A 57,671-nucleotide genomic window follows, 5' to 3' on the forward strand; every position below is an offset into this window, starting at 1 on the left:
GGCCTTGATAGGGGTCAGCTTGGTAATACTCACCTTGTGCAGTTTGAGCGTTTTGGTGACAAAGTAATGCTGCGGGCTGTAAATACTTACTATCGTGCCAACACAAGTAATAAGGCTGAGCAGCAAAGCATTAAAGAGGCGTTTGCATCAAGTATACTTGCTGGTTTTAAAGTGGTCGCAGAAGATAAAGCTACAGCACTTATTGATTATACGCCTTATTTATTAAGTGATGTACATGGCGTAAGCCGCACGCTTGCTGCACGTAAGCAAGGCAACTTTAGCCTTGATGAATCACGTAGCGCCGTTTATATGAATCGCTCAAAAGCATTTGTAAAAAACACCGAGCTTGAAGCCGTACTTACATTTAAGGGCACAAAACCAGGTGAATTTGTTCGCCAAGTAAGTGCCGACCCTTATGCGCTTACTGTTCATATGCATCATTCACTTATTCAATTACCAGATGATAACTACACGCCCCGTAAGTTTAATCCGCAATCAGGTTTTTGGAGTATAGAACATAAAGATTACGCAGCGCCGCTTGGTGACTCTATGTACGTGCGTTATATACCGCGCCATCGTTTAACTAAAAAGGATTCAAGCTTACCTATTAGTGAGCCTGTTAAACCAATTGTTTATTACCTCGATCCTGGCGTTCCAGAGCCCGTTAAAAGCGCTTTGCTTGAAGGTGGAAAGTGGTGGAACGATGCATTTACTGCTGCAGGATATAAAAATGCATTTATAGTAAAAGTGCTGCCAAGTAGCGCCGACCCTATGGATATTCGTTACAACGTCATTCAATGGGTACACCGTGCAACGCGTGGTTGGTCATACGGTAGTTCGGTAATCGACCCACGTACAGGTGAAATACTTAAAGGGCACGTAACACTCGGCTCATTGCGTGTTCGCCAAGATATTTTAATAGCCGAAGCACTCGCTGCTCCTTATTTAAAAGGCAATGAAGTTGCTAAAAACTTGCAAGCAATGGCGCTTGATCGTATTCGCCAATTAAGCGCACATGAAATTGGCCACACGTTAGGTATTTCTCATAACTTTGCAGCATCGGTAGGGGATAGAGCCTCAGTAATGGATTACCCACATCCGCTACTTAGTTTTAATGAACAAGGTAAGCTTGATGTAACGCTCGGCTATGCAACAGGCATGGGCGTGTGGGATACCCAAGTAATTAAATATGGCTATAGCGATTTTACTAACCAAGATGAAAGCGCAGAACTTGCTGCTATTTTAAAAGAGAACAAAGCCAAAGGCCTTGAGTTTATATCAGATAGCGACGCTCGTGCTAAAGGTGGCGCGCATCCAACAGCTCACTTATGGGATAATGGCACTAATCCTTCGCAGGAGCTTTTAAGAGTACTCGACGTACGTAAAAAAGCGCTTTCGCAGTTTGGTATTAATAATATTAAAACGGGCGACTCATTATCGCAATTAGAAGAAAAACTAGTTCCGCTTTATCTGTTTCACCGTTTTCAGGTTGAGGCTGCAGTGAAACTTATAGCCGGTGTTGATTACGAATACGAAACACGCGGTGACTCACCCGTAAAAGGCGCACAAGTCGTTAATAAAAAAACACAGCAAGAAGCAGTAAACGCTATTTTTGCAACGCTTAAGCCAAGTAACTTATTACTTCCTGAATCTGTGTTATCGCTAATTCCGCCAAAAGCATATGGCGAGTCTAAATCGCGCGAGAGCATAGTTGGGCGCACAGGGTTAACGCTCGATGCAATGGCATTACCCGAGGTTGCAGCACAGCACAGCTTGTCGCTTTTATTAAATGCACAGCGTTTAAATCGCTTAGCGCAGCAACAAGCGCGTAGTAATGACTTTTATAGTTTAGATGAGTTACTTGAGGAGCTATATAGCCAAGTGTTTAACGTGTCATCACCTAATACAATGATAGGTAAAATCACTCAGCGCGTGCAATTTTTAACAGCAAAAGCTATGGCTGATTTAGTAGCAAGCGATAGTGCAAGCCCTGAAGTGCAAGCGCAGTTACGTTACTACCTAGTTAAGTTGAGTGAAGACTTTAACCAAAACTCAATGCTGAGCCATACAAGTACTGGCGAGAGTGCGTTTAAACAATATTTAGCTGAGCAAGTAAATCAGTTTTTAATTAAAGGGCAATGGCCAAATAACTTTAAAGTGCTGCCAATCCCACCGGGCTCACCAATTTAGAATAAAAAGTAGAAGCGCTTATTTTTAATCAATCATAAAGCAAAACACCGAGTATATTTATACTCGGTGTTATTTTATTCTAAAAACGAATACGTACACTAAGACTTTATTTGCACTAAATCGTAATCGGCCATACCAGGTACTATTGCTTGTAAGCGAGATTCGGTTACATCGAGTGCATTTAAACATTCGCAATACTCAGAAGCTTTAAGCTCTAATTGATGCGCCTTTTTTTGTAGCGACTTATCAATTTCTCTTGAGATAATATCCATGCGTTGCCCCATGTCGTTAATGCGATCTTCTATATTACCTTCGCGCGATTTAAACGCATCTCCGAGTGATACCAAAATAGCACCTAACGATCCATGCACTGCAGAGTGAATTTGCTGGCTGATCTCTTTAGTAAAAAAATCATCTATTTGCGAAAGTGATTGAGGGGCTATAAAAAAGAAGTCATCGCCGCGCTTAAACTTATCCATTAGCGCGCGCTCTACATACTTTAGTTGTGTTTTAAGTACTTCAGGTTCTTTGTCTGACATACCTTCAACTACGTGTTCAATAGCGCTTAAACCTAAGTTAACACCATCTGTAGCCAGATTTACTAATTCGGGGACTGTGTGGCGAATACCATTACTAAACTGTTCGAGTACTTTGCTTTCGTCATCGCTTAAATCAACCCAATAACCGCGAATAAATAGTTGGTTATTGTTATTAATTTGTACACGAGTCTGGCCTTTATCTAATATGCGAATTGCATCGTCAGTAATAATTAAACCATGACGTAATTCAACATCGCATTGGGCTTGAGCAAAGACACTGCTGCTTGAGAGCGCTATGGACAACGCCAATATCGAACGAGATAGAAACGCCATAAACACCTCAAAAAGACTAAAATGGAAGGCGAGTAGGTTAACAAAAAAACAACTTTATGCAAGGGAAAATAAACCTATCAACTATCTCACACAATAGCTGCATAGAGCGCAGCTTGAGTTTTTAGATACGGCTATGTTGAGAAAAATAGATAGCACAACAAAGGACTTAGTATGAGGCTAAAGAGGTGGAATTAGCTCACATGTAAATAAGAACACGTGGTTTTTAAGTGAAGTTTTGAAAAGATACAGCTATTTAGTTAATTAAGCTTTTAATAGCTGACTCCAAATTTACTCTGGAGTCAGCTTAGAAGGCTAGCGGTTAAAAGCCAAAATCTCTAGTGTGAAACTACTATTAATCGAATTGCATCAAGTTGTAACTGCGTTTTTTCAATATACGTAGTTAGGTCGTTGCGTTGCTTATCGTAGAAGGTAATTTCTTCTTGGCGAATATTCGGGTTAATCTGCTTAAGGGCAACAAGTCGTTCTTGCTCTTCACTGAGTGACGTTTGCATTTTAACAAGCGACGCTGCACGAATAACTTCAAGTTTTTCTTGTGCCATATCTTTAGCGGTAGTAATCATAGGGTGAACAGCACTTTGCAATGCGCCCGCAAGTTTACTTGCTGTTTGGCGGCCAACGGCAGATAACTGCTGATTAAAGCCTTCAAATGCCACATTCTCACCTAAATTATTACCTGCTTTATCAAGCAATATACGAATTGGTGTAGGCGGTAAAAAGCGACCAACCTGTAATACTTTTGGTGCCATTGCTTCTGCAACAAAAATAAGCTCAACAAAAAAGGTACCAGGCGGTAACTTTTTGTTTTTAAGCAATGCAACCGATGCGCTACCAAAGTCGTCGTCACAAATCATATCCATGGTGCCTTGCACCATTGGGTGATCCCAACTAACAAAGTGCACGTCTTCTTGCGAAAGTGCCGTATCGCGATCAAAGGTAACGGTCATACCGTCTTCTTTAAGCGATGGGAATGATGGGTTTAACATATGCTCAGTTGGCTTTAAGATAATGGTATTTTCGCCTTTATCTTCTTGGCTTACGCCAAATGTGTCGAACACGTTGATCATGTAGCTTGGTAATTCAAACTGATTGTCGAGTTTTTCGATTTCAGCTACAAGTGAATCTGCAGCACCTTGACCCGATGAATGTAGCTCTAGTAAACGATCTCGTCCGCTTTCCATTTTTTTACGCAGTACTGCATTTTGCTGTGCTACTTGCTCAAGTAATGGATCGAGTTCGTCTTCATCGCAGTTATGCGCAGAAATATATTCAAGTAGATCATCACGGAACTCTTTATAAAGCATTTGTCCTGTTGACGAGGTAGATTCGAATGCGTCTAGACCTTCGTTGTACCAACGTAGCAATACTTCTTGAGCGGTGTTTTCAAAATATGGCACATGAATGTTCACATCTTGTGTTTGACCTATACGGTCTAATCGACCAATACGCTGCTCTAGTAAATCTGGGTTCAGTGGTAAATCAAACAGTACTAAGTGATGCGAGAACTGGAAATTACGACCTTCTGAGCCAATTTCTGAACACAGTAATATTTGTGCATTATCGTACTCGTCTGCAAAAAATGCAGCAGCGCGGTCACGCTCAATAATAGACATACCTTCGTGGAATACCGACGCTTTAATTGCTTCGCGCTCACGCAGTATTTGCTCAAGGCTGATAGCTGTTTCAGCTTTAGCACATATAAGTAGTACTTTTTCGCGCTTAAGCGTTTTAAGAGTGTCGATTAACCAATCTACACGTGGATCGAATAGACCCCAGCTTGCGCTTTCGCCTTCAAACTCTTGAAATATTTTTTCAGGAAAAAGAGCGCGGTGTGCACTTAGTTCAGGGTTTTGAATGCCGCCCATATTACCGAGAACCGACATAGCCGTTTTATACTGTTTTGGCAGTGCCATAGGGTAGGCGTGTAATTTACGACTTGGGTAGCCATCAATGCCGCTGCGGCTATTTCTGAATAATATACGACCTGTGCCGTGGCGATCGAGCAGCATGTTAAGTATTTCTTTACGTGCCGGTAAATCACCTTGCTGTGCTTTTTCAAGAATATCAGTAATATCGGTTTCTTTTAATAGCTCAATTAGTGTGGCTTTGGCTGTGTCGTCTAGCCCTTGCTCTTGCAGTAATTGATTTGCAGCTTCAGCAACGTCTTTATAATTTGCTTCTTCTTCTTTAAACACGTCGTAGTCGTAAAAACGATCAGGGTCGAGTAACTGCAAACGTGCAAAGTGGCTGCTGTGACCAAGTTGATCAGGCGTTGCGGTAAGTAAAATAAGGCCCGGAATATCTTGGCTAAGCTCTGCCATACGTTGATACTCTGAGCTTGGCTTGCCGTTATTTATACTTAGGTGATGGGCTTCATCTATAACTAGTAAATCCCAATCAGCAAGCGTTGCTTGTTCAAACCAGCGTTTTTTCTTGGTTAAAAATTCAAGACTGGTAAGTACTAGTTGCTCTGTATCAAACACGTTTGGAGAATCTGCAAACGCTTCGTCGCAGCGTTCTTCATCAAAAATAGAAAAGTGTAAGTTAAAGCGGCGTAGCATTTCTACTAACCATTGGTGCTGTAGATTTTCTGGTACAACAATAAGTACGCGGCTCGTACGACCACTAATAATTTGTTGGTGTAAAATCATGCCTGCTTCAATTGTTTTACCAAGGCCTACTTCATCTGATAAAAGTACGCGTGGTGCAAAACGTTTACCCACTTCTTGGGCAATATAAAGCTGGTGCGGAATAAGATTAGCACGTTGACCAATTAAGCCTTTAATAGGCGATTGTTCACGTTCAAATTTATGTAACCACGTTTGGTAGCGAAGTGTATAGCGATCAAAACGATCGACTTGGCCCGCAAATAAACGATCTTGTGGTTTATTAAACTTAATAAAATGATCTAAAAAGGTTTCTTTAAGCTTGGCAGTTTCGCCGTTATCAACACGGGTGCCGTGATAACACAGTAACTCGCCTTGTACTTCAATAGACTCTACTTCTAATTCCCATTCTTCAACGCTTTTGATCACATCGCCAGGATTAAATGCCACACGGGTAACAGGTGCTTCTGCCGAAGAATAAACACGGCTCTCACCACTGGCAGGAAATAATATGCTGACCTGACGGCCTTCAATGGCAACAACGGTGCCTAATCCTAAATCTGACTCTGTATCACTGATCCAACGCTGACCTAAGGAAAAATTCATGTATGTCTCGTCTATGATGAAAAAGGCGGCTATGTTACCTGTAAGCTAACACCACTGCAAGGCGCTATTTGGCTCACTTTTAATTAATTTTGTAAGTGTTAATTATTACTATTAAAACAACTTGTTTATGACTCTTTTTTAGGTAAATCAAAACTAATTACAGTTTGTAATAAAACGGACTTTTATGACAAATAGACTAAACTTACATTATGCCTTGGCAATTAAGTATTGCAGGTTTAAGTTTTGCCCGTTTTACTTAGTTATTTTGGTATAGCATAAAAATCATAAAACGTAAGGAAAGTGCTATGGAAAAAGCTTCGAACCTTGAAAGTAAAATGTATGTGCTAGATACCAACGTACTACTTCACGAACCCCTCGCTTATTTGTCTTTTCAAGAACATGACGTTGTAATTCCGATGACAGTGCTTGAAGAGCTTGACCACATAAAAGACAGAAAACACGACGTAAGTCGTGATGCGCGCGTCGCTATTCGTGGATTAGATGAAGTACTTAAAAATGCAACGCCTGAACAAATGCTACAAGGCGTGGCGCTGCCGAGTAACAAAAAGGCAAAAGCGAGTTCTGCGGGTACGCTTATTATTGTAAACGACCATTTATTTGCCGACTCCATTTCTGGTTTGCCGGGTAACGAAAACGACCATCGTATTATTAATTGCGCCGTGTATTTACAAAAGCAGCACAGTGATTCAAAAGTTATATTAGTAACAAAAGACATAAACATGCGTTTAAAGGCCAAAGGCGCAGGGCTTAAATATGTTGAGGATTACCGTACCGATCAACTTATTGACGATATCAGCTTACTCACTAGTGGTTATAAAAAAATTGAAGGTGATTTTTGGGACCATGTAGGGGAGTGTAATACTGAGCAACACGGACGAGATACGTTTCATCATGTGCCTAAAAACTTAATACCTGATGTATTTTGTAATGAATATTTACTTGATGGAGGGGATCAGTTTGCGGCGCGTGTTAAATCGTACGATGACGAGCACATAACGCTAAAAGATATTGGTGTTGAGCGTTTAATGCATCAACAAGCATGGGGCGTTAAGCCCAAAAATATTTATCAGGGAATGGCGCTTGATGCGCTGCTAGATACAAGTATTGAACTTGTTATTTTAACCGGCCCTGCGGGGTGTGGTAAAACCTTGTTAGCGCTTGCCAGCGCCCTTGAAATGGTCATCGAAAAAGGTATTTACGATAAAGTAATAGTTACCCGTAATACGCCAGAAATAGCAGAGTCCATTGGCTTTTTACCAGGCACCGAAGAGGAAAAAATGGCGCCATGGCTTGCAGCCATTACCGATACGCTGGAGGTATTGCACAAAGGCGACGAAAATCCGATATCAAGCCGAAACTACATTATGGAGAAGGCTAATGTTCAGTTTAAATCGGTTAACTTTATGCGTGGGCGTAGTATTCAAAATGCGGTGGTCATTTTAGATGAGAGCCAAAATTTAACGGCATCTCAACTTAAAACGATTATTACCCGCTGCGGCGAAGGTACTAAATTAATTTGTACGGGTAACTTGGCGCAAATTGATAGTAACTATTTAACGCCAGTAACATCGGGCTTAACGTACATAGTAGAGCGCTTTAAAAACTTTGAAGGCAGCGCAACTATAAACCTCAACGGTGTTGTACGTAGTCGCTTAGCGTCATTTGCAGAAGAAAATTTATAACTTGCGCTTAACAAATTGGCTCGATAGTCTATCGATTGATTTTCGAGCCAAATGGCAGGCAGTACATTGAATTTTTTACCTCTGAAGCATTATTATCGTTCATTATTTATTGCGCTTTTAGTGCCATTGATTGTCGCTTTTTTACTGTGCTTGCACTTATATAATATAAAGCTTGAGCGGGCGGTTGAAAAACGCGAAGCCGATTTTACGAATGTTTCAGCACAGGTTACTCACGGGATGGAGTCGGTGAGTAATCTACTCACCACCATGTTTAGCTTATACGAACAAACGACCTATCCAAAAATAAACCAAAGCTTACTCGAGGGCATAAATCAATATGATGGTTACTATTACCGTCACTTTAGTGAGCAAGGCACTGAAATTGTAGGTAAGGGGGAGTTTGCGTTATCTACTAAGGCATTAATGCAGTGGCAGCAGGCTATTACATTAGGGCCTTCGTTTAATACAACGCTTGCATTAATGCAGTCGTTGTCTGCTGTAGCATATGTTGATAATAATGGTTTTGCTTATGTAAGCAGGCGAAACAAAAGCCAAAGTTTAATGCTTACTGAAATTCTAAATGGAAAATTTAAGCCAAAATTTTCACCAAACAAACTTACTTCAAGTCCCATTGTTAAAGTGAATGATAAATCGTATTTTGCTATTGGCCGACAACGAAGCACTGGCTCAGCCGATTACATTATTTTGATTTATGATGTTCAGGCAATTTCTGGGTGGTTAAAAAAGGTTTCACCGAACAGTGGTGAATACGTTTTTATGAACCAATCACATCAAGTTATCGCCAGCTCTAAACAGTTAATAGAGCAAGCAACAGCATTAAAAAATTATTGGCCTGATTTGGCCCAGCACCATAGTAAAAAAACAGTCTTAACTAGTGATAGTAATTACTTTATGCAGCCAATGGATGAGTTACCTATTCACGCAGCATTTTACGAGCACAAACCCCAACTAATCAGCCCAATTAAGTATGAAATACTATTAGAGTTTGCATTTTTAACGCTATTTTTAAGTATTATGTTTGGCGTGTTTTTTTGGTTAAGTCAGCGCATTTTTATTAAGCCAATGACTCACTTAATGTCGTACCTAGAGAGTAACGGTACACAGCAAGAAGTGCAGCTCGATTATAAAGTACCGCTGAGCTGGCAGCCTTGGTTTTCTAAAGTGAAGCGTGTATTTACTAAAAACAAACAGTTAGTTGATTCATTACAAAGTGCAAATAAAGCTCTGGACGACCAGGTTCAGTTGCAATCAGAAAAACTAAGCCGCAGTTACGAAGCAAAAGAGCGCCACTTGGCTTTGCTCAACACTATGCTAAACAGTGTGCCAGATCTTATTTATTTTAAAAATATTGATGGATCATTCTTAGGATGCAATAAAGCATTTGAGGCGTACATCGGTAAAGATCAAACTGCATTAGTCGGTAAATATGTAGATGATTTAGGTGATAACGATCAACAAATAAATGCGCTTGAAAAACAAGTATTACAAAATAGAAACAGTGTTGAACAGCGAATAGAAACCGATAAAAAAACGTATCAACTTACTATTGCACCTTTTTATAACGAGCACCAACATCTGTTGGGGACTATGGGTATTGGTCGCGATATTACCGAACAGCAACAAGCATTATCGGCCTTAAAAGCATCAGAATCTAAATTTAGAAGTGCGATTGAATTTGCGGCTAACTGCGTGGTTTTACTCTCGCTTGAGCACACAATATTACAAGTAAATAAAGCGGCAAGAAAGCAGTTTTCTGAACAGCCAGTACTGGTTGGTGAGCAGTTAAAAGCATTGTTTGACGATACTCAATGGCAGCAAATAAAAAGCACTTTAGCGCAATTGCTAGATGACAAAAAACGCGTATACCACCTAACGCTTGCTCAAGGGCGCTTAACAAGTTGGTTGCAACTGAGTGTATCGCTTGTATGGGATGAAAACCGGGACCCAGCTTATTATGTTATTCACATTCAGGATGTGAGCGCATTAACTAAATCGAAACTAGATGCCGAACGAGCAACCCTTGCTAAAAGTCGCTTTATAGCCAATTTAAGTCATGAAATACGCACTCCTCTTAATGCTGTTTTAGGGCTGCTTGATATGCTTATTGAGCAAGGATTAACGCAAAAGCAATTACAACAAACGGATCAAGCTAAGCATGCAGCACAAAGCTTGTTGCTAATGCTCAATAGAATGCTTGATTTTGCACGCATAGAAAGTTCGCAAACCGATTTAAAACAAGCATCTTTTAGTATGGTTGAGCTGGTGGATATTTGTGAAAGTTTAACGGCTCCATTGTGCGAAGGAAAAGGTATTGAATTTGTTATTGATATTGACCCGTTAATAGCGCCTGATTTGATATGCGACAGTATTCGCTTACAGCAAATATTAGGTAATTTATTAACAAATGCTGTTAAGTTTACAAAAACAGGTTCTATCACTTTAAAAATGGAACTTATTGAAAGCGATAGCCTAGAGCAGCAACATATTTGCTTTAAAGTAATTGATACCGGTATGGGCATAGATGAAGCCGATCAGAGGCGTTTATTTGACGCCTTTACGCAAGGTGATGAGTCTTCAACACGTATACATCATGGTGTTGGGTTAGGTTTAGCGATTGTTAAACATGCGGTGTCATTAATGGGAGGGGAGATTGCTTTAAAGAGTAAAAAAGGTCATGGCTGTGAGTTTTACTTCAGCGTTAGTTTTTTGGTTGATACCACTAAAAATACGATGTTACCGACTAATACATTGGCTATTTTATCGGATCAAAGTAAAGAGCTTAAGCAAGTAACAAATGCTTATACAGAGCTTGCTAATATTAATTTAGATGAAGTACTCAAATACCCAATTAAGCTCTCTAATACTCAGCAAATAATAATCGATGCGGCCGATTTACCTGCACTTTTAAATGTTGAAGCAATTAATGATTCGTTATCAGCTAAAGAAACATCGGTAATTATTATTAATCATCAGCACACACTTAATTTACCAACAAGTGAGCATTTAGCTGCGCATCACGTTAAAGCCTCTGCATTGGGACAAAGGCTATTTAGCTTGAACTCTCAGCAACAGCCTAAAGCTAGTACCAATGCCGTAATATATAATACTGCTGAAACTAAAGTTGATATATCGGGTCTACTTGTATTAGCCATTGATGATAATCAACTTAATTTAGAAATAATTAGCAGTGTATTACGCCAAGCAAACGTAAGTGTTGTTACCGCTTTAAGCGCATCTATCGGCATGGAATTATTGCAAGTTTTAAAGCCTGACTTAATATTAATGGATGTGCAAATGCCGCAAATAGATGGCTGCCAAGCTACGGCTTTAATTCGTCAACAGTTTGACGCAAAGCAACTGCCTATTTTTGCTTTAACGGCTCATTGTGAACCCGCTGATATTGAACGTTCTTTAAAGTGCGGTATGAATAAGCATTTAACTAAACCAGTTGTTGCTAAGGTACTTATTGATGCAATTGCCGATTTAAACTTAGTTAAACCAAGCTTTTTTGAAAAATCATTCGCATTAACGCAGTTTAGTATGGATGAAAAGCTCCTCAATACAATGATTGGTAAATTTGCTAATTTATGCGAAACCCAGCTATTGCAAATAGAAGAAACAACCAATAAGGATGATTTGGTACGCTTAGTGCATAGTATAAAAGGTGTAGCAGGTAATTTAGGTTTTAGACGATTGTCTCACTGCGCTTTATTGTGTGAAAGAACACTTAAAACAACTAACAAGCCTGTTGAAATAACACTGAAAGAGCTTATTATGCAGTTAGAACAGGTAATTGTTTTTATAAAAGGGGTAGGGGCTAGGGATGTCGAAAAGAGCTAAAGTACTTATTGTAGATGATGATCCAATCAACAGATTAGTACTTGAAAAAACACTTAAAGTAGAACACGACGTATTCTTAGTTGAAAGTGGTGAAAAAGCACTGACCTTTGTAAAAACTGCGCAAGTTGATTTAATTATCCTTGATGTGATTATGCCAGGAATTGACGGCTATGAAGTGCTTGTGCAACTTAAAGAAAATCCGATAACTCAATCGATCCCCGTTATATTTATATCAGCTAATCGTAGCCATGATGACGAAGCTAAGGGCCTAGAGCTCGGTGCTATGGATTATATCACCAAGCCATTTAGCCCTTCTATTGTGCGTGTTAGGGTTCGTAACCAATTACTTATAAAGCAAAAAAATGATCTGCTAGAGATGCTAGCCTCAATCGACGGCTTAACTGAAATCCCAAATAGACGCTACCTAGACGAAAACTTAGCTCGTGAATGGCGCCGAAGTAAACGCAGTGGAACCCCGCTATCGGTGTTACTTATGGATATAGACCACTTTAAGCGTTACAACGATTGCTACGGACATCGTGCTGGCGATGAATGTTTAAAGGATGTTGCACAAGCACTCGCAGCTCAATGTGAACGTGGTAGTGACTTTATAGCTCGTTATGGTGGTGAAGAATTTGCAGCTGTATTACCTGGAATGAATAGGCATGAAGCTATGGAGTTTGCTAACAAATTACGCAATGCTGTAAATGCTTTGAATATAGAACATAAAGGCTCATTAAATGCAGACCACATCACTATTAGTATAGGTATCGCCACCACTCAAAGTGGTAAAGTGTATGCTGAGCAAGCGTTATTAGAAGAGGCCGATTTAGGCCTATATGCCGCTAAAGATGCAGGGCGAGATAGAATAGTTGCACTCTAAAAACTTAATATACAAAAACGCCAATATTCATATATTGGCGTTTTTGTATATTAAGTTTTTTATTGGTTACTGCGTGATCATACCTAAAGCGGTTTCACCAATGCCCACTAACTTATCATTTTTAAATACAAGTGGCGTACATTCATCTTTCGTTGTTTTAGAATCTGAATGCTTGCTATGAGTTACATAAAAAAGTACTTGGTATACATCGTCATCTTTTTTTAATAGCTCTGTGAAATTAGGCGTTTTTAATTGCGTTAAAACAGATTGATAACTGCTATCCATTTTTAGCTCTGATATAGCTTCACGATTATTTTTATGTTGTGCTTGCCAGCTTGATGAGTTTTTCCCTGCCCAATGAGTCTCAGCTTCACCATCTGATACGGCAATAACACAGCCTGTTAAAAATGGAGCGATTAAAGCGGCTGCTAAAAGTGATTTTTTCATTTTTATTTACCTTAATAAGATTTTTAATTGGTTATTAGCTGTATTAAAGCAAAGAGTAGACCATATTTATAAGTTGTTATTAATCAGTTTGTTAAGTGGGTTAAGCTGTTTTTATCTAATAAAATATTAAATGTATTAGTAAAAACAGCCATTTTTTAGCTTATTTGATTACTACAATAAAATCACTACACCAAGCGGTTGCGTGATTCGCCTTTTTTAAATGCAGCAATATTTAAACTTACTTCATTAATTAAACGCACAATAGATTCGGTGCTTGCCCATGCTATATGTGGAGTAAGTAAAAGGTTATTACCTTTGTAATTAGCAAGTGGGTTTGAAAGCTCAGCTGGTTCTTTAGTTAGTACATCAACACCGGCTCCAGCAATTAGGTTTTGCTCAAGCGCTGTAGCTAAGTCGGATTCGTTAATAATTCCACCACGTGCTGTATTAATAATTATAGCGCTTGGCTTCATCATTTTAAGCTCATTAAGTGCAATTAAATCACGTGTTTCATCTGTTAGCGGGCAGTGTACGCTGATTATATCGGCTGTTTTAATGACGTCTTCAAAAGGCGTACGACCGTCGCGACATTTAACACCTTTGCGCTCTGCAACAATAACATTTGCGCCAAATGCCTCAGCCACTTTAGCAACGCCTTTACCTAGCGTACCACCGCCTATAATGGCAAATGTTTTACCTTGTAAGTCGTTAAAGCTGTAATCGAGTATGCAAAACATTTCACTTTTTTGCCACGCGCCTTGCTGGCAATCCGCCTGATAGCGGTGTGTGTTACCCAGTAAGTTAGTAATTAAAGAAAACGTATGTTGAACAACAGAAGGTGTTGAATAGCCAGCTACATTAGTTACGGCAATACCAAATTCTTTAGCGGCTTCTAGATCAACATTATTAGTACCAGTTGCACTTACACAAATTAATTTAAGCTGTGTAAGTTTGCTAATAGTGTCGCGATTTAAAACGGCTTTATTAGTGATTAATACATCAGCACCTTGGCAATGTTCAATAACTTGCTCTGGGCTAGTAAGTTCATAAGTCGTTAATTTACCAAGTTGTTCAATACCAGTAAGAGACGTTTTAGCTAACGTTGCGTTATCAAGAATAGTAATGTTCATTATGAGCCCTAAAATAAGTGGATCTGAAAGAGTTAAAATCGTAAAAAGATGCCTACGATCCATCAAAAATCTAAAATACGAGCTTAAGGTACTACGAAAGAAAGGCTTTGTTAATGGTATTACTACCAAATGATTAGAGGGCTTTGTATTAGTGGTCTGCCCACTAGCAGATTGAGAACATGGTATTTTGCTAGACTGATCAGATTTTTGCACTTTTAAGCAAGCTCATGGTCATAGAAGGTAATTAAACTCGGCTTTAAAGCAAGTTGCTAAAAATAAAAATCGTTTTTTTGGTTATTTCGCATTTTAGATTGGCTGAGTTATAATCGGATATAGACATAAACGGTGCGCTTTGGCGTACCGTTTTTTAACACTGTAGATGTAGTAATGAGTGAATTAGAAGATAAATACGCAGATATACGCCCATACAACGACGACGAAGTTGCGGCGTCGCTTACACGTTTAATTAACGATGATGCGTTTATTGATGTAATAGCAAAGTATAATTTACCGCGCTTTTTATCGGCAGTGCCTTTTATTGCGCGTCCAATGGTAAGAAGTCAGTTACGCAAAAAATGGGGCAAAGTAAGCACCGTTGAAGATGTGCAAAATGAAGTGGCACAATACTTAGATAAACTAGTGAAACGCACCACATCAAAAGTTACCTTTTCTGGGTTAGAACAGTTAGATGCTAACCAGGCCTATTTATTTATTTCAAACCACAGAGACATAGTGCTTGATCCTGCATTAGTTAACTGGGGTTTATACCAACATAAAATGAAAACAGTGCGTATTGCTATTGGCGATAATTTATTGCAAATACCTTACATTACTGAGCTTATGCGTCTAAATAAAAGCTTTATAGTTAAGCGCTCTGCTAAAGCACCAAAAGAGATGTTAAAAGCACTGACTCAATTATCGTCATACATTTACGATTCTGTGGTCGGTGGAAATTCTATTTGGATTGCGCAAAAAGAAGGGCGTGCAAAAGACGGTTTTGATCAAACTGATCCTGCGCTTTTAAAGATGCTGCAATTAAATGGGCGTAAACAAAAGAAAGAGTTTGGCGATTATATTAAAGAGTTAAAAATAGTGCCTGTTTCTATTTCTTATCAATATGAGCCGTGTGCAATTGCTAAAGCCAAAGAGCTTTACCACAAGCAGCATCATGGTGAGTACGTTAAATCGGCTGGTGAAGATATTGCGAGCATTGTTGAAGGCTTTAGTACTGCTAAAGGGCACGTGCATTTAGCATTTGGGCAACCAATTGAATCTAAATGTGATAGTGCTGAAGAGCTTGCTAAAACAATTGATAGGCAAATTGTTGATTCGTTTTATTTACACCCAGGCAATTACATCGCTGGTGGTTGTAAAGATGCGGTAATAGACTCTCCTGATACAGCGACATTTGAACAACGTTTAGCCTGTGTACCTGAAGAGTTAAAACCATTAGTGCTAGCTATGTACGCTAAGCCATTTCACCGTAAAACAGAGATAAATACTAATAGCTGTGAACATTAATACTCACAGCTCAATGAAACTAAGCAGCAATTAAATTGCTGCTTTTTTTTTGCTCAAAAATAACGCTATACTAATACCTCCTCTTCAACTGGGCGGTACTTATGCATGCAACAAATTGAAATATTTGATATTCCAAGTCCTTGCAAGAGTATTTGCTTAGTTAATAACAGAGGGTATTGCAAAGGGTGTTATCGTAGTCGGGATGAACGCTTTTCGTGGAATACCTTAACAAACGACCAAAAAAAGAAGGTGCTTAGTTTGTGCCAGCAGCGCTACAAACGTTATCTTCAAAAAAAGCAGCAAAATGCAGTGCCAAGCACACAGGCGCAGCAGCAAGGGTTCGACTTTTAAAAGCTTAATCCATACTTGGCTCTTAGTGCGTACACAGTGCCATTGTTAGTTAAGTTAATTAATGACATTTTAAGCTTTTCTACCAAGTTTTCATTACGCTTATTTAAATAATGATAAAGCGGATAAGTATTCAGCACTTCTTTTACGAAGCAACCTTGAGGTGAAGGTAGCTCATTGTTTTGCATTATAAAATTAATCATTAAAGCTCCCTGTACTTTTTTCTGAGCAAGCAAATTAAGTTGGGTATTCATGCTTTTAACTTTAATAATATTCCCTGCAAACTGTGTGCTTGCTAAATAATGTTCTTGGACAGGGTAGCCATCAACAATTGCGACGCTATCGAGCTGTTCTAAACTGCTAGGTAAACAGTTTTTATATAATACTAAGTCAAACTTAAAGAGCTCATAATCGACCCTAATCAAGTTTTCGTAATTTTCTTCAACGCTTGCATCTCTTCCTAACTGCCCATCAAGTACGCCATTATTTGCAGCTAGCAAAGCATTTTGGTGATTAAAATCGATTATATGTATTTTAAAACCGATATCTGCGTATGCTAACTTTAATAACTCTAAGGCATAATCAGCTTGTGGTGTACTTTGCGGACGATTAAAAGTGAGGTTGTATTGATGACTAAAACAAGAGGCACTAAAAAATAAATTTACCAATAATAACAAGATACTAAAATGTCTATTCATTATCAGTTCCAATTACTACAGAAATAAATAAAATAAGACGCGTATAATAACAAGGAGATTACCTCTTGCCCAGTTTCGGGGTTAATCAAATAATTTTAAAAGCGAATGAGGAAGTATTGTGAGTTTTAATTTATGCCTATTGCCACGTGAAGAAAAATACCAAATTCAGTTAGATTATGAAGCGTCTTTTTGGGCGTATCAAATTAAGCGAAATAAAAAAACGAGAGAGCAAGTTTATAATACAATCCATAGCCGTCCAATGGCTGAACAAATGGTTTTGAAGCAAAAATTTGAGCAGTATTTAGCGCTAATGCTTAGCTAAGTGTTGATATAAAAATGTATATAGTTGAGTTGCTGGATGGGCTAAAAGTTCCACTCGTTAATAAATTTTATAAAAAACATAATGTAAGAGGGCGGGCTAATAAACAAGATAAGGTATGGGTTACTTACTATAATAATGAAATAGTTGCAGCATGTAGGTTGCAAGATAAAACAGAGTTCTTATTTTTATCTACCGTGTTTGTTGCGCTGGAACATCGCGGTAAAGGTGTTGCTAAACAGCTATTATCAACACTCTTAAAGTCGCAAGATAAGATGATTAATACCTTCGCATATAAAAACGTAGTTGATTTATATTGTGCTATTGGTTTTAACCAGGTGTTAACATATACTCTTGCTTTACAAGTACTTTTTGATACTTACAAACATCGAAATATAGTCGCTCTAGAGTACCCATAATAATAAATAATAATATGGAATAAGCATGAGTAAATGCGTTAATGGGATCATTGGTTGCTTTGTAGTTTTAATAACTATCCTAAGTTGCCAAGTAGGCGCACAAGTAAAACGTTTATCTCCAAGCGAAGGCTTATCGCAAAGCTACGTTAATACAATGCTTATCGACACTAATGGTTACCTTTGGCTTTCTACTGAGGCTGGGCTTAATCGTTATGATGGCTATCAAGTTATTCCAATAAACGGCCCTAATGGTGAATTAGAAGAAGCGATCATTGATCGTATTTACCAAGACCCTCAAGGGCACATTTGGATTGCCTCGTTACTTGCAGGCCTATTTAGGTACGACCCCGTAACAGATTCATATCAGCAATTCCTAGAAAAACCTACCAGTGAAGAAGAGATTATCAATCAGTCTGTGTTTAGTATGGTGGCCGTTGATAAAAAAACACTTTGGATTGGGCGAGGCCGCGATTTTGCAAAGCTTGATATCGCAACCGGAAAAATAACAACTATTTTTGAGCTGCCTGCTAAATATAAAAATACTCTTGTGAGAAAGCTGTTTGCTTACAATGGTTATATATTTATAGGTACAAGCCATGGCGCATACGTATTTGATATTGCCACAGAGCAAGTTAGACCCCTGCAGCATTTAAAAGGTGAAGCTGAGCATATTTACCAAAATAATGTTAAGTCTTTCGCATTAGGTGAAAATAAACAGTTGTTAGTAGGGGCGGTACAAGGCTTATACGAAGTTGATATTAGTAACTTATCAAAAATGTTTGAACGCCCAGATTTACCTTTTGAAAGCAAGGTAATACTAAGCGATTTAAATGTGTGGAGCATAGTAAACGAACACGGAACAATAGATTTAGCTACCGACAAAGGCTTGTTTAAATTTGATTTAAACACCGGGGAGATGATTAAAAACACTCGAATAGCCCAAAGTAAGTACACACTTGCCGATACCAGTATTATTGATATGGCTAAAGACAAATCGGGTGGTACGTGGGTTGCGACTAAAACCGACGGTGCGTTTTACTTATCTCATGACAGCTATCACTTTAATAATGTCGATGGCACTTTGCTCGGGGGGGATGGTTTATCGCATCACTCTATCTGGGGGATTACCGAATATAAAGACAAGCTTTGGCTTGCAACGCATAACGGTATTACCGAGGTTGATTTAAAAACAAATATTGGTAAAGCTTATTTAAAAGATTACAAAGTCGACTTACTCACCACTGAGTTTACCGTATATGAAATAACGCCTTATAAAAATAATTTATGGCTTTATACAAATCGTGGTTTGTTTATTTTTGACCCTGTAACGCATCAAGTTAGCGAACCTAAAGTACATAACCCTGCTAATCAGGAGTTAATTACCGGTAGGGTACATGGCGTTACATTAATGCCAAATGGCGATCTATACTTTGTGCACTCAGATCATGGGGTATTTATATACAATATAGATTCTCAAGTAATAACGCGTTTGGGTGGCCAGTTTGATCAATTTGAACCCTTTTTAGCTCATGGTTTTTTACCTGCGCTGAGCAATAAACCAGATTCACCATTATTTTTTAATGCCGGTATTTTATACCAAGTAAACCCAAGTGATTTAGCACTTAAAATGATTTATAAAGTGCCAAAACAGCATGAAAACGTAGCCATTAGTGTGCTTTCTTACTTAATTGATAACAACAATATATTGTGGATATCACTTTCTAATTTCGGCTTAATAGGCCTTGACGCATCTACCTATCAATTAGTTCATACAATCGATTTAGAGAGGAATAAATTAGGCACTCTACTATACGATATGGTGCTAGATGATGATGGCATGATCTGGATGAGTAGCCATAAAGGCATTTGGCGATTAAACCCAGAAACACTTCATTTTCAGCAATTTTCTACATCAGAAGGGCTACTCTCTGCTGAGTTTAATAGTAACGCAATGGCACAGCTTAAAGATGGCCATATTGCGTATGGTAGCTTAAAAGGTTTTACTTATTTTCATCCAATGGAAAACCAAAACTATCAGTCGCTTATTGATCACGTAAATATTACGCGAGTTGATTTAATGTCACGAGATTTATCGCTTGATTTAAAACAACCGCTCAACGAGGTTGTGTTAAACCATGATGATATAGGGCTTGAAGTTGCATTTTCGGCCATGGCATTTAGTAATCAAGAACGCATCATTTATGAGTATCAACTCGATAACGGACAAAAAAGTTATACCCGAAATAACAACCGTGTATTGTTTCCAAAATTGAATCCAGGTAATTATCAATTAAAAGTTTGGGCTAAAGACCCCCTGACTGGCGAATATACCTCGCCTGCTATTTTAAAAATAAAAGTAAAGTATCCGCTTTGGCGTGCACCTTATTTTATGGTGCTTTACGGCATGCTGTTTATTGGCTTTGTTGCTATGTGGGTTATGCGCCGTAATAAAATTCAGCGTATTTTATTGGCAGCAAATAAAGAAAGTAAAGAAAGCGAAGCCCGTCTAAAGCTAGCGCTTGAAGGCAGCGAATCGGGTGTTTGGGATTGGGAATCAAGCAATCCAAGTATTTACCAACCTCGCTTAGCGAGTGAATTAGGCTACGAAAATGAAACCGTGAGCCTTGATGAATATTTATCTAAAATTCATCCGCAAGATAAACAGCTATTTCGCTTAGAGTGGCTTGAGTTTTTATCTACCGATAAAGGTTACTTTAATTGTACCTACCGCCTGCGCCATGCAAAAGGCTATTGGCGCTGGTATAAGGATTTTGGAAAAGTCGTTGAATGGGATGATAAAACGCCACAAAAAGTAGCGGGTACCTACACAAATATGACCCGTGAGATGGTGTTTGAAGAACACGCTTTACTATTTACGGCAGCATTTGAGCAAACACGTGATTGGGTGTTTATCCTCGATAAAAATTTAAATATTCGGGCTTCTAATAAATCACTGCAAACCGCCTTTAACTTCTCCGCTGAGTCGTTATCTAGTCGAGCATTAAATTTAGGTATATCGCGCAGCAATCGTTTTGATTATTTACGCATAATGCAAAAGCTATCCATTGGAGAGCACTTTTCGTGTGAAGACAGTGTAGTTTTAGCAAGTGGTGAGCCACGCCATGTACTTGTGAAAATAAGTGCAGTGGCCGATAACGAACAGCGCCTTAATAGCTATGTCATTATTTTAACCGATATAAATGCACAAAAATCAGCCGAAAACGAGCTGCACTTATTGGCCAACTACGATGCCTTAACAGGGTTGCCAAATCGTACGTTATTTAATGACCGCGTTGAACACGCCCTTGAGCAAGCAAAATTTCACGAATGTAAAGTCGCTTTATTACATATAAATATTAAGCGTTTTAAATACTTTAATGACTCTTTGGGGCATGCAGTTGCTGATGAGCTAATTAAAGAAGTTGCTGAGCGTTTAAAATGCTCCTTGCGTCCATCTGATAGTGTTGCTCGATTTGGTGGCGATGAATTTGTAGTACTGGTGGAAGATATTCAGCAAATCGAACAAGTACTCATTATATGCACTAAGTTGATGGATTGTGTGAATCAAAATATTACGATTAATGGCCAAGTTGTAAACGTTAATTTAAGTATTGGTGTGTCTATATCACCAGATGATGCACAGCAAGGCTCTGCGCTTTTAAAAGCTGCGAGCATAGCGTTATATCATGCAAAAGACTCTTTAGAGGGGCGTTATCAGTTTTATAAGCAAGAGATGAATCAGCATGTTCAAAGAGCGCTGCATCTTGAGTCTCAGCTAACTAAAGCGTATCAAGAAGAAGAATTTTGTAATTACTACCAGCCTATCATTAACGCTGAAAGTCAAAAAACAGAAGGCTTTGAAGTACTGCTGCGTTGGCCTGAAAATAAGCTTGTGCAAACTCAAGAGTTTTCGGTGGCAGCAGAAGGTATAGGCCTAATTACAAAAATTATGCTGCAGACTTTTGCGCGCGCTTTATTAGAGCTAAAAGAGTGGCGAAAAGCCTCACCTAGCCTGTATTTATCTATTAATTTATCGGCTCTTGATTTTGAGTTTAAAGATCTTGTTCCTGAAATTAAAAAAGCGTTAAGTAATTCAGGAGTGTCGTCTGAGGCAATTGTTTTTGAAATAACCGAATCAATATTAATGCGTGATTCAAAAGAAGCGCTACACAGCATGGAACAACTTAAAAAGTTGGGCTGTAGATTGTACATGGATGATTTTGGTACGGGTTACGCATCGCTTACTTATTTAAAGCGTTTTCCTATTGATGTATTAAAAATAGATAGAAGCTTTGTACAAGACATAGGCATAGATTCTGACGATGAAGCTATTATTCAATCAATACTCGCGCTTGCAGATAGTTTAGGTAAAGAATGTGTAGCTGAAGGCGTAGAAAGCTCGCACCAACTCGCCTTTTTAAAGGCGCGAGGATGCATGCATTTTCAAGGGTACTTATTTAGTAAACCGGTACCTAATACCGAAGTGCTACCGCTTATTAATCGCAATTGGAGTGATATATTTAATTAATAATAGCAGTACTTATTTAAGGCCTTTTACCGCAGTGCCTGCAAAACAAATGGCTATTATGCTCATTCAACTGCGTTTTAATGGCCTTATTAGCTTCTAGTTTACTCAAGCCTAATTTATAGCGTAGTTCTTCTAGGTGTTCTTGTTGAGTATCATTAAGAGTGCCATCTTGAATTTGTTCATGTACGGCATCTTCAAAAAATTGGCGGCGTTTACGTATTTGTTCTGAAAAACTAGACGCCAGTAAACCGGTAGGTATTGCAACCATTCCCATGCTCAGTAGTGTAATAACCCCGCCGAAAAACTTACCCAATGGCGTTATAGGTACTACATCGCCATAACCAACGGTTGTTAGTGTTGCCATTGCCCACCACATAGCCGCAGGAATAGAGCCAAATTTATCGGGTTGTATGTCGTGCTCAATTAAGTAAATTCCGCATGAAGCTAAAATAAGCACGACGGCCATAATAAAAAAAGCAGCCATTAATGAACTACCTTCATCGTTAAAGGCTTTTAAAAGTAGCTGCATGGCGCGTGAGTAGCGAGTGAGTTTAAATACCCTTAATAGTCGGAGCACGCGTAAAAAACGTAAATCGAGAGGAAATAAAAACATCATTAAGCTTGGTAAAATCGCAATTAAATCAACAATTGCCAAAGGAGAGAAAAAATAGCTAAGCCGACGTTTGGTATGAGACCCTTCCATTGCTGCATATCGTGTTTTATCTACGCAAGCCCAAAGCCTGGCCAAGTACTCAATAGCAAAAATAGCGACCGAGACAATTTCTAAAACTAAGAATTCGTTGTAATACTGCTCTGCCACACTTGGGATTGATTCAATAACAATGGCTACAACGTTAATCATTATTAAGCTAATGAGCGCAATATCAAGAATATGTCCCGCTCGATGGTACTGGCCTGTGCCTTCAAACAGGCAAGCCATTTTTTGTCTTAAAGTGTGTGGTTCATTCATTATTTAAGTTTAAGTACCATGTTAATACTGCCTTCTTCAAAGTCGCGACTAATTTTAAAACCTAACTTACGGGCAAGCTCAATCATCCCTGTATTCTCTGGTAAGGTTATGCCTTCAATCGATTCCACACCTTGACGTTTACAGTGGTTAATTGCTGCACTCATTAGTATGCGACCAAGCCCTAAACCTTGGCAATCTGAGCGTACTACAATGGCAAACTCAGCATGCAGGTTATCGGGGTCCATAATGACGCGAGACACACCTAATGTGCGAGTTTTACCTTCAAAGCGTTGGCAAACAATAAACGCCATTTCACGGTCGTAATCAATTTGCGTCATTTTCGCGAGTTGATCGTGGTTAAATTGTGGTAGTTCGCCAAAAAAGCGTTTATATCTGTCTTCTTTATTAAGTGACTCGTCAAATGCTTTATGAGCTTGTTCATCTTCTGGCTTTATTGGTCTGAGCGTAGCTTGGGTGTTGTTTTTAAGTGTTACCACTTCAACAAGTTCAATAGGGTAGGGACGAATAGATAAGCGCTTACGATTGCTCTGAGTTTGATAACGGCTAAGTGTCATGGTGGCATCGAGCACTAAAAACTGTCCATTACTGGCAAGTATAGGATTAAGTTCCATTGAGCTTATGTCAGGTTGATCAATAACTAACTGAGAAATACGCGTTAGCAGTGCACACAAACGATACTTATCAACTTTTTCGGGTAATATGCGCTCCTTTAATACGCCTTTATCGTGCGCTGCGGCAATTAAATACTTTGCTAAGTTCATATTTAGTGGAGGCAGAGCAACGGCGGCTTGCGCATATTCAAGGCCGGTTCCTGCTTCACCTAATAATATAACAGGACCAAAATTAGGCTCGGTTTTAATCGCAATTCGCAGCTCATTTGCGCCTGCTCGCGGCGCCATTTTTTGTAATGAAAACCCTTCAATAACAGCATCCGGATAAGTGTTTTTAATACGGATAAGCATTGCAAAAGCGGTTTGTTCAACCTCGTTGGCATCGTTTAAGTTAAGCACCACACCACCTACTTCAGACTTTGAAGCAATGCTTGGGCTAATAAGTTTTAACGCGACCGGAAAACCAAGTTCTATGGCTTGCTCTCTGGCTTCTGTTGGGGTGTAAGCCACCTCAGTTTGAATGCATGTAATACCATAGTGATTTAATACTTGGCTTGCCTGATGGGTAGGTAAGTAGCTTTGTCCGTCATCTAAAAACTCATTAATAAGCGCTTTAGCTGCTACTTTATTTATTTTTGCGTCATCTGTATTCGACTCAGGTGTTTGCGTTAAATGCTTTTGGTTACGGCGATACGTTACCAAGTGCATAAACGCGCCAACAGCACCCTCTGGTGTTCTATAAGTTGGTATTGCGTTGTTTGAGCACACTTTTCTGGCGGCGTAAGATGCGTCTTCACCCATAAAATTAGTTATAACGTAAGGGCGCGCCATTTTAGGTAATGTTTGTAAGGTTTCTACAATAATGTTGGCGTAGTCTTCGCTGGGCGCAAGCGCTGAGGGAGTATGGATAATCAGTAAGTTTTTAACTTCTTTTGCGTGCAGTAAAATTTCTAATGCTTGCTTATAACGCGCAGGTGCTGAATCGCCAAAAATATCCACAGGGTTTGAGGTGGTTTCTGATTGCGGAATTACTTTATTTAGCGCATTTCGGGTTTCAATGCTTAGTTCTGCTAATTTACCGGAGCTTTGAATTAGCTCATCAACGGCCATAACACCTGGGCCGCCACCATTAGTTAAAATTGTCAGTTGCTCTACTTTTAATAATTTTGGATGCATGGCGAGTGTTTGTGTCGCTGCAAATAGCTCTCGTAAATCATTTACGCGCAGCATACCCGCTCGTTGAAATAACGCATCGTAAACAGCATCAGAGCTTTGCTTTCCGCCGGTGTGAATTTCGGCTGCAAGTGCGCCTGCACTTGTTTTACCTGTTTTAATTGCAATTACAGGTTTACTAAAGGCCGCAGCTCTTGCTGCTGATATAAAGCCACGAATATCTTCAATGTTGTCAATGTAGAGTAAAATAGCTTTGGTTTTAGCATCACGACCTAAAAAGTCGAGTAGTTCATTAAAGTTTATATCAAGGCAATCACCTACCGATACAAAATATGAAAAGCCAATTTCTTTGTTTTTAGCCCAATCTAAAATAGTTGAGCATACTGCTGCTGATTGCGATACAAATGCAATTTTACCTGGGCTTGCCACTGTATGTGAAAAGCTCGCATTTAAACCAATATGAGGGATCAGCAAGCCCAAACAATTGGGTCCAAGCAAAGTAACCTGTTTGGCTTGAGCGCATGCTTTAAGTGCGCTTTTTTGCTCTCCAGAAAGCCCATCTGCAATAACAATAGCCGTTTTACAGCCAAGCTCTCCAAGCTGCTCAATAATATCAATTAAGGTATTTTTGTTAGTACAAATAACAGCAAGGTCGGGTACTTTTGGTAAGTCAGCAATAGAGGGGTAAGCAAGTACGCCATGTACTGCGCTATGGCTTGGAGTAACGGGCATTATCGGCCCTTTAAAACCGCCTTGAAGTAAGTTGCGCATAACCACAAAACCAGCACGAGTTGATATATTAGAGGCACCAATAACGGCCACTGAGCTTGGGTTAAAAAACTGGGTAATGCGCTTAAGGCTCATGGTTTTTCCTAGGCTGATTAAATTTTGCGTTATTTATAGTCTCAATGTACCCTGTTTACTGTGTTATTTCGAGCGTCTAGATGCTTATTATTGATATCAATCAAGGAGATTATTGTGAATAAAACCCCCGGTTTTTACATTGTTATAGCGGCTATTTGTTTAAGTATAGGCTTAATTAGCTTAGGGTTTATTTTAAAGAGCACAGCTCTCAGTGTAAAAGAGATGGAACGTACTGTGCAGGTTAAGGGGTTGGCCGAGCGAGAAGTTATAGCCGATACGGTAATTTGGCCTCTGCAATTTAGTGATGCCGACAATAATCTTGAAAAACTAGTAAGCCGAGTTGAGAAAAAAAATGATGCTGTAACTGCTTTTTTAAAACTGCATGGTTTTGACGACGATGAAATAACAATAGGCAGCCAGTCAGTTATTGATAAGCAAACACGTGAATACAGTAATGAAAATCAACAGTTTAGATACATAGTGCGTTCAAATATTATTGTTTATTCTGATGCGCCAGATAAAGTGCAAAACGCGCTGAGTAAAGTAAGCCAGCTTGCTAAACAAGATATCGCGATAGTGCAGGACAGCTACGAAACAAAAGTTGAATACATTTTTACAGGCCTCAATGATGTAAAGCCTGCGATGGTGCAAGAAGCAACTGAAAAAGCGCGTGAAGTCGCTAATAAATTTGCTAAAGACTCTAATTCAAAATTAGGCAAAATAAAAACAGCTCGCCAAGGGCAATTTAGTATCAGTAATCGAGATTCAAACACACCGCAAATAAAAAACATAAGAGTGGTAACCAGTGTTGAATATTATTTAAATGACTAGGAAATAATATGTCAGAGTCTAAATATGGTCAGTTTGTACTGGCGCCCCGTTCGTATTTTTTTACTGCTATAGCGAGCGTGGTGTTTGCGTTTATTGGCTTTAGTTATAATGCATGGCGAATGGAGGCAAGTGAAGAGAACAACAATACACGCATTGCTAGCTTTCAAATATTACAAGAACTAGCCGAGCTTGAGCTTATTGTATTTGCGGCACATTACGATAATAACAAAATAGATGGCAGCCCTAGAAAAGGCTGGGTTAAGGTTAACTTAATTCATGACTTAAGCTACTTAGCCGTTGATAAAGTACATTTAAAAACAAAAGACTTACAAAAGGTCTGGCAAACTAATTGGCCAAATATGGTTGATCACCAAAGTGCTGCGCAATCTATTACACATGCTATAGACAGTGTGCGTACAGAAGTTGTGAGTGAATTAAAGCGCCTTGATTAAGTGAGCAACTTGCGCCGTTGAGCGTTGCAAGTAAGCGGCGCTCAGTAAAATTGTGGTCTCGTTAACTTTTTGCCCTTTTAGTACGTTGGCAAGCTGCTGTTTTGCGTTAGGATTTTGTTTTTGCTCTATTTCCATTAATGCTAACAAAGCTGAGAATTCATGCTTTACCGGTGTGCTCGATTTATTTGCATAGGCAATGTAGCAGGCAACTGGTGTTAATCCGTGAGAGTTGGGCTGCGCCAACGCTTTAACTAAGTCATCATTTGATTCAAACAACATTAAAGAGCGTACATAGTTAAATGGCAGCTTTGTAGTATCGGCATGTTTAAACACATTGTGCAGTACGTTATTTCCTTGAGTATCTTGTACTAAAAAGCCTTTATTTACTCTCAGCGCTGGAGTAAAAAAGCTCAATGCGTCAATATTAGTGAGTTGATTAATAAATGGAGAAGGTGCTGTATTAGTACTTAATATACGGATTGCTATGTTTTGCATAAAGTCATACTTAACACTCAACCGTTGGGCGCTGTCATATAAATGGTTAAGCTGCAAAGTTTGCTGAGCAGGGCTTAACTGCCTAAAGTCGTTATCGAGTTCATTTAACTGCTGCTTTGAAATACGCGCATTAAGTAGTTGTATGCTTAAATCCATTATTATTTCCAAAATATTTTTTGCTACTATAAAACAAAAAAGGCCGCAAATGCGACCTTTCATATTTAAAGCAATTGTTTAAATTGGTTTTAAGCCTTTTTGCTTGCTACCCATTCATTAACAAAGTTTTCTAGAACATTAAGTGGTACAGGACCATTTTTAAGCACTACGTCGTGGAACTGGCGAATATCAAATTTATCACCAAGTTGCTTTTTAGCTTCTTCACGAAGTTCTAAAATCTTCAGCATACCTACTTTATAAGCCGTTGCTTGTGAAGGCATTACAATGTGACGCTCAACCATTTTAACACCGTCAGATGTTGCATTAGGCGTGTTATTTACGTAGTAATCAATACCTTCTTGGCGAGTCCACTTCATTGCGTGAATACCTGTATCAACCACTAAGCGACATGCGCGCCATAATTCCATTGAAAGACGACCAAAATCTGAGTAAGGGTCTGAGTACATGCCCATTTCTTTAGGAATGAACTCTGAGTATAAACCCCAGCCTTCAATATACGCTGTGTAGCCACCAAACTTACGGAACTTAGGAATACCTTCTAGTTCTTGCGAAATAGCTATTTGCATGTGGTGTCCCGGAATACCTTCGTGGTATGCCAGCGCTTCCATTTGATACGTTGGCATTGCTTCCATATCGTAAAGGTTAGCGTAGTAAACACCTGGGCGTGAACCATCAGGAGCTGGCTGTTGGTAAAATGCTTTACCTGCTGCTTTTTCACGGAATGCTTCAACCGCTTTTACTTTTAAACCTGCTTTTGGTTTAACAATGAATAATTCATCTAAACGCGTTTTCATTGTATCAATAAGCCCAGTGGCTTCATCAAGGTAGCGTTGTTTACCTTGTGCATCATTAGGGTAGTAAAATTGCTTGTCAGTTTTCATAAACTGCATAAACGCTTTTAAGTCGCCTTTAAAGCCAACTTTGTCTTTAATCTCACGCATTTCATCATGAATACGTGTCACTTCAGATAGACCAATTGCATGAATTTCTTTAGCAGTTAAATCTGTTGTAGTTGTGCGCTTAAGTGCGTTGTTATAAAACGCTTCGCCATCAGGTAATTTCCATGCGCCATCGCGATCATCTGCGCGTTTTTCAAGCTGTGCAAGGTAATTAATTAGTTTAGAGTAAGATGGTTTAACAGCCGATTTTAATGCATCTGATGCATCGCTGATTAACGAGTCTTTCTCGTCTTGGCTAATTTCAAGCGCTGTTACTTTACGTTTAAAGTCAGCAAGCAATGTAGAATCATCGCCTTTTTCAAACGGTGCACCGTGAATAATGTTTTTGCTTGAATCAATAACATGCGGGAATACAAATTTAGGGGCAATGATGCCTTTTTTTGCACGTACAGTTAAATCAATAATAAGCTGATCAATAACACCAGTTACACCATTTAAACGAGAAATGTAGTCTTTAGCTTCTTTTACATTACTAATTGAGTGCTGATTAATTAAAAACGCAGGGATCATAGAATGCGTACCAAACATTTGGTTCACAGGGTAGTTATGGTAACGCCATTTAAAGTCAGCAATTGAGCTTTCAAGATCTTGTTTTTTTAAGTCGTAGCTAACTTTTGTTGCATCATCTAATAAATCACGGCTGATTGCTTTTAGTGCAACTAGGTCAGCTTTTGTTTGCGCTAAATCTTTAAGCTGTCTTTCTTCGCTGCCATCATCCCACTTATCGTAATCTTGCTTAATACCCATGTATGTTTGATATACAGGACTGCTCATTACGTCGCGGTTAAATGTATCTTCAAAAAATGCATTGGCTTTGTCTATTTCACTTTGTTGTGATTGAACTGCTTGTGCAATAGGAGCTGAAGTCGCTTGTTGTGTTGTTTGCTGGCAACCAGCAAGTAGTGCAACGCTTACTGCGGCCGCAATAAAAGTAAGTTTACGCATTGTTTTCCCTTTTGTTGTTAGAAACCCATTAGGGTGTTTTATATTTATTTTTTGTGTAACGCTGGGCGCTACACAAATAATTCTAGCAGGTCATTTAAAAAGCGATGACCTTTTAAGCTTACCTGCCAATGGCTATCTGTTTGAGTCAATAAACCTTTATTAATTGCTTGGTTTAATGCACTTTGCTGACTTTGCAGTGGCAGTGTTGTAAGTTTATTAAAATCATTAATTGGGCAAGGCTCAACAAGGCGAAAGCGATTCATAAAAAATTCAAACGCTAAATCGTCTTGCTCTACATGCCAGCTTTTATACATATATGGTTTAATTAAATCCATATAGCCGCGTGGGTGTTTAACCTTTTCAGTACGCGTAATAAGCCCTGTATTTGCATCAGTAACCTTACCATGCGCGCCGCAGCCAATACCGAGATAATCGCCAAAACGCCAATAATTCAAGTTATGTTGGCACTGATAGCCTGGTTTTGCATAGCCCGATATTTCGTATTGTATGTAACCTGCTTGAGCTAGTAACTCGACCCCTTGCTCTTGAATGTCCCACAGTATTTCGTCTTGTGGCAAGGTAGGAGGTTTTGAAGCAAACTGAGTATTGGGTTCAATAGTTAGTTGATACCAAGATATATGCGGTGGATCGAGCGCTATTATTTGCTTTAAATCGCTCAGTGCATCATCAAGTGTTTGCCCAGGTAAGCCATGCATTAAATCAAGGTTAAAGCTATTTAAACCGGCTTCTTTAGCTTGTTGCGCAGCATAGTTTGCCTCGTCGCTGCCATGAATCCGACCAAGTGCTTTTAACTTGTCGTTTTGCATGCTTTGCACACCAATCGAAATACGGTTAATGCCTGCTTTTACGTAATCTTTAAAACGACCTGTTTCTACTGTACCTGGGTTGGCTTCAAGGGTAATTTCGCAGTGTTCTTCAAGACCAATTAGGTTGTCGACTTCATTTAATAAACGAGTATAAGCCGCACCAGTTAATAAGCTCGGAGTACCGCCACCAATAAAGATACTGTGAATTTTACGTCCTTGCACTAAGTGCAAATCTGCTTTTAAATCATCAATTAAATGCTGAACATATTCAGCTTCAGGTATTTCACCTTTTTGTCCGTGGCTATTAAAATCGCAGTACGGACATTTTTGCACGCACCAAGGTACGTGCACATATAAGCTCAGTGGTGGAAGGTTCACAGGCCGCCTTTTTGCTGTAGCTCTAGCAATAGTTTTTGTAGTGCTTGGCCGCGATGACTCACTGCATTTTTTTGCTCTTTTGTAAGCTCAGCACTGGTACAATTTTTCTCTGCTACAAAAAATACAGGGTCGTAACCAAAGCCACCGCTGCCATTTTGAGTGAGCGTAATTTCGCCTTCCCAGCTTGCACTGCAAATAAGGGGGGTAGGGTCATCTGCATGGCGCATTAATACCAGTACACACCAAAAGCGCGCACTGCGAATAGGGTTGTCGCCTAAATCAACGAGTAATTTATCAATGTTATCTTGATCGCTGGCACCTGGGCCTGCAAAACGGGCTGAGTAAACACCAGGGGCTCCATTTAGGCCATCAACTTCTAAACCTGAGTCATCGGCAATAGCAGGCATGCCAGTAATTTTAGCTGCATGACGCGCTTTAATAATGGCATTTTCAACAAAGGTAGTGCCGGTTTCGGCAACTTCACCTACGTTAAAATCGCTCTGTGGAACTACATTAATATTCAGAGGGCTTAGCATGTTAGCTAGCTCATTTACTTTGCCAGGGTTACCTGTAGCAAGTACTAAAGTTTTGGTCATGTTATTAATCTACGTAAAATTTTTGCTGAAACTGTAATTTTTGAAATTGATTACTTTGTTGTATTTCAATCTCAAAGCGTAAAATCTCTTCGTTGGTGTAATCAACTTGGGCAAGGTAATAAATTGAATCACCTTCTTTTACTTCTTTAAAAGTAAGCGTTTGTTTATTGCCAAGTAGGTTTCTAGCTGTGCCAGTAAGCTTTGCTGTTTGGGCTGTATTTTCGGCATCATTTTTTAAAACAGAAATATTCACAATGCCCTTGTATCCGCTTCGCTCAAGGCCATACGCTTTTGCTATTTTTGGCTGAATAAAAGTAGAAGGAAAGGCGATGTAATGCACCTGCCAAGGGCCAAGCTCTTTATATTGTGCGCCTTGCATTTCTTCGCTTTGCGCGTTAAATGCAAATGCTAAACAAGCAATAAAACAAAACTTAATTAAACGGTTCATTATGTATTCCTCAAAACATATAAAAAAAGAGGCCTTTGGGCCTCTAATTAAAAAATCCATATTAGACTAAAAAATCCATAAGCAGCATTTGCAAAAACTGAATACCAATAATAAGCACTAAAACTGATAAATCTAAGCCACCCATTGATGGCAATATTTTACGAATTGGTTTTAGCATTGGTTCAGTAAGCTGATGGAAAACCGCTTCTATAGGGTTATAACCTTGGCTAACCCAACTTAAAATAGCGCGAATAATAAGTACCCAAAAAACTAAGTTAAGGCCTTCTTTTAGTACAGTTATAAGTGCTTGTATAATTACAGGCTGTATTGCCCACGCATTATATATAACAAGCATTAAAGTACTAATTTTGGCTACAGCCACTATAAATGCCAGCAACAGAGATGCTAAATCAAGTCCGCCAAACCCCGGAATGATTTTACGCAGTGGTTTTACCGCAAACGAAGTGGCTTTAACCACAAACTGGCTCATTGGATTATAAAAGTCGGCTTTTGCCCACTGCAGCCAAAAGCGCAGTAATACCACCATTAAAAACAAATCAAACAGGGTACTGATTAAAAATTGCATGGCATTCATAGTGTAACCTTCAATAAAAAAGTGGTTTTAAAGTTCTTTTTCCATTTGCTCTGCACGCGCAATACACGCATCCATTGCATCGCCAACGGTTTTAGTTAAGCCTTCATCTTTTAAGTGCTCAACAGCTGCGTGAGTCGTACCGCCTTTAGATGTTACGTTTGAACGTAGTTGCGAAATACTAATGTCAGGCTGGCTAAGTGCCATTTCAGCAGCGCCAAGAGCTGTTTGTTGTACTAAACGACGAGCGTCTTCATCATTAAAGCCCAGCGCTTTAGCTTTTTCTTCTATGGCTTCCATAAATAAGAAAAAGTAAGCAGGTGATGAGCCGGTCACAGCAATAATATCGTTAATTTGTGACTCTTTTTCCACCCATACAACAATGCCCGTGCATTCAAAAACTTGTTGTACAAATTCGTGTTCGCTTTGTGTTTCGCCCGCGCCATATAAACCTGATACACCACGGCCTAATAAAGATGGCGTGTTTGGCATACAACGTACCATTTTAACGTCTTGACCTAGCATTTCACGTAAACGTTTTACAGTTAAGCCAGCAGCAACAGAAATAAACAGTTTATCGCTAAAATCTACGCCCGACTCTTGAAACGATTTACATAAATCGCCCATCATTTGTGGTTTAACAGACAAAACAATTACATCAGCATCGCGCAGGGCTTCGTTATTGTCACTGGTGGTTTGCACCTTGAAATCGGCTGCTACCTTTTCAAGCTTTTCTTGGTTGCGGTTAGTCGCAATAATGTTACTTGCGTTAAAACCGTTTTTTACCATGCCACCAATAATGGCGTAGCTCATATTACCTGTGCCTATAAATGCGATTTTTTTATCTGACATAAATCTGTTATCACCTTTTAAGTTCGTGTTCCAAAAATGTCTGTGCCGATCCTTACCATGGTTGAGCCTGCACTAATGGCAGCTTCAACATCGTTACTCATACCCATCGACAAAGTATCTACTTGAGGATATTGGGTCTTTAGTTTATCAAAGCAAGTTTGTAATTGCTCAAAAGATTGAATTTGCGTATCCAGATCGTTGCTTTTAGCGGGAATCGCCATTAAACCTCGAAGTGTTAAGTGCTCACATTGGTTAATAAAATCGGCAAGTTCATCTATTTCATCGCGGTGGCAACCCGACTTCGCTTCTTCATTACTTATATTTACTTGAATAAGTATATTAAGAGGCTGTTTATCGTCTGGGCGCTGGGAATCTAATCGTTTCGCTATTTTTATGCGATCAACACTTTGCACCCAATCAAAGTTGGCAGCCACTAAAGCACTTTTATTAGATTGAATAGGGCCAATGAAATGCCAAATGATGTCGCTATATGACTGTAGTTGAGCTATTTTATCTATAGCCTCTTGAACATAAGATTCACCAAATTCGCGCTGACCATGCTCATAAGCTGCAATAACATCTTCGCTTGGTTTAGTTTTAGACACTGCCAGTAGAGTGACTTCGTTAGTGTTTCGTTGTGCAATTTTTGCCGCGTCTGCAATTCTAGCGTAGGCGGATGTGAGTCGTTCTGCTATTGTAACCATATATTTATCAGTTAGTTGTGGAGTCATAAATGGATATTACCGAATTATTAGCGTTTAGTGTGCAACACAAAGCATCCGATTTACATTTATCGTCGGGTGTTTCACCTATGATACGCGTAGACGGTGATGTTCGCCGCATTAATATACCAGCCCTTGCAGACAAAGACGTAAACAGTCTTGTTTACGATATTATGAACGATAATCAACGCAAGGACTATGAACAAAATCTCGAAGTGGATTTTTCGTTTGAAGTGCCTAATTTAGCACGTTTTCGTGTGAATGCGTTTAACTCTAATCGCGGGCCTGCTGCGGTATTTCGTACCATACCAAGTGAAGTGTTAACGCTTGATGATTTAGGTGCGCCAGATATTTTTAAAACAATCTCCGATACCCCACGTGGACTCGTGTTAGTGACAGGTCCAACGGGCTCTGGTAAATCAACAACACTTGCCGCTATGGTCGATTATATAAATCAAAATAAACATCACCATATTCTAACAATAGAAGATCCAATCGAGTTTGTTCACGATAATAAATTAAGCCTTATTAATCAACGTGAGGTACATCGCGATACTCATAGCTTTTCAAACGCGCTACGTAGTGCATTGCGTGAAGATCCAGATGTAATATTGGTCGGTGAGTTACGTGATTTAGAAACAATTCGTCTTGCAATGACCGCTGCTGAAACGGGTCACTTAGTGTTTGGCACGTTGCATACAACATCTGCACCAAAAACCATTGACCGTATTATCGATGTATTCCCAGGTGAAGAAAAATCAATGGTACGTTCAATGTTATCTGAATCTTTGCGTGCTGTTATCTCGCAAACACTGCTTAAAAAGATTGGTGGCGGGCGAGTTGCAGCACACGAAATTATGATTGCAGTACCTGCTATTCGTAACTTAATTCGTGAAGATAAAATTGCACAAATGTACTCGTCTATTCAAACCGGTGCGTCTGTGGGCATGCAAACAATGGATCAATGTTTAACTAATTTAGTTAATCACGGCATTGTTACAAATGTGGCAGCGAAAGAAAAAGCACAAGACAAAACACAATTTGGCGGGTAAGAAACTATTATGGCTTTATCTTTAAACGACTTTTTACTCATCATGATTGAGAAAAAAGGTTCTGACTTATTTGTATCGAGTCAGCTACCTGTAAGCGCAAAAATAAACGGTGAGCTAACAGCCCTAAGTGACGATAGGCTTACTGATGAGCAATCGCTTGAGTTAGTAGAATCTGCAATGAGCGAAAAGCAAAAAGCAGAGTTTCATACAACGAAAGAATGTAACTTTGCGATTGCCACCGACGAAGGGCGTTTTCGTATTTCTGCTTTTTGGCAACGCGATAAAGCAGGTATGGTTATTCGCCGCATTGTTACGCAAATACCTGATGTGAGTGAGCTAGGTCTTCCTTCTATTCTTACCGATGTAATTATGTCTAAGCGTGGCCTTGTTTTGTTCGTTGGTGGTACTGGCACGGGTAAATCAACCTCGCTAGCTGCACTTATTGGTTACCGTAACCGACATCAACGTGGTCATATACTGACTATTGAAGATCCTATTGAATTTGTTCATGAGCATCGCAAAAGTATTATTACTCAACGCGAAGTAGGGCTTGATACCGAAAGCTTTGAGTCAGCACTTAAAAGCTCATTACGCCAAGCTCCCGATGTAATTTTGATTGGTGAAATTCGCTCTCAAGAAACTATGGAATACGCACTAAGCTTTGCCGAAACAGGTCATTTATGTGTTGCAACACTGCATGCTAATAATGCTAACCAAGCGATTGACCGTATTATGCATTTAGTTCCAAAAGAAAAACACGATAAGCTTAAGTACGATTTAGCACTTAATTTACGTGCTATCGTGGCGCAGCAATTAGTGCCGACTGCTGATGGTGAAAGCCGTGTTGCAGCTATTGAAATATTGCTTAACTCACCAATGGTTGCTGAACTGATTAAAAACGGTGATATTGGTGGTATTAAAGAGGCAATGGCTAAATCGAAAGAAATGGGCATGCAAACCTTTGACCAAGCGTTATTTGAGCTGTATAGACAGCAGCGAATTAATTACGCTGATGCACTGCATCATGCTGATTCGCCAAATGATTTACGTTTAATGATTAAACTGCGCAATAACGAGCAGCAAGGTGCGGGCTTTTTACAAGGCGTTACTATTGATGGCCTTGACGATAAAAATAACGATCAATAATTTAAAAAGTAATGAATATAAATACTTAATATAAAAAAAGCGCCAATTGGCGCTTTTTATATAAATAACCTGTTATATAACAGGTTATTTATATAGCCTGTTTATTCACCGTAACTAGACTCAAAAAAACTTTCTAAAATAATAACCGCAGACATATTATCTACGTTACCTTTGCCTAAGTTTTTATAGCCACCACTTTCAAAAAGTCGCGCTTTAGCATCCGCAGTCGTTAAACGCTCGTCTTGTGTTTGCACAGGAATGCCATAATGATTATGTAATCTGTTGGCAAACTTTTTTGCTTTAAAGGTAACCTCTTGTGACGTTCCATCCATATTTAGTGGTAAGCCAACAACCATTAAGTCAGGCTGCCATTCGGTTACTTGTACAGCAATATGGTCCCAGTTAGGAATGCCATCTTGTGCTTTTACAGCCTTAAGGCTAGACGCGCTGCCTGTTAGCTCTTGCCCAATAGCAATACCAATACTTTTGGTGCCAAAGTCAAAGCCCATTACAGTGCGTTCGCCTTGCGGCTTAAGCGATTTTTTTGTCATGTGTATCTTGTTTAAGTTTGCTAAGGGTTAAATTACTATTATGCGTGACCAGCTTCAGGGCTGAGTTGGCTAATATCAAAGCCCAACATTGAAACTGCTTTTTCCCATCGTTTTTCAACGGGGGTGTCAAAAATGATCTTCGGATCGGCTTCTATGATCAACCAACTGTTATCAAGTAACTCTTGTTCGAGTTGTCCTTGCTCCCATCCTGAATAACCCAATGTAATAATAAATTGTTCAGGTGCTTGTGCGGTAGTTAAGCTTGCTAAAACGTCTTTTGAGGTAGTGATCATAATATCGCTACTGAGTTTTTGGCTTGCTGAATAACCTGATTGGGGAGAGTGCAAAACAAAACCACGGTCAGTTTTAACGGGTCCGCCTGCAAACACACTTACTTTTGCTGCGTTTTGCGTTTTGTCGTTATCAATTTCTATTTTATCTAAAAGTTCGCCAACAGTAACATCAATAGGTTGGTTTATTACCAAGCCCATAGCCCCATCTTCATTGTGCTCACAAATATAGGTAACAGCACGTTTAAAAAAAGGGTCTTGCATCGACGGCATCGCGATTAAAAAATGATTTTCTAATGACTGCATAGATTTCACCCTTTTTAGTTAATGAACTTTGAGTATGGCACATACCTTTGTTTTTAAAACTAAAAAAGCACTTTCATACAGTTTAAAAATTAATAGTTAACAACTATATTAAAATTTATGACACGAAAGTGCTTTTAATAACGATAGGTAGATACTTATTTATCTAGCTTTCTTTCAATGGCATCAAACAAAATACCTGTAATAGAAATATCATAAGCAGCTTCAATTTCGCGCACGCACGTTGGTGCAGTTACGTTAATTTCAGTTAATTTATCGCCAATAATATCTAAACCTACAAATATTAAGCCTTTTTCTTTAAGCGTTGGTGCAACCGCTTGCGCTATTTTTAAATCTGACTCGCTAAGTGGACGGGCTTCGCCTCGACCGCCAACAGCTAAATTACCGCGTGTTTCACCATTTTGTGGAATTCGCGCTAAACAATACGGAATAACCTCACCATCAATAACCAATACGCGCTTGTCGCCTTGTTTGATCTCTGGGATGTAATTTTGCACCATAGCAAAGCGGCTGCCGTGCTCGGTTAGCGTTTCACAAATTACACCAATGTTGGCATCGTCTTCTCTAAGGCGGAAAATAGATGCGCCACCCATGCCATCAAGGGGTTTTAAAATAATGTCTTTATGCTCGGCTAAAAACTCACGAATTTGTTTTTGGCTACGTGTAACAAGTGTGTCTGGCGTATGTTCGCTAAACCATGCTGTAAATAGCTTTTCGTTAGCATCGCGAAGGCTTTGTGGCTTGTTAATTATTAACGTACCTTCTTGTTCTGCACGCTCTAAAATATACGTCGCGTAAATGTATTCGGTATCAAAAGGAGGATCTTTTCGCATTAAAATAACATCAAGGTCGGCAAGGGCTATAGTGGCTTTTTCTTCAAGCTCGTACCATTTTTCTGCATTATTAAACACTTGCGCTTTAGACGCTGTAGCGTACGACTTACCTTTACGAAGAGATAAATCATCCATCTCCATATAATAAATTTCGTAGCCGCGTTCTTGCGCTTGCATCATCATTGCAAAACCGGTGTCTTTTTTGATGTTAAATCCACTAATAGGATCTGAAATAATACCTAACTTAATTGCCATGCGCTGTGCCTTACTATAAATGTTACTGTTTATATGAGGGTGCTTTTAGTTATTTCAATTAGCTAAATCGCCAAATTGAAGTTGTAATGCACTTAAGACCGTTAAAGCGGCTGTTTCCGTTCGTAAAACGCGCGGGCCTAAGCGAATATCCACAAATTCTAGTTGTTTAGTTAGTGCTATTTCATCGTCGGTAAAGCCGCCTTCTGGGCCGACTAAAAAGCGTACGCCATCTTTAGGTACCGTAATGGTTTTAATGCTGTGCTCAGCACGAGGGTGAAGAGTGAGCTTAATTGCATTGGTTTGTTGTGCAAGCCATTGTTTTAAATCTACAGGGGGATGAATAATTGGCACAAAATTACGCCCAGATTGCTCTGCCGCTGCTATTGCAATTTTTTGCCATTGTTGGTGTTTTTTCTCTAGACGATCGCCCATTAGTTTCACGCCACAGCGCTGACTAAAAATAGGGGTGATTTCGGTAATGCCCAGTTCAACTGACTTTTGAATTGTAAAATCCATTTTATCACCACGGGATACACACTGGCCTAAATGAATTTTAAGCGGGGATTCTACATCATGAGGATTAAGCTCTAACGGCATTACGACGACTGTTTTTTTTGTTACCTCAATTATTTCACTAAGGTATTCGCCGCCTTCGCCATTAAAAATAGATACATGCTCGCCTACTTTCATGCGCAGCACTCTGCCAATATGCCCTGCAGCATCGTCATCTAAAGTTACAGGGGTGTTTAGGGCAATACTCGATGTTTGATAAATATGAGGAACTCGCATAGGGCGTCACTTATTACTTAGCGTAAAAATATATACTGCTATGGTAAGTAAGCTGGGAGCTGTGCGCAATTATTTATTTTTATTAAGTTGCTCTGCAAGGTCTATTAAATCTTGTGGTGTGTGCGCTATATCGTGGTGATTTTGCGAAGGTTCCGTTAACGTCTCGTCAGTAACTAGGCTTAGTGTATAGCCTGTATCATCAAAGCTTATTAAAAAGCGCTCTTCATGTAACGAGTTATAAATAAAGCGTTGTTTATCGCTTGCGAGTAAGTAATCGGTGCTATTAAAAAGGACTCCGTGTAAATCGTGATGCTCTTTTAGATAGTTAATTAATTCAGAAACGCTTATTTCGTTTTCAAGGTCGCAATAACTATAGTCTTTAATAAGTTCGTCAAACATCATTTTTACTAACTGGCGGGTATTGCTGCCTGCAGCAATAAGCGTACTCGCTTTTGTTTTACCATTATTATTTACATAGTATTCGGCAAATGCTCGGCTAAATTCGTTGTCTATGTCAATTAACAAGTAATTCGTTATTTCAAGTGGCATAGAGCTAGGACCTTGTTGCATTTAAGTAATTACCATTATTACTTAAATGCAGACTTTTAATGGCTGTATTTTAGTAAAAAGGTCTAAAGAGAAAACATGCTAATAAGTAAATAGCCTATAGCACAAAAAACAGCAAACTCTATACATGCTACCCCAATATTATCTTGATGGTCTATTTCAAGAGCCGTATCAATATTTGGTAAAGAGATAACTTTTATCACATACGTTAAGCTGTAAAGTAGTATCCACATTACACCGCAATGCATAACGAGTGTAAATATGTTTTCTACCATTTTACCGTTTTGAAATGCTGCGCTAGATAAACCAGCATACACAGCCAATGCTAAACCTATTGATTTGCCAGCATACCTTATACCAATAGATGTATTTTCTAGGTTAAAGTTACTTTGTAGCGAAGCTCCTTGATTTGCTTTTGCAAAACGGTGTTCTCGTATTTTACTATCCAGTGCAAACATTCCCTGAAGCGTAAAAAAGCTAACACAAGCAATAAGTAAGTTGCTAAATCCTTGGGTGTGCGTCCACGTGTACAAGCCAAGTGCGATAATACAGTTAGCGATTAACATGCCTGAATCTACCAATGCAGCACATACATTTTGTTTTAGTATGGCAGCTTCTTCGTTAAACCTGTGGAGTATCCATTTTCTGTGAATTAAATGACCCACTTTTATAAAAGTGAATAAAAGAATAATAATAATTAACACTTTTAACGGGTTTGACTGTGCGGTACTTATACTTATTTCGTCAAATAAGAAAGCCATAGTGGCTATAACAACTGATATTTCAGATGCAAAACTAATACCCATGGCAAAGTTGTCGTGTTGTGCTAGCTCATCTTTAAGCGCTTGTTTTGCTTTGATTTGAGTGACAACTCGTAAACAAAAAATAGTTATGCAAATAACCGCAAAACTAATGGCAATCGCAATAAAACTAGTGTTAGATAAAGACAAATATGACATGGTAATCCTAATTAAGTTAACCTTTCTAGGTTTTAATCATTCTAGTACGGTTATTGATGATATAAAAGAGAGGATTGATGAGTAACGTAAAGCAACTTCCTATTCAATTACAAAAACTTGGCTTGATGCGCTTTGAACAGTTATACCCGCAGCAAAGTAAACAAAGTGAAGTTGTAAGGTTATTAGCATTAAGCGACTTTGCTTGGCGCAGTTTAGAATCACAACCTGATTTAAATACTTGGCTATTATGCAAAGACGAAATACAAAATAGAGTAATAGATTCTCCTTTTAAAAACCTTAATTTAGCTGATATTGATGAAGTGCAGTGCCATAAAGTACTTCGCCAATATCGTGAAAAGTACTGGCTCAAAGTCGCCTTTTTAGATTTATGCTGTAACAATCCCATTGCCGATAGTATTAATTACATAAGCAAACTGGCTGACATGCTAATAAATAGTGCTAACCAATGGGCGCATGCACAGGTGGCAAAAGTAAATGGTGAGCCGCTTGATGAGCAAAACCAAGCAATGCCGTTAATGGTGTTGGGTATGGGAAAACTTGGCGGACAAGAGCTAAATTACTCCTCTGATATTGATCTCATTTTTGCATATCCGCGCAGTACAAAAACCCAAGGTGGCCGCAGAAGCCTTGAGGCTCAAGTATTTTATACCAAAGTTGCACAAAAGCTCATTGCATCACTTAACCAAGCCACCGGTGACGGGCAGGTATTTAGGGTTGATATGCGCCTACGCCCGTTTGGCGAAAGTGGCCCTTTGGTTATGAGCTTTAATGCCATTGAAGATTACTACCAAGAACAAGGTCGCGACTGGGAACGCTACGCGATGTTAAAAGGGCGCTTAATTGGCACGCCTAACAAATATTGGGATGAATTTATTAAGCTTTTAAAGCCGTTTGTTTATCGCCGGTATATTGATTTTTCGGTGATTGAATCTTTGCGTAAAATGAAGTTAATGATTGCACAAGAGGTTCGCCGTAAACGCTTAACTAATAATATAAAATTAGGCGCTGGTGGTATTCGTGAAGTTGAATTTATAGTGCAAGCCCTACAAATGGTACGAGGTGGGCGAGAGGCTAATTTACAAACTCAATCATTACTTAAAGCATTAAATGAGCTGGCACTTAGCCAAGTTATAGATGAGCAAGAAGCGAGCGAGCTTAAACGCAATTACCTTTATTTGCGAAAAGTTGAACAGTACTTACAAATATTTGACGATCAGCAAACGCAAACACTCCCCGATGATGAATTGAACCAGCAGCGCTTAAATTTATTATTAGAACAAGCTGATTTTTCTGCCACTTTAATCACTATTGAAAAGGTAATGAAGCAAGTTAACGGCGAGTTTGCACTCGTTATTGGTGAAGAAACCGCACCACTAGATACCTGTGAAGGTGCATTTATTAGTGCTTGGGATCATGGTGATGTCAGCTTTCTAAAAGAGGCTAGAGATGAATGGCAAACACCCCTTAACGATTTTAAATTAAGGTTGTCTAAGGTCAACATAGGTAACCGAGGGCGTGAAACCCTTGATAAATTAATGCCTGTTTTATTGAGCCAGTTAAATGACTTTAATGCCAGCGCAGCTGCTTTTACAATGGTTTGCCAAATTTTTAATAAGATAATTTCACGTACTGCTTATTTAGAATTGTTGTACGAAAACCAAGGTGCGTTAAAGCAACTTGTTTTACTGTGTTGTCATAGCAAATGGATAGGCGAGCATATTTCTCGCTACCCTATATTGCTGGATGAGCTAATAGACCCGGCTGTTCTTTATAAACCGACACCATTAACCGCTTATAAAGATGAAATAAGACAGTATTTTTTACGAATAGAGCATGACGATTTAGAACTGCAAATGGAGTCGCTTAGGCAATTTAAGCAAACGCATCAATTACGAATTGCTGCTGCTGATGCAACCGGTGTTCTTGATGTAATGAAAGTAAGCGATCACTTAACCGTATTGGCTGAAGCGATTGTTGATCAAGCTGTTAATATTGCATGGCATAACACCGTTAAGCGTTTTGGTATGCCCCCTGGCACTGATGATGAAAACAAAGGTTTTGCTGTTATTGCATATGGTAAAACAGGCGGCTTAGAAGTAGGGTACGACTCAGATTTAGATTTGGTGTTTGTACATAATCATGATGGCTCAAGCCAAACCAATGGTGAAAAACCGATAGATTCTCGCCAGTTTTATTTAAAACTCGCTCAGCGCTTAATGCATTTATTTAATACTCGTACTGCATCGGGTATTTTGTATGAGCTTGATACGCGATTACGCCCTGAAGGTGCATCAGGTTTACTTGCTATCAATTTAGAGAGCTTTAATCACTATCAGCAAACTCAAGCATGGACGTGGGAACATCAAGCACTTGTGCGGGCTCGGTTAATTTTGGGCCAAGACGATCTTATAGAGCGTTTTTCACAAATTCGTAAAAGTATTCTTTGCCAACAGCGCGATGATACCGTGTTAAAAGCCGATGTAATAAAAATGCGCGAAAAAATGCGCGACCATCTAGCGAAGGGAAATATTGATCAATTTGATTTAAAACAAGATATTGGTGGTATGGCTGATATTGAGTTTATTACGCAATATTTAGTACTTAAACACGCGAATGAGTTTGAGCAGCTTACCGTTTATTCAGATAACGTAAGAATATTAACGGATGCAGCAAATATAGGCTGTATTACTAAAGAGCAAAAACAGCAGTTGATCAAAGCGTATATTGATTATCGCTCGTGTTATCACGTGCTGAGCTTGGATCAAAAAGGCAAATTGATCTCGCGAGAAGCTTTTTTACAAGATATTACTAACGTAACGAATATTTGGAATAGTATTTTTGAATTGAATTGAATTGAATTGAATTGAATTGAATTGAATTGAATTGAATTGAATTGTAAAACCCAAGCGCTTGCTTGGGTTTTTTGTACGTGTAAACCCTTAAACCTTTAGCTTTAAACAGTTTGTTCGCACAAATTCTGATGGTAACTCTGTAATAACCGCTGCTCTTTGTTTGTGGCAAAAGTAAGTGTAAACCTCATGCTCAAAGTCGTCATTTATAGCACGACCAATTTGATAAAGTGCTGAAGTAAAGTTGCTGTCTACTCTAAAATGATCTTTAACTACGTAGTCTTTACTTAAATACCAGTAAAGCTCAATACCTTCATTTTTTGCGTATTTATTGAGTACGTTTTTAAGTGTTGTGCCATTTTCAAAGCGCCTCGGTTCAACTTTTCCAGTCCAACTTGTTGGCATAGGATCAACTGTTCGCGCACGTTCAGCCAATACTCTATCTAAGGTTTGTTCTGGTGTTTTAAGCTTTAAAACAAATTTATCTCGTTCTTTATTACTTTTTACTTGGTTACGAATAGAAGAGTAAAATCGTGACAATCCTTCGGCGGCTGCATTTTTAGATTTTTTTATATCGAATACAGAACCATCACCCAACAGAAAGTATACGGCGAGTGCTATTAACACAACTGCAAATGATAAATGTCTAATCCAAAACCACATTATTATTCCCCACCTTATTTGTTCCTATTATTGTTATACCATTACTTTTTATAAAAAGAAGGGGTATTTTTATCAGGTCGAGTTTTAAAACGACGGTGTAGCCACATGTATTGCTCTGGTGCAGCATTTATACATAGCTCTACGCGTTGATTAACGCGTATTACATCAGCTTTATCATCACCACTGGGGAAGTTTTCAAGCTCAGGTACTACCTCTAAATGGTACTTACCATTTTCGTCACGGCGAGAGATTAAGCTCATAGTTTCGCAGTTTTTACTGCCAGCAAACATAAGAGTACCTGTTGTAGTTGCAGTGTCGGGAACAGCGTAAAATGGCACAAATTCACAGCGGTTACGGCCGTAATCTTGATCGGGTAAGTAATAGCATACTTTTTTATTTTTTAATGATTTAAGCAAACCTTTTACATCTTTTCGGCCAATTAAGTATTCGTTAGAACGAAGACGGCCATTAGTTGTAAAGTATTCCATTAGTGCGTTGTTGTGAGGACGATAAAAGCCTAAGCCTTGGCATTTCAATCCCATCACACGACTAGCCATTTCAAGATGCAAGATATGGGGTACAAGTAATAAAATACCTTTACCAGAGGCTTGTACACGCTCAAAGTGCTCTAGACCTTTGATTGAACCATATACACTTTCAACTCGCCACTGCGGCCACCACCAGGCCATACCAGTCTCAACCATAGCAATGCCGGTATTTTCCATATTTTTGAGTACAAGATCTTTTTGATCTGCTGCGCTCATATCAGGAAAACATAATTTAATGTTAACTTCTGCAATATGGCGACGGCGTTTCATAAACTTATGAACTAAGCGGCCAAGTTGTTTACCCATCGCCAACTGTAGTTTTTGTGGCAACCAAGAGATCAAATATAAAAATAAAACGCCAACCCACGTTAACCAGTATCGAGGGCCTAAAAAAGATGCTTTAAAAGGAGAAGAAGTGACCACAAAAATCTCTCTGAGAATAAAAACGATAGTTTAACGCTAAGCGCTGTAAAATACAAAAAGCCAGCATTTAGCTGGCTTTTAATGTGTTCATACTATGCGAGTAATGAAATTTAAGCGGCTTTTAAACCTTGATTTATAGCCACTAAATCTTCACTTGTTAGTGTTCCCGCAGCTTGTTTTAGGCGAAGGGTAGATAACACATAACGATAACGTACATCTGCAAGGTTACGCTTTGCATCGTACAAATTTTGCGTACTTACTAGTACGTCAACAATTGTACGAGTACCTACTTCAAAACCAGCTTCAGTTGCTTTAAGGGCACTTTGAGCTGAAACAACCGCTTGCTCTAGCGCTTTGTAAGTAGCAATGTCTGAAACAACTTGATTATAAGATGTAATCACTGTGCGAGTTACTGCGCGGTAATTTGTTTCATAGTCTTGGCTCGCACCTACGTAAAACGCACGGGCCTGATTTGTTGCAGCAACTGTTGCACCACCTGAATATAAAGGTACGCTAAAGTTAAGCCCTACAGAGCTTGAGTCTGAACGTGGCTGATCATCAAAGTTAGCGCCATTTATTTGATTGTCTGTAAGAGAATCGCCGTAACTAGCACTTAGGGTTAGCTTTGGGTAATGACCCGCTTTTGCTAATTCAATTTGATCTTTTGCAATATCAACCGTTACTTTAGACACTTGTAGGTTTATATTTTTATCTTCAGCTACTTTAACAAAGTCGCTTGAGCGCTTAGTTGGTTTAGTTGTTGAGAAAGTATCTGTATTTAAAAAGTCTAATTTTTCGTGATATTTACCTGTAATCTCACGAAGTTGCTCACGTGCTGTTTCTACAGCATTACCTGCAATAATTTCTTGAGCTACAGAGTTATCAAACTGAGCTTGCGCTTCGTGTACGTCTGTAATTGCTGTTAAGCCTACCGCATAACGTTGTTTTGTTTGCTCAAGTTGACGTTCAATTGCACGTTTTTCAGCTTCAACAAATTCAAGGTTATCGCTTGCACTTAATACGTTAAAATAACCTTCAGCAACGCGTACAATTAAGTTTTGTTTAGCTGCATCGTATAGGCCGCTTGCTTGAAGCGCTTGCTTGTCGGCAATATCTAACGTATTCCAGGCACCTAAATCAAATAATGTTTGGCTTAAGCTCACACCGCGCGAGAATTGGTCTGTATCACTTTCAACTTTTACTTGGTTAGATAAGTCGCCAACGCTTTGGTACGACGTTGCATCGCTTTTTGTATAACCCATAGTTAAACCAATTTGAGGTAATAGTGCACTCATCGCCAAATCGCTTTGGTAAGACTGCGCATCGGCTTGGGCTTTTGCTTTTAAAACAGTAGGATCGTTAGCTGTCGCTATTTCAAAAACTTGTAGTAAATCTTCAGCTTTCACTGCTGTTGCACCTAATGCGCATGATAAACTAACTAGCGCCGCAAGAATGTTCTTTTTCATGTGGGGTTCGGTCCTTAGACAATTTTTGTACTAAAAGCATGTTAACCTGTTTTACTGCATAACAAAAAAAATAATTAGTAAAACAGTATGTTCAAGTGTAACAGAATATATTAACGCATTTTAAAGCTTTAGATAAGTAGGAGTTAGCTACGTGGTTGATAAAAAACTCGTTCAATTTACACATAAAGATGTGAATTTAAAGCCAACAAAAAACCTTTATAAAGGTTTTTTTCAGGTTGATTTATACCAGTTCGAACATGCTCTTTTTGCGGGTGGAAAATCTAAAGTAATTAGCCGAGAAATATTAGAACGTGGCGATGCAATTGCAGTACTCCCTTACGATCCAATATCAGATACTGTTCTTTTAATTGAGCAAATACGTATTGGCGCTATTAAAAGCAAGCATTCGCCGTGGCTACTAGAGTGCATAGCCGGAATGACTGACGGCAGCACTGATTACGAATCAGTTGTAAAAAAAGAAGCGTATGAAGAAGCTGGGCTTGAACTAACTGAACTTGAATTTATGCTTTCATACCTATCAAGCCCTGGTGGTACAACTGAGCGCTTACATTTATATTTAGCGCGTACTGACTTAAGCCAAGTGAAATCAGGTGTATATGGTCTTGAAACTGAAGGCGAGGATATAAAAACTCATATTTTATCAGTTGATGATGCGCTAATGCGCCTCAATAACGGTGAAATGGATAATGCGGCAACGGTTATTTGTATGCAGTGGCTTGCGCTAAATCGCGAAAAAATGGCAAGCAAATGGGCATAAACTCTTACTAATATTATGGTGGTACTTTGACAGCACAATTAGCAACAAAGCGATATATTCAGAGCCTCCCAAAGTATTTAACACTTTGTGAGCATAACTATGTGCGACTATTAAAGTTGTTACCGAGCGAGCGCAATATAGGAAGCATTCGTGAAGTTAAACTTGGCAACAGTGAGTTTGCTACAAAAATTGATGGCAGCGCTAAATACACTATGGATATTTCAATTAAGCAGCTAACAGGAATGGTTAAAGGGATTACGCCGCTGTATTTAACGGTACGCATGTATCACGATGCCAAAGTGGCTGAAATTGTTCACCACGATTACCATCAACGCATAAAACCATCTTATGGATACCCTAACCCTAAAATGCATCAAAAAGATGAAAAGTATCAACTTAATGCTTTTTTATACGACTGGTTAGTGGCCTGTGTAGAGCACGGGCAAGCAACATTAAATTGGGATGTAAATAATGGCTTGGTTTGATGATACATATACATTTGATAAATCATCTTTGTGCATTGCGCATATTACTGACAGCCATTTATTTGCAGACAAAAGCGGTGAGTACTTTACTGTAAATACTGCAGCTCATTTTGAACAAGCTTTGGCGCACATAGCTAAGCAATCAATAGACTGTATTATTTTTGGTGGCGATTTAACACAAGATCATAGTTTTGAATCGTACTTATTATTTAGTGAACTTATAAATGCCAGTGACATTACTTGTCCTGTATTTTGGGTGCCAGGTAATCATGATGAACTAGCAATGCTTAATCGCATAAGTGGTGGGCAAATAAATTCGGCTAAACATATTATTGCTAATGGGATTGAGCTACTTCTTATTAATTCTAAAGGGCCCACGCCCGCAGGATGGGTTACTGGCACGCATTTAGATGAAGTAACGGACGCTTTAGTCAACTCGAATAATAGTAAAGTTATATTTTGTCATCATAATCCGCTGCCAATAAACGGCTACCTTGATAAACACTTATTAGAAAATGGCCCACAGCTTTTAAATATCTTAGTTAATAGTAATAATGTATCTGCGCTTTTTCATGGGCATGTGCACAATGATTACGAACAAAGTTTTAGAGGCCTGCCCATATATGCGACCCCAGCCAGCTCAATACAGTTTGTAAAGCACACTTCACAGTGGGAGCAAAAAAATGCGGGACCAGCTTACAGAACGCTAAATATAAAGAGTAAAAAAGATAAAGTAGAAGTAAAAACGGAAGTAGTATGGCTAAACGCGTAATTTATATTCATGGCTTTAATAGTTCACAAAAATCATATAAAGCTGTGCGCTTTGGTGAGCTTATGGCAAACTATGACGTTGATTATTGTGTACCGAACTTAAACCACGAGCCCCTACAAGCTATAATTGAGCTTGAACAATTACTAACGCCAAATACCGTTTTATTAGGTAGCTCGTTAGGTGGTTTTTTTGCCACGTATTTATCGCAGCGTTATCAAATTCCTGCAGTGGTTATTAATCCCGCGGTCGCACCCTATAATTTATTACAGTCGTTACTTGGACCTAATTATAATCCGTATCAAGATTATCATTACGATTTAAATAACAGTCATATTGAGGCACTTAAATTACTCGCTGTAGATAAATTAGCATACCCTGAGTTACTGTACTTATTACAGCAAACAGGCGATGAAGTGTTGAACTTTCAACACGCAGTAAAATATTATTCGCAATGCAAGCAATTGATAGAATTTGGTGGCGATCATAGCTACGTTGAATTTGAACGCACTTTTGCAAGTATTGTAGATTTTCTTAAAATCACGTAAAACTAGTTAGCCTGAACTGAGGTTAGTTACTATATTAACGCTTTAGCGCATATAACAATAAAACTAGTAAAACGTATTAGAGCCTTAGCGGATATAAAGACAAAAACTATGAGTGATCAAAATTATAACGCCGAAGCCATTGAAGTACTTAATGGATTAGATCCGGTAAAACGACGCCCAGGGATGTACACAGATACAACACGTCCCAATCATTTAGGCCAAGAGGTTATCGATAACAGTGTCGATGAAGCTATGGCGGGTCATGCTACTCGTATCGACGTAATACTCCACGAAGATAACTCGCTTGAAGTAAGTGATGACGGGCGTGGTATGCCTATTGATATTCACCCAGAAGAAGGTATCCCTGGGGTTGAATTGATCTTCACTAAATTACACGCCGGTGGTAAGTTTTCTAATAAAAACTATCAATTTTCGGGTGGTTTACACGGTGTAGGTATTTCGGTAGTAAATGCGTTATCTACGCGTGTAGAAGTAACAGTAAGGCGCGACGCTCAGCAATTTAGAATGGCATTTGAAAGCGGCGATAAAGTAGAAGACTTAAACGTAATTGGTACAGTCGGTAAGCGTAACACCGGCACTACGGTTCGTTTTTGGGCTGATGTTAGCTACTTTGATTCACCAAACTACTCAATTACTAAACTTAATCATTTATTAAAAGCCAAAGCCGTTTTGTGTCCAGGGCTGCGAATTAAGTTTGTTAATAAGCAAACAAAAGAAACCCAAGAATGGTTTTACGAAACAGGCTTAAAAGATTATTTAGTTGAAGCAATTAAAGGTTTTGAAACATTACCGCAAGACCCGTTTGTTGGCGAATTTAAAAGTTCAATTGAAGGCGCTGACTGGGCTGTTGTATGGCTACCAGAAGGTGGTGAATCAATAGCTGAAAGCTACGTAAACCTTATTCCTACCGCGCAAGGTGGTACGCATGTAAATGGTTTACGCCAAGGCTTACTTGAAGCAATGCGTGAATTTTGTGAGTTTAGAAACTTACTCCCTCGTGGTGTGAAATTAACTCCTGATGACATTTGGGATCGTTGTAGTTACGTGTTGTCGGTTAAAATGCAAGACCCTCAATTTGCCGGTCAAACAAAAGAAAAACTATCATCACGCTCGTGTTCTGCGTTTGTATCGGGGGTTGTAAAAGACTCGTTTAGTTTATGGTTAAATGAACATACAGATACCGCAGAGTTATTAGCTGAGTTATGTATTTCAAATGCGCAAACTCGCTTGCGTGCAGCTAAAAAAGTAGTGCGTAAGCGTGTTACTGCAGGTCCTGCCTTACCGGGTAAACTTACCGATTGTAGCGCGGCCGATAACGACCGTACCGAATTGTTTTTAGTGGAAGGTGATTCTGCTGGTGGCTCTGCTAAACAAGCAAGAGACCGTGAATTTCAGGCTATCATGCCGCTACGTGGTAAAATTTTAAATACCTGGGAAGTTGAGTCAGGCCAAATACTAGCATCACAAGAAGTACACGATATTTCAGTGGCGCTGGGTATTGATCCAGAATCAACCGATATGTCGGCATTACGCTACAATAAAATTTGTATATTGGCCGATGCTGACTCGGATGGACTACACATCGCAACACTATTATGTGCACTGTTTGTTCGCCATTTCCCAGAGTTAGTAAAAACAGGGCATGTGTATGTAGCAATGCCGCCATTATTTAGAATCGATATTGGTAAAGAAGTTTATTACGCACTTGATGAGCAAGAAAAAACCGCTATTTTGGCGCGCATAGAAGCCGAGAAAAAACGCGGAAAAGTAAACGTACAACGATTCAAAGGTCTGGGTGAAATGAACCCGTTACAACTGCGTGAAACCACGATGGATCCAAATACACGACGTTTAGTGCAGCTTACGCTTGATGAAGAAGTAGAAACCATGGAAATGATGGATATGCTGCTTGCTAAGAAACGATCGCCTGATCGTCGTCAATGGTTAGAAGATCATGGTAACAAGGCACTCGTTTAATTACCTGTACTTAACACTAGGAGAGGCGAATGAAAAAACTACTAGGAAGTTTGCTGTTACTTGGGCTGACTACCGCTCCTGTAATGGCGAAAAATATACTCGATAAGCTCACCGTAGCACCGGGATTTGAAATAAGCTTATTTGCAAATGATGTAGAAAATGCACGTCAAATAGCTGTTTCAAAAAAAGGTATTGTGTATGTTGGCTCTCGCAAAGCGGGCAACGTATATGCGCTTATTGATCATAATAGCGATGGCGTAGCAGATAAAAAAATTGTTGTGGCTAAAGGCCTAAACATGCCCTCTGGCATAGCAATTAAAGATGGCGATTTATACGTAGGCGAAGTACATCGTATTATTCGCTTTAAAAATATTGATACCCAATTAAAAGATCCAAAATTTGATGTGGTTTATGACGCATTACCGAGCGAGCGTCATCATGGTTGGAAATTTTTACGTTTTGCACCAACGGGCGAGCTAATCATTCCGGTGGGTGTACCGTGTAATATTTGTGCTGAGGATGAACGTTTTGGTCGTATTTTTGCGCTTAATGTAGAAACAAAACAAATAAAAACAATAGCCAAGGGCGTTAGAAACACCGTCGGTTTTGATTTTCATCCAGCTACTCAAGCTTTATGGTTTAGTGATAACGGTCGCGACATGATGGGCGATGATATTCCGCCTGATGAGTTAAACCGTGCAACGCAAGAAGGTGAGCATTTTGGTTTTCCGTATGTTCATGCCGGTGCAATTATTGACCCTGAGTTTGGTGAAGGTAAAAATATTGCCGATTACACGTCGCCAGCTCTTGCACTTGCTGCGCATGTAGCGCCACTGGGTATTCATTTTTATAACGGTAAGCAATTTCCAGCAAGCTATAAGCAACAATTATTTGTTGCTGAACATGGCTCATGGAACCGTTCTAAAAAGTCAGGTTATAAAGTAGGGCTAGCAACAATTGAAGTAGGTCGCGTAACTAAATATACGCCATTTATTACTGGCTTTATGAAAGACGAAACAACATTTGGACGCCCTGTTGCATTTGCAGAATTAGGTGACGGCAGTCTGTTAGTAAGCGATGATTACGCCAATGTAATCTACCGTGTAAGCTATAAGAAAAACTAGGTAAGCTTTAATGAGTGATACAGATACCTTGCTAATGCAAGGAATTGAGCAACAAACAATGGGGCGTTTTACCGAAGACGCCTATTTAAATTATTCCATGTACGTGATCATGGACCGCGCCTTACCGCATGTAGGTGATGGTTTAAAACCAGTACAGCGTCGTATTATTTATGCGATGAGCGAACTGGGTTTGTCGGCTAACGCTAAGTACAAAAAATCAGCCCGTACAGTGGGTGACGTGCTTGGTAAGTACCATCCACACGGCGACAGTGCATGTTACGAAGCGATGGTATTAATGGCGCAGCCGTTTTCTTATCGCTACCCTTTGGTAGATGGACAAGGAAACTGGGGTGCGGCAGATGACCCTAAATCGTTTGCAGCAATGCGTTATACCGAAGCGCGTTTATCTAAGTTTTCAGAAGTACTATTAAAAGAGCTTGGCCAAGGCACCGTCGATTGGACACCAAACTTTGATGGCACAATGGATGAACCTGTTGTGCTGCCTTCTCGTTTACCGCATATTTTACTAAACGGTATAACGGGTATTGCCGTAGGTATGGCAACCGATATTCCGCCACATAACGTACGTGAAGTGGCTAGTGCATGTTGTTTATTACTTGATAAACCAAAAACAGAGCTTGAAGAATTACTTGAGCTTGTACATGCACCAGATTACCCAACAGATGCTGAAATAATTACCCCAAAAGCCGATATTCATAAAATATATAAAACCGGTCGTGGGTCTATCAAAATGCGTGCGGTTTACACCGAAGAGCATGGTGATATTGTTATTACAGCGCTGCCGCATCAATGTTCTGGTGGTAAAGTACTTGAGCAAATTGCAGCGCAAATGAACGCTAAAAAGTTACCAATGATTGCCGATTTACGTGATGAGTCAGATCACGAAAATCCAACACGCATTGTAATTATTCCGCGCTCAAACCGCATTAAAGCTGAGCCATTAATGGCGCATTTATTTGCAACCACCGATCTTGAAAAAAATTACCGCGTAAACTTAAACATGCTAGGCCTCGATGGCCGCCCGCAAGTTAAAGATTTACGCTGTATTTTAAGTGAGTGGCTAATATTTAGACGCGAAACAGTGCGTCGTCGTTTGCAGTATCGTTTAGATAAAGTATTAGCACGTCTACATATTTTAGAGGGTTTGCTAGCCGCCTTTTTAAATATTGATGAAGTGATTGAGATAATTCGCAGCGAAGATAAACCAAAGCCTGTATTAATGGAGCGCTTTGATTTAACTGATACGCAAGCAGAAGCAATTTTAGAATTAAAACTTCGTCATTTAGCAAAACTTGAAGAGTTTAAAATTCGTGGTGAGCAAGACGAACTGGCCAAAGAGCGTGATAAATTAGCGCAAATATTAGGCTCAGAACGTCGTATGTCGACACTGCTTAAAAAAGAAATTCAAGAAGCCGCTGAAATGTACGGTGACGATCGTCGCTCACCAGTGATTGAGCGCTCAGAAGCGAAAGCACTTAACGAAAAAGATTTAATTCCGTCAGAGTCAGTTACTGTTGTGCTATCAGACAAAGGTTGGGCACGCGTTGGTAAAGGTCATGACTTAGATGTACAAGGCTTAAATTATCGCTCAGGTGACGGCTTTAGAGCCTCTGCTCGTGGTAAGAGTAATCAACCTGCGGTATTTTTAGATTCAGCGGGGCGGGCGTTTGCAACCGATGCGCACAGTCTACCTTCGGCGCGAAGCCAGGGGGAGCCAATGACAGGTCGTTTTAACTTAACACCAGGCGCTAATTTTGAGCACGTGGTAATGAGTGAAGACGAGCAAGTATTGCTTATGGCGTCAGATGCAGGTTACGGCTTTATTACCGACTTTAAAGACTTAGTTAGTAAAAATAAAAACGGTAAAGCGCTGGTAAGTGTCCCTAAAGGTGGAATATTACTTTCTCCTATTAGAGTGAACGATGTCGCTAGCGATTACTGTATGGCTATTTCTAACGAAGGTCGAATGCTTTTATTCCCGCTGCGAGACTTACCAAAATTAGGTAAGGGTAAAGGTAATAAAATCATCTCTATACCAGGTGCTAAAGTACAAGCCCGTGAAGAGTTTGTAAAAGTGCTTGCTGTTGTACCATTAGGAAGCAGTGTTACGCTTCATGCTGGTAAGCGTAAACTAACACTTAAACCAAGTGATTTAGAGCATTATCATGGTGAGCGAGGACGTAGGGGTAATAAACTACCGCGTGGCTTACAGCGTGTTGACGAAGCCGTTGTTGAGCTAACACCTCAAGATGATGAACCAATAGACGTTATTAGCGAAGAGTAGCCAATTACTTTTTTGTATAAATAAAAACGGTCTGCATTTGCAGGCCGTTTTTGTTTTAAAATAAAGAGCTTAAATATTTCAGCGTACACTTGTGCGCTATTGACTCGTTTGTGTCACAAAATAACGCTATAATAATTATAATTCATTTTTGGAGAAGCCCATTTGCTAGCTGTTATACGCGTTTTTATTATGCTGCTGTTTATATTATTCAGTTGTATTTTTGGTTTATTACTTTCGATTGTAAGACCATTTCACCCTAATAATGTACATATTATAGCGGGTTGGTTTGGCTCAATGGCTAAAATGGTTGGCGTTAAGCTAGTTCTAACACGTCATAAAGATGCCGTTGATCCAGGTCCTGCAGTTTATGTTGCTAATCATCAAAATAGCTACGACTTATTTACAGTGCCAGCAATGGTGCCAAAAAACTGCGTAAGTTTGGGTAAAAAGAGCTTAAAGTGGATCCCATTTTTTGGTCAGCTTTATTGGTTGTCGGGTAATATATTAATAGACAGATCGAATCGCTCTAAAGCGGCAGGAACTATCTCAAAAGCAGCCGAAAAAATTAAAAATAATGGCTTATCTGTATGGATGTTTCCAGAAGGCACACGAAGCTATGGAAGAGGGTTGCTACCATTTAAAACCGGCGCATTTCACACCGCAATGAGCGCAGATGTACCCATAATTCCGGTATGTATGAATACAACACATAAAACCATTAAGCTAAATCGTTGGGATAATGGTACAATTCACATCGAAATGTTAGCGCCTATACCGCTTGATAAAGAAATTAGCGCGCGTGAGCATGCTAAAAGCGTGCATAGCATTATGGCTGCTAAAATAACTGAATTAGATGCTCAAGTGAGAGAAAAATAATGGAAAACTGGCGTGAAATAAGTGAAGACATCGTAAGTTCACTACTTGAAGATGGGTCAGACCCTGAAATACTTTATGAAGTAGAGCACCACTTTGTGTGTGAAGACTTTCCTAAGTTAGAGCAAGCTGCACTTGCTGCTTTTAAATTGGGTTACGATGTTGAAGAACCAGCAGAGCTTGAGCTTGAAGACGGTAACAAAATTTGGAGCTTTGACATTGTAGTTGAAGCTGAGCTAGACGTAGACGTTATTATGGAAGACGTTGATAAGCTAGCGCAACTAGCCGTTGAGTGCGAAGTTGAGTACGATGGTTGGGGTACTTACTTTCAAGAGTAATTAGCTGACTGTTATAAAAAAGGCGATCATTGCAAAGTGTTCGTCTTTTTTAATGCCTGTAAAAGCGTGCTACCAAACATGCGCTTCCCCTCAGGTTTTTTCTAGGGACGATTACTCTTTGTTGCCTAAATGGATGTGGTAAGGGGCGTGAACAGGACGCGGAAGCTTTGCTCGGTTTTTACTTATTTTCACATGGAAGTATGCCAGTAGCGTAACGCAGGAGTAGTTACCGAGCCCGCTTGATTACAAACCCCGCGCCGCGATTTAACCGCCCCTAGATTAAACTAATTTCAATCCGCAAAGGGTAACATGCCGAGTTCTGCTGAAGCTTTTAATTCGAACTAAATTGAATCAACCTTCTAGGTGTTTTCAATAATTTATTTAAAACTTATTGGTATGTTTTGTATAAATATTATTAATAAATTATCTATAAAAAATAAAATATTCACCTTCACTGAACTCAAACACCTCTTAAGTTTTTTAAGCTACCCTTCACTAATATAATAATACTTTCATCTTTAAATTCTTATTTCAAATGCATTTTGTTCTGCCATTATTAAATTTTATTTTATATAAACAGTCTAAATTAATTGGTTAACCAGTGGTATTCTAGTTAATTAAACTGAACGTAAGCTTTACTGCATAAAATAAAATGAAAATCAATTTTGTTATTACAAGAAATGCGATTTTTGAATTTTTAATAAATTACCAATTAAAGTTTTATTTAATGCTTTTTCATTATTTTATATTTTGTTCCTTATCTGGGCTTGTTATTTTTTTGATAGTGATTGGTTTTAAGTATTTGTTTTCATGTATTTTTATTTGTTGTTGATTTAATGAATCTAAATGAAATCAATACTTATTACCTATTAAATAAATTGTTGCAAATTTATTACAAGCAATATAACTTGTGTCTCAGCCCAGCTGGCAATAACTATTGGTAATGCTTGTTTGTAAACCAAGAGTGGTTTTTTTTACATTTTACTTATTACCAATTACACATAAAAACACAAGTTAAAACCTGTTTACAGGCGGTGATCTAGGCTCAAGTGAAATACTCATTTATAGCCATGTAGTAAGATTTTTTCATGTACAGGTTTGGAGAAATAAAGATAATGATTAACCAAAAATCCCTATTTATGCTTGCAGCAATGACTGCTAGCTCAAGTTTTGTACAAGCGGCAACTGTTAATAATGCTGGATTTGAAGATGGTTGGAATAACTGGAATGAAACAGAACCAGCGGCTATTTCAGGTAGTGCTTACAAGGGCTCTAAATCATTAAAAATTCAAGGTAGCCCAGGGCGTGTTTACCAAAATGTAGATGTAGATCGAAATACTCAGTACACGTTAAGTGCGTACGTACTTGGCAAGGGACAAATCGGCATTAACGATCTTAATGGTTTGTTTAAAAGTGAGAAATTTAACGTTTCTTCGTGGACAAAAGTATCTAAAACTTTCACTACAGCTAATACAGGTACGCTACAAGTATTTGCTAAGCATGATAAGAGCTCAAGCGATGTTCGTTTTGATGACTTTTCGTTAACTAAGGGGAGTTCTTCTGGCGGCGGAGACACAGGTGGTGGTGATACTGGCGGTGGCGACACTGGTAGTGGCTCAGGTATAGCAAGCAACATCACCAACGGTAGTATTTTT

Annotated in this window: 48 protein-coding genes (2 of these 48 running past the window's edge); 24 read left to right on the plus strand and 24 right to left on the minus strand. The window is 39.1% G+C overall.

Annotated elements, in window-relative coordinates; genetic code table 11:
* Positions 1 to 2,190, plus strand: partial view of a zinc-dependent metalloprotease gene (locus QL995_RS10205; RefSeq protein WP_290294107.1) — the 3' portion only. It extends 240 nt beyond the left edge of the window; 2,190 of the gene's 2,430 nt are visible here — the last part of the coding sequence; its start codon lies beyond the left edge, outside the window; its stop codon occupies positions 2,188 to 2,190.
* A 98-nt stretch (positions 2,191 to 2,288) separates the two neighbouring features.
* On the opposite strand, the gene QL995_RS10210 is transcribed toward QL995_RS10205, so the two are convergent.
* Both QL995_RS10210 and rapA read right to left on the minus strand, forming a co-directional pair.
* Positions 2,289 to 3,062 carry a YggN family protein gene (locus QL995_RS10210; protein ID WP_007581974.1) on the minus strand — a complete coding sequence of 258 codons (774 nt, stop codon included), beginning with the start codon at positions 3,060 to 3,062 and terminating at the stop codon, positions 2,289 to 2,291.
* Positions 3,063 to 3,397: 335 nt separating this feature from the next.
* Positions 3,398 to 6,292, minus strand: a complete 2,895-nt coding sequence (gene rapA / locus QL995_RS10215) for an RNA polymerase-associated protein RapA (protein WP_290294108.1) — start codon at positions 6,290 to 6,292, stop codon at positions 3,398 to 3,400.
* Positions 6,293 to 6,597: 305 nt separating this feature from the next.
* Between rapA and QL995_RS10220 the strand changes: the two genes are divergently transcribed.
* From QL995_RS10220 to QL995_RS10230, 3 genes are read left to right on the plus strand one after another with little or no spacing between them, the layout of a single operon-like run.
* Positions 6,598 to 7,995, plus strand: a complete 1,398-nt coding sequence (locus QL995_RS10220) for a PhoH family protein (RefSeq protein ID WP_004335475.1) — start codon at positions 6,598 to 6,600, stop codon at positions 7,993 to 7,995.
* 51 nt (positions 7,996 to 8,046) lie between these two features.
* Entirely contained in the window at positions 8,047 to 11,856 is a 3,810-nt protein-coding gene (locus tag QL995_RS10225; protein WP_290294109.1) for an ATP-binding protein, read from the plus strand.
* Positions 11,840 to 12,739 (plus strand): diguanylate cyclase, encoded by a 900-nt coding sequence (locus QL995_RS10230; protein WP_007581985.1) that lies wholly within the window; start codon positions 11,840 to 11,842, stop codon positions 12,737 to 12,739. Before QL995_RS10225 ends, QL995_RS10230 begins: the two co-directional genes overlap by 17 nt.
* Before the next feature lie 66 nt (positions 12,740 to 12,805).
* Here the strand turns inward: QL995_RS10230 and QL995_RS10235 are convergent, their stop codons facing one another.
* Together QL995_RS10235 and QL995_RS10240 are read right to left on the minus strand one after the other, a co-directional pair.
* Complete coding sequence (locus QL995_RS10235) at positions 12,806 to 13,186, minus strand: DUF3192 domain-containing protein (protein ID WP_024590666.1); 381 nt, start codon at positions 13,184 to 13,186, stop codon at positions 12,806 to 12,808.
* A gap of 185 nt (positions 13,187 to 13,371) precedes the next feature.
* Positions 13,372 to 14,316 (minus strand): D-2-hydroxyacid dehydrogenase, encoded by a 945-nt coding sequence (locus QL995_RS10240; protein WP_282114853.1) that lies wholly within the window; start codon positions 14,314 to 14,316, stop codon positions 13,372 to 13,374.
* A gap of 387 nt (positions 14,317 to 14,703) precedes the next feature.
* Between QL995_RS10240 and QL995_RS10245 the strand changes: the two genes are divergently transcribed.
* Positions 14,704 to 15,837 carry a 1-acyl-sn-glycerol-3-phosphate acyltransferase gene (locus tag QL995_RS10245; protein ID WP_024590668.1) on the plus strand — a complete coding sequence of 378 codons (1,134 nt, stop codon included), beginning with the start codon at positions 14,704 to 14,706 and terminating at the stop codon, positions 15,835 to 15,837.
* 105 nt (positions 15,838 to 15,942) lie between these two features.
* A complete protein-coding gene (locus QL995_RS10250; protein ID WP_007586940.1) occupies positions 15,943 to 16,188 on the plus strand; it encodes a DUF1289 domain-containing protein in 246 nt (81 codons plus the stop codon).
* On the opposite strand, the gene QL995_RS10255 is transcribed toward QL995_RS10250, so the two are convergent.
* Positions 16,185 to 16,883 (minus strand): transporter substrate-binding domain-containing protein, encoded by a 699-nt coding sequence (locus QL995_RS10255; RefSeq protein WP_282114854.1) that lies wholly within the window; start codon positions 16,881 to 16,883, stop codon positions 16,185 to 16,187. The genes QL995_RS10250 and QL995_RS10255 overlap by 4 nt on opposite strands.
* Positions 16,884 to 17,001: 118 nt before the next feature.
* Between QL995_RS10255 and QL995_RS10260 the strand changes: the two genes are divergently transcribed.
* Genes QL995_RS10260 through QL995_RS10270 form a run of 3 tightly spaced genes read left to right on the plus strand, consistent with a single transcriptional unit; the run spans position 17,002 to position 22,149 of the window.
* Positions 17,002 to 17,205: a DUF3283 family protein gene (locus QL995_RS10260; protein ID WP_002962585.1), complete on the plus strand. Its 204-nt coding sequence runs from the start codon at positions 17,002 to 17,004 to the stop codon at positions 17,203 to 17,205.
* A 14-nt stretch (positions 17,206 to 17,219) separates the two neighbouring features.
* Positions 17,220 to 17,621 (plus strand): GNAT family N-acetyltransferase, encoded by a 402-nt coding sequence (locus QL995_RS10265; protein WP_010553303.1) that lies wholly within the window; start codon positions 17,220 to 17,222, stop codon positions 17,619 to 17,621.
* A 25-nt stretch (positions 17,622 to 17,646) separates the two neighbouring features.
* Entirely contained in the window at positions 17,647 to 22,149 is a 4,503-nt protein-coding gene (locus QL995_RS10270; protein WP_290294110.1) for an EAL domain-containing protein, read from the plus strand.
* Positions 22,150 to 22,165: 16 nt separating this feature from the next.
* On the opposite strand, the gene QL995_RS10275 is transcribed toward QL995_RS10270, so the two are convergent.
* Both QL995_RS10275 and QL995_RS10280 read right to left on the minus strand, forming a co-directional pair.
* Positions 22,166 to 23,119, minus strand: a complete 954-nt coding sequence (locus QL995_RS10275; protein ID WP_165725175.1) for an ion transporter — start codon at positions 23,117 to 23,119, stop codon at positions 22,166 to 22,168.
* Positions 23,119 to 25,788: a GNAT family N-acetyltransferase gene (locus tag QL995_RS10280; protein ID WP_007586928.1), complete on the minus strand. Its 2,670-nt coding sequence runs from the start codon at positions 25,786 to 25,788 to the stop codon at positions 23,119 to 23,121. Before QL995_RS10280 ends, QL995_RS10275 begins: the two co-directional genes overlap by 1 nt.
* Before the next feature lie 114 nt (positions 25,789 to 25,902).
* Here QL995_RS10280 and QL995_RS10285 point away from each other — a divergent pair, with 114 nt between their 5' ends.
* Both QL995_RS10285 and QL995_RS10290 read left to right on the plus strand, forming a co-directional pair.
* The gene (locus QL995_RS10285; protein ID WP_290294111.1) at positions 25,903 to 26,619 is read left to right on the plus strand and encodes an SIMPL domain-containing protein; all 717 of its coding nucleotides are present in this window, start codon (positions 25,903 to 25,905) and stop codon (positions 26,617 to 26,619) included.
* Between the two features lie 8 nt (positions 26,620 to 26,627).
* A complete protein-coding gene (locus tag QL995_RS10290; protein WP_024592832.1) occupies positions 26,628 to 27,071 on the plus strand; it encodes a hypothetical protein in 444 nt (147 codons plus the stop codon).
* On the opposite strand, the gene QL995_RS10295 is transcribed toward QL995_RS10290, so the two are convergent.
* The 8 genes from QL995_RS10295 to QL995_RS10330 all read right to left on the minus strand — a co-directional run bounded on the left by QL995_RS10295 (position 27,054) and on the right by QL995_RS10330 (position 34,071).
* Positions 27,054 to 27,722 carry a hypothetical protein gene (locus QL995_RS10295; RefSeq protein WP_290294112.1) on the minus strand — a complete coding sequence of 223 codons (669 nt, stop codon included), beginning with the start codon at positions 27,720 to 27,722 and terminating at the stop codon, positions 27,054 to 27,056. The two genes, QL995_RS10290 and QL995_RS10295, sit on opposite strands and share 18 nt — an antisense overlap.
* 89 nt (positions 27,723 to 27,811) lie before the next feature.
* Positions 27,812 to 29,647: a DUF885 domain-containing protein gene (locus QL995_RS10300; protein WP_290294113.1), complete on the minus strand. Its 1,836-nt coding sequence runs from the start codon at positions 29,645 to 29,647 to the stop codon at positions 27,812 to 27,814.
* Between the two features lie 68 nt (positions 29,648 to 29,715).
* Complete coding sequence (hemW, locus tag QL995_RS10305; protein ID WP_010553296.1) at positions 29,716 to 30,852, minus strand: radical SAM family heme chaperone HemW; 1,137 nt, start codon at positions 30,850 to 30,852, stop codon at positions 29,716 to 29,718.
* Positions 30,849 to 31,448, minus strand: coding sequence for an RdgB/HAM1 family non-canonical purine NTP pyrophosphatase (gene rdgB, locus QL995_RS10310; RefSeq protein WP_290294114.1), 600 nt, complete (start codon positions 31,446 to 31,448; stop codon positions 30,849 to 30,851). The genes hemW and rdgB overlap by 4 nt, the downstream gene beginning before the upstream one ends.
* Positions 31,449 to 31,452: 4 nt before the next feature.
* Positions 31,453 to 31,896, minus strand: coding sequence for a DUF4426 domain-containing protein (locus tag QL995_RS10315; protein WP_007376526.1), 444 nt, complete (start codon positions 31,894 to 31,896; stop codon positions 31,453 to 31,455).
* Positions 31,897 to 31,957: 61 nt separating this feature from the next.
* Complete coding sequence (locus tag QL995_RS10320) at positions 31,958 to 32,491, minus strand: YggT family protein (RefSeq protein ID WP_007585413.1); 534 nt, start codon at positions 32,489 to 32,491, stop codon at positions 31,958 to 31,960.
* 27 nt (positions 32,492 to 32,518) lie between these two features.
* Positions 32,519 to 33,340: a pyrroline-5-carboxylate reductase gene (proC, locus tag QL995_RS10325; RefSeq protein ID WP_101163677.1), complete on the minus strand. Its 822-nt coding sequence runs from the start codon at positions 33,338 to 33,340 to the stop codon at positions 32,519 to 32,521.
* A 17-nt stretch (positions 33,341 to 33,357) separates the two neighbouring features.
* A complete protein-coding gene (locus QL995_RS10330) occupies positions 33,358 to 34,071 on the minus strand; it encodes a YggS family pyridoxal phosphate-dependent enzyme (protein ID WP_007585410.1) in 714 nt (237 codons plus the stop codon).
* A gap of 2 nt (positions 34,072 to 34,073) precedes the next feature.
* On the opposite strand from QL995_RS10330, the gene QL995_RS10335 reads away from it, so the two are divergent.
* Positions 34,074 to 35,114: a type IV pilus twitching motility protein PilT gene (locus QL995_RS10335; protein WP_290294116.1), complete on the plus strand. Its 1,041-nt coding sequence runs from the start codon at positions 34,074 to 34,076 to the stop codon at positions 35,112 to 35,114.
* Positions 35,115 to 35,123: 9 nt separating this feature from the next.
* Positions 35,124 to 36,260, plus strand: a complete 1,137-nt coding sequence (locus QL995_RS10340; protein ID WP_197141994.1) for a PilT/PilU family type 4a pilus ATPase — start codon at positions 35,124 to 35,126, stop codon at positions 36,258 to 36,260.
* A 101-nt stretch (positions 36,261 to 36,361) separates the two neighbouring features.
* Here the strand turns inward: QL995_RS10340 and ruvX are convergent, their stop codons facing one another.
* From ruvX to QL995_RS10370, 6 genes are all read right to left on the minus strand, one after another.
* Positions 36,362 to 36,811, minus strand: coding sequence for a Holliday junction resolvase RuvX (ruvX, locus tag QL995_RS10345; RefSeq protein WP_008170791.1), 450 nt, complete (start codon positions 36,809 to 36,811; stop codon positions 36,362 to 36,364).
* Between the two features lie 38 nt (positions 36,812 to 36,849).
* Positions 36,850 to 37,407 carry a YqgE/AlgH family protein gene (locus tag QL995_RS10350; RefSeq protein WP_007585401.1) on the minus strand — a complete coding sequence of 186 codons (558 nt, stop codon included), beginning with the start codon at positions 37,405 to 37,407 and terminating at the stop codon, positions 36,850 to 36,852.
* Between the two features lie 155 nt (positions 37,408 to 37,562).
* A complete protein-coding gene (gshB, locus tag QL995_RS10355) occupies positions 37,563 to 38,513 on the minus strand; it encodes a glutathione synthase (RefSeq protein ID WP_007585399.1) in 951 nt (316 codons plus the stop codon).
* A 54-nt stretch (positions 38,514 to 38,567) separates the two neighbouring features.
* A complete protein-coding gene (rsmE, locus tag QL995_RS10360) occupies positions 38,568 to 39,302 on the minus strand; it encodes a 16S rRNA (uracil(1498)-N(3))-methyltransferase (RefSeq protein WP_024592834.1) in 735 nt (244 codons plus the stop codon).
* Positions 39,303 to 39,371: 69 nt separating this feature from the next.
* Positions 39,372 to 39,872 carry a hypothetical protein gene (locus QL995_RS10365; protein WP_007585395.1) on the minus strand — a complete coding sequence of 167 codons (501 nt, stop codon included), beginning with the start codon at positions 39,870 to 39,872 and terminating at the stop codon, positions 39,372 to 39,374.
* 62 nt (positions 39,873 to 39,934) lie between these two features.
* Positions 39,935 to 40,828, minus strand: coding sequence for a hypothetical protein (locus tag QL995_RS10370; RefSeq protein WP_007585393.1), 894 nt, complete (start codon positions 40,826 to 40,828; stop codon positions 39,935 to 39,937).
* Positions 40,829 to 40,905: 77 nt separating this feature from the next.
* On the opposite strand from QL995_RS10370, the gene glnE reads away from it, so the two are divergent.
* Entirely contained in the window at positions 40,906 to 43,701 is a 2,796-nt protein-coding gene (gene glnE, locus QL995_RS10375; RefSeq protein WP_290294120.1) for a bifunctional [glutamate--ammonia ligase]-adenylyl-L-tyrosine phosphorylase/[glutamate--ammonia-ligase] adenylyltransferase, read from the plus strand.
* Positions 43,702 to 43,788: 87 nt separating this feature from the next.
* Here glnE and QL995_RS10380 read toward each other — a convergent pair whose 3' ends face one another.
* The 3 genes from QL995_RS10380 to tolC all read right to left on the minus strand — a co-directional run bounded on the left by QL995_RS10380 (position 43,789) and on the right by tolC (position 46,798).
* Positions 43,789 to 44,361: a toxin co-regulated pilus biosynthesis Q family protein gene (locus tag QL995_RS10380; RefSeq protein WP_290294121.1), complete on the minus strand. Its 573-nt coding sequence runs from the start codon at positions 44,359 to 44,361 to the stop codon at positions 43,789 to 43,791.
* A 41-nt stretch (positions 44,362 to 44,402) separates the two neighbouring features.
* Complete coding sequence (gene lpxL / locus QL995_RS10385) at positions 44,403 to 45,332, minus strand: LpxL/LpxP family Kdo(2)-lipid IV(A) lauroyl/palmitoleoyl acyltransferase (RefSeq protein WP_010553290.1); 930 nt, start codon at positions 45,330 to 45,332, stop codon at positions 44,403 to 44,405.
* A 110-nt stretch (positions 45,333 to 45,442) separates the two neighbouring features.
* Positions 45,443 to 46,798, minus strand: coding sequence for an outer membrane channel protein TolC (gene tolC / locus QL995_RS10390; protein WP_165735501.1), 1,356 nt, complete (start codon positions 46,796 to 46,798; stop codon positions 45,443 to 45,445).
* A 151-nt stretch (positions 46,799 to 46,949) separates the two neighbouring features.
* Between tolC and QL995_RS10395 the strand changes: the two genes are divergently transcribed.
* From QL995_RS10395 to QL995_RS10440, 10 genes are all read left to right on the plus strand, one after another.
* Positions 46,950 to 47,576 carry an NUDIX domain-containing protein gene (locus QL995_RS10395; RefSeq protein WP_165725184.1) on the plus strand — a complete coding sequence of 209 codons (627 nt, stop codon included), beginning with the start codon at positions 46,950 to 46,952 and terminating at the stop codon, positions 47,574 to 47,576.
* 26 nt (positions 47,577 to 47,602) lie between these two features.
* Positions 47,603 to 48,061, plus strand: a complete 459-nt coding sequence (locus tag QL995_RS10400; protein WP_007585381.1) for a DUF1249 domain-containing protein — start codon at positions 47,603 to 47,605, stop codon at positions 48,059 to 48,061.
* A complete protein-coding gene (locus QL995_RS10405) occupies positions 48,048 to 48,833 on the plus strand; it encodes a metallophosphoesterase (RefSeq protein ID WP_290294122.1) in 786 nt (261 codons plus the stop codon). Before QL995_RS10400 ends, QL995_RS10405 begins: the two co-directional genes overlap by 14 nt.
* Positions 48,818 to 49,378 (plus strand): YqiA/YcfP family alpha/beta fold hydrolase, encoded by a 561-nt coding sequence (locus QL995_RS10410; protein ID WP_007585377.1) that lies wholly within the window; start codon positions 48,818 to 48,820, stop codon positions 49,376 to 49,378. Before QL995_RS10405 ends, QL995_RS10410 begins: the two co-directional genes overlap by 16 nt.
* A 108-nt stretch (positions 49,379 to 49,486) precedes the next feature.
* A complete protein-coding gene (gene parE, locus QL995_RS10415; RefSeq protein ID WP_010553287.1) occupies positions 49,487 to 51,376 on the plus strand; it encodes a DNA topoisomerase IV subunit B in 1,890 nt (629 codons plus the stop codon).
* Between the two features lie 29 nt (positions 51,377 to 51,405).
* Positions 51,406 to 52,500 (plus strand): PQQ-dependent sugar dehydrogenase, encoded by a 1,095-nt coding sequence (locus QL995_RS10420; RefSeq protein WP_010553286.1) that lies wholly within the window; start codon positions 51,406 to 51,408, stop codon positions 52,498 to 52,500.
* Positions 52,501 to 52,510: 10 nt separating this feature from the next.
* Positions 52,511 to 54,805 carry a DNA topoisomerase IV subunit A gene (gene parC / locus QL995_RS10425; RefSeq protein ID WP_010553285.1) on the plus strand — a complete coding sequence of 765 codons (2,295 nt, stop codon included), beginning with the start codon at positions 52,511 to 52,513 and terminating at the stop codon, positions 54,803 to 54,805.
* A 162-nt stretch (positions 54,806 to 54,967) separates the two neighbouring features.
* Positions 54,968 to 55,681 (plus strand): 1-acylglycerol-3-phosphate O-acyltransferase, encoded by a 714-nt coding sequence (locus QL995_RS10430; RefSeq protein WP_024590693.1) that lies wholly within the window; start codon positions 54,968 to 54,970, stop codon positions 55,679 to 55,681.
* Positions 55,681 to 56,016, plus strand: coding sequence for a ribonuclease E inhibitor RraB (gene rraB / locus QL995_RS10435; protein ID WP_007585369.1), 336 nt, complete (start codon positions 55,681 to 55,683; stop codon positions 56,014 to 56,016). The genes QL995_RS10430 and rraB overlap by 1 nt, the downstream gene beginning before the upstream one ends.
* A 1,115-nt stretch (positions 56,017 to 57,131) precedes the next feature.
* A protein-coding gene (locus tag QL995_RS10440; protein ID WP_101216529.1) for a polysaccharide lyase family 7 protein crosses the window boundary here: on the plus strand, positions 57,132 to 57,671 show its 5' portion. The gene runs 648 nt beyond the window's last position; only the first 540 of its 1,188 coding nucleotides appear in the window; the start codon lies at positions 57,132 to 57,134; the stop codon falls past the right edge of the window.

The sequence above is a fragment of the Pseudoalteromonas sp. APC 3358 genome (genome assembly GCF_030408075.1).
Classification (GTDB): domain Bacteria; phylum Pseudomonadota; class Gammaproteobacteria; order Enterobacterales; family Alteromonadaceae; genus Pseudoalteromonas; species Pseudoalteromonas arctica.

Coding starts and splice junctions, on each gene's coding strand:
- QL995_RS10410 (WP_007585377.1), top strand. CDS start 48,818: ATGGCTAAACGCGTAATTTATATTCATGGCTTTAATAGTTCACAAAAA.
- QL995_RS10295 (WP_290294112.1), bottom strand. CDS start 27,722: ATGGATTTAAGCATACAACTACTTAATGCGCGTATTTCAAAGCAGCAG.
- QL995_RS10210 (WP_007581974.1), bottom strand. CDS start 3,062: ATGGCGTTTCTATCTCGTTCGATATTGGCGTTGTCCATAGCGCTCTCA.
- QL995_RS10235 (WP_024590666.1), bottom strand. CDS start 13,186: ATGAAAAAATCACTTTTAGCAGCCGCTTTAATCGCTCCATTTTTAACA.
- ruvX (WP_008170791.1), bottom strand. CDS start 36,811: ATGACAAAAAAATCGCTTAAGCCGCAAGGCGAACGCACTGTAATGGGC.
- QL995_RS10225 (WP_290294109.1), top strand. CDS start 8,047: ATGGCAGGCAGTACATTGAATTTTTTACCTCTGAAGCATTATTATCGT.
- QL995_RS10250 (WP_007586940.1), top strand. CDS start 15,943: ATGCAACAAATTGAAATATTTGATATTCCAAGTCCTTGCAAGAGTATT.
- QL995_RS10335 (WP_290294116.1), top strand. CDS start 34,074: ATGGATATTACCGAATTATTAGCGTTTAGTGTGCAACACAAAGCATCC.
- parE (WP_010553287.1), top strand. CDS start 49,487: ATGAGTGATCAAAATTATAACGCCGAAGCCATTGAAGTACTTAATGGA.
- gshB (WP_007585399.1), bottom strand. CDS start 38,513: ATGGCAATTAAGTTAGGTATTATTTCAGATCCTATTAGTGGATTTAAC.
- QL995_RS10300 (WP_290294113.1), bottom strand. CDS start 29,647: ATGCGTAAACTTACTTTTATTGCGGCCGCAGTAAGCGTTGCACTACTT.
- QL995_RS10350 (WP_007585401.1), bottom strand. CDS start 37,407: ATGCAGTCATTAGAAAATCATTTTTTAATCGCGATGCCGTCGATGCAA.
- rraB (WP_007585369.1), top strand. CDS start 55,681: ATGGAAAACTGGCGTGAAATAAGTGAAGACATCGTAAGTTCACTACTT.
- QL995_RS10220 (WP_004335475.1), top strand. CDS start 6,598: ATGGAAAAAGCTTCGAACCTTGAAAGTAAAATGTATGTGCTAGATACC.
- QL995_RS10315 (WP_007376526.1), bottom strand. CDS start 31,896: ATGAACCGTTTAATTAAGTTTTGTTTTATTGCTTGTTTAGCATTTGCA.
- QL995_RS10330 (WP_007585410.1), bottom strand. CDS start 34,071: ATGACTCCACAACTAACTGATAAATATATGGTTACAATAGCAGAACGA.
- QL995_RS10380 (WP_290294121.1), bottom strand. CDS start 44,361: ATGTGGTTTTGGATTAGACATTTATCATTTGCAGTTGTGTTAATAGCA.
- QL995_RS10320 (WP_007585413.1), bottom strand. CDS start 32,491: ATGAATGCCATGCAATTTTTAATCAGTACCCTGTTTGATTTGTTTTTA.
- parC (WP_010553285.1), top strand. CDS start 52,511: ATGAGTGATACAGATACCTTGCTAATGCAAGGAATTGAGCAACAAACA.
- QL995_RS10245 (WP_024590668.1), top strand. CDS start 14,704: ATGAGTGAATTAGAAGATAAATACGCAGATATACGCCCATACAACGAC.
- QL995_RS10290 (WP_024592832.1), top strand. CDS start 26,628: ATGTCAGAGTCTAAATATGGTCAGTTTGTACTGGCGCCCCGTTCGTAT.
- QL995_RS10255 (WP_282114854.1), bottom strand. CDS start 16,883: ATGAATAGACATTTTAGTATCTTGTTATTATTGGTAAATTTATTTTTT.
- QL995_RS10265 (WP_010553303.1), top strand. CDS start 17,220: ATGTATATAGTTGAGTTGCTGGATGGGCTAAAAGTTCCACTCGTTAAT.
- QL995_RS10275 (WP_165725175.1), bottom strand. CDS start 23,119: ATGAATGAACCACACACTTTAAGACAAAAAATGGCTTGCCTGTTTGAA.
- tolC (WP_165735501.1), bottom strand. CDS start 46,798: ATGAAAAAGAACATTCTTGCGGCGCTAGTTAGTTTATCATGCGCATTA.
- QL995_RS10405 (WP_290294122.1), top strand. CDS start 48,048: ATGGCTTGGTTTGATGATACATATACATTTGATAAATCATCTTTGTGC.
- QL995_RS10240 (WP_282114853.1), bottom strand. CDS start 14,316: ATGAACATTACTATTCTTGATAACGCAACGTTAGCTAAAACGTCTCTT.
- QL995_RS10370 (WP_007585393.1), bottom strand. CDS start 40,828: ATGTCATATTTGTCTTTATCTAACACTAGTTTTATTGCGATTGCCATT.
- rsmE (WP_024592834.1), bottom strand. CDS start 39,302: ATGCGAGTTCCTCATATTTATCAAACATCGAGTATTGCCCTAAACACC.
- QL995_RS10340 (WP_197141994.1), top strand. CDS start 35,124: ATGGCTTTATCTTTAAACGACTTTTTACTCATCATGATTGAGAAAAAA.
- QL995_RS10270 (WP_290294110.1), top strand. CDS start 17,647: ATGAGTAAATGCGTTAATGGGATCATTGGTTGCTTTGTAGTTTTAATA.
- glnE (WP_290294120.1), top strand. CDS start 40,906: ATGAGTAACGTAAAGCAACTTCCTATTCAATTACAAAAACTTGGCTTG.
- proC (WP_101163677.1), bottom strand. CDS start 33,340: ATGTCAGATAAAAAAATCGCATTTATAGGCACAGGTAATATGAGCTAC.
- QL995_RS10420 (WP_010553286.1), top strand. CDS start 51,406: ATGAAAAAACTACTAGGAAGTTTGCTGTTACTTGGGCTGACTACCGCT.
- QL995_RS10230 (WP_007581985.1), top strand. CDS start 11,840: ATGTCGAAAAGAGCTAAAGTACTTATTGTAGATGATGATCCAATCAAC.
- QL995_RS10365 (WP_007585395.1), bottom strand. CDS start 39,872: ATGCAACAAGGTCCTAGCTCTATGCCACTTGAAATAACGAATTACTTG.
- rdgB (WP_290294114.1), bottom strand. CDS start 31,448: ATGACCAAAACTTTAGTACTTGCTACAGGTAACCCTGGCAAAGTAAAT.
- rapA (WP_290294108.1), bottom strand. CDS start 6,292: ATGAATTTTTCCTTAGGTCAGCGTTGGATCAGTGATACAGAGTCAGAT.
- QL995_RS10280 (WP_007586928.1), bottom strand. CDS start 25,788: ATGAGCCTTAAGCGCATTACCCAGTTTTTTAACCCAAGCTCAGTGGCC.